General features: G+C 72.5%; 33 protein-coding genes and 1 pseudogene. 16 read left to right on the top strand and 18 right to left on the bottom strand.

Translation table 11 applies throughout. The features are described from left to right. Positions 1–121 precede the first annotated feature (121 nt). Positions 122–529, bottom strand: a complete 408-nt coding sequence (gene arfB / locus ADY59_RS25435) for an alternative ribosome rescue aminoacyl-tRNA hydrolase ArfB (RefSeq protein ID WP_049566527.1) — start codon at positions 527–529, stop codon at positions 122–124. Between the two features lie 199 nt (positions 530–728). Here arfB and ADY59_RS25430 point away from each other — a divergent pair, with 199 nt between their 5' ends. From ADY59_RS25430 to ADY59_RS25410, 5 genes are all read left to right on the top strand, one after another. Then, on the top strand, positions 729–1,547 hold the full coding sequence (locus tag ADY59_RS25430) for a hypothetical protein (protein ID WP_049566524.1): 819 nt from the start codon (positions 729–731) through the stop codon (positions 1,545–1,547). Continuing rightward, positions 1,544–2,122, top strand: coding sequence for an HAD family hydrolase (locus ADY59_RS25425; RefSeq protein ID WP_049566521.1), 579 nt, complete (start codon positions 1,544–1,546; stop codon positions 2,120–2,122). Before ADY59_RS25430 ends, ADY59_RS25425 begins: the two co-directional genes overlap by 4 nt. A 42-nt stretch (positions 2,123–2,164) precedes the next feature. Further along, entirely contained in the window at positions 2,165–3,946 is a 1,782-nt protein-coding gene (locus tag ADY59_RS25420; protein WP_049566545.1) for an HSP90 family protein, read from the top strand. After that, positions 3,939–5,954 (top strand): hypothetical protein, encoded by a 2,016-nt coding sequence (locus tag ADY59_RS25415; RefSeq protein WP_049566518.1) that lies wholly within the window; start codon positions 3,939–3,941, stop codon positions 5,952–5,954. Before ADY59_RS25420 ends, ADY59_RS25415 begins: the two co-directional genes overlap by 8 nt. A 69-nt stretch (positions 5,955–6,023) precedes the next feature. Beyond that, the gene (locus ADY59_RS25410; protein ID WP_053175147.1) at positions 6,024–7,520 is read left to right on the top strand and encodes an alkaline phosphatase D family protein; all 1,497 of its coding nucleotides are present in this window, start codon (positions 6,024–6,026) and stop codon (positions 7,518–7,520) included. Positions 7,521–7,539: 19 nt separating this feature from the next. Here ADY59_RS25410 and ADY59_RS25405 read toward each other — a convergent pair whose 3' ends face one another. From ADY59_RS25405 to ADY59_RS25385, 6 genes are all read right to left on the bottom strand, one after another. After that, on the bottom strand, positions 7,540–8,493 hold the full coding sequence (locus ADY59_RS25405) for an NAD(P)-dependent alcohol dehydrogenase (RefSeq protein ID WP_049566516.1): 954 nt from the start codon (positions 8,491–8,493) through the stop codon (positions 7,540–7,542). Then, complete coding sequence (locus ADY59_RS25400) at positions 8,490–8,723, bottom strand: helix-turn-helix transcriptional regulator (RefSeq protein ID WP_049566513.1); 234 nt, start codon at positions 8,721–8,723, stop codon at positions 8,490–8,492. The genes ADY59_RS25405 and ADY59_RS25400 overlap by 4 nt, the downstream gene beginning before the upstream one ends. Further along, positions 8,717–9,148: a hypothetical protein gene (locus ADY59_RS25395; RefSeq protein ID WP_049566510.1), complete on the bottom strand. Its 432-nt coding sequence runs from the start codon at positions 9,146–9,148 to the stop codon at positions 8,717–8,719. The genes ADY59_RS25400 and ADY59_RS25395 overlap by 7 nt, the downstream gene beginning before the upstream one ends. A 61-nt stretch (positions 9,149–9,209) precedes the next feature. Further along, complete coding sequence (locus ADY59_RS25390) at positions 9,210–9,611, bottom strand: hypothetical protein (RefSeq protein ID WP_053175144.1); 402 nt, start codon at positions 9,609–9,611, stop codon at positions 9,210–9,212. 21 nt (positions 9,612–9,632) lie between these two features. Beyond that, entirely contained in the window at positions 9,633–9,791 is a 159-nt protein-coding gene (locus tag ADY59_RS47665; RefSeq protein ID WP_156325725.1) for a hypothetical protein, read from the bottom strand. Positions 9,792–10,384: 593 nt separating this feature from the next. Then, complete coding sequence (locus tag ADY59_RS25385) at positions 10,385–11,077, bottom strand: pyridoxamine 5'-phosphate oxidase family protein (protein ID WP_197093841.1); 693 nt, start codon at positions 11,075–11,077, stop codon at positions 10,385–10,387. Between the two features lie 511 nt (positions 11,078–11,588). On the opposite strand from ADY59_RS25385, the gene ADY59_RS25380 reads away from it, so the two are divergent. The 3 genes from ADY59_RS25380 to ADY59_RS25370 all read left to right on the top strand — a co-directional run bounded on the left by ADY59_RS25380 (position 11,589) and on the right by ADY59_RS25370 (position 15,080). Next, on the top strand, positions 11,589–13,082 hold the full coding sequence (locus ADY59_RS25380; RefSeq protein WP_197093840.1) for a carboxylesterase/lipase family protein: 1,494 nt from the start codon (positions 11,589–11,591) through the stop codon (positions 13,080–13,082). Positions 13,083–13,158: 76 nt separating this feature from the next. Next, complete coding sequence (locus ADY59_RS25375; RefSeq protein WP_049566507.1) at positions 13,159–13,815, top strand: response regulator; 657 nt, start codon at positions 13,159–13,161, stop codon at positions 13,813–13,815. Between the two features lie 59 nt (positions 13,816–13,874). After that, positions 13,875–15,080, top strand: coding sequence for a sensor histidine kinase (locus ADY59_RS25370; protein WP_156325724.1), 1,206 nt, complete (start codon positions 13,875–13,877; stop codon positions 15,078–15,080). A 110-nt stretch (positions 15,081–15,190) separates the two neighbouring features. Here the strand turns inward: ADY59_RS25370 and ADY59_RS48965 are convergent. Next, positions 15,191–15,645: pseudogene (locus tag ADY59_RS48965) on the bottom strand (hypothetical protein); the annotation flags it as partial. 142 nt (positions 15,646–15,787) lie between these two features. Next, entirely contained in the window at positions 15,788–16,519 is a 732-nt protein-coding gene (locus tag ADY59_RS25365) for a TetR/AcrR family transcriptional regulator (protein WP_049566502.1), read from the bottom strand. A gap of 77 nt (positions 16,520–16,596) precedes the next feature. On the opposite strand from ADY59_RS25365, the gene ADY59_RS25360 reads away from it, so the two are divergent. Next, on the top strand, positions 16,597–16,923 hold the full coding sequence (locus ADY59_RS25360; protein WP_049566499.1) for a DUF1330 domain-containing protein: 327 nt from the start codon (positions 16,597–16,599) through the stop codon (positions 16,921–16,923). 64 nt (positions 16,924–16,987) lie between these two features. On the opposite strand, the gene ADY59_RS50275 is transcribed toward ADY59_RS25360, so the two are convergent. Then, on the bottom strand, positions 16,988–17,593 hold the full coding sequence (locus ADY59_RS50275; RefSeq protein WP_156325723.1) for an efflux RND transporter periplasmic adaptor subunit: 606 nt from the start codon (positions 17,591–17,593) through the stop codon (positions 16,988–16,990). 304 nt (positions 17,594–17,897) lie between these two features. Next, complete coding sequence (locus ADY59_RS53455; RefSeq protein WP_049566494.1) at positions 17,898–18,695, bottom strand: biotin/lipoyl-binding protein; 798 nt, start codon at positions 18,693–18,695, stop codon at positions 17,898–17,900. 147 nt (positions 18,696–18,842) lie between these two features. Between ADY59_RS53455 and ADY59_RS25345 the strand changes: the two genes are divergently transcribed. The 6 genes from ADY59_RS25345 to ADY59_RS25320 are packed head-to-tail and all read left to right on the top strand — an operon-like array spanning position 18,843 to position 24,542. Continuing rightward, on the top strand, positions 18,843–19,937 hold the full coding sequence (locus ADY59_RS25345; RefSeq protein ID WP_231618880.1) for an efflux RND transporter periplasmic adaptor subunit: 1,095 nt from the start codon (positions 18,843–18,845) through the stop codon (positions 19,935–19,937). Next, the gene (locus tag ADY59_RS25340) at positions 19,934–20,665 is read left to right on the top strand and encodes an ABC transporter ATP-binding protein (protein WP_049566491.1); all 732 of its coding nucleotides are present in this window, start codon (positions 19,934–19,936) and stop codon (positions 20,663–20,665) included. Before ADY59_RS25345 ends, ADY59_RS25340 begins: the two co-directional genes overlap by 4 nt. Beyond that, entirely contained in the window at positions 20,662–21,903 is a 1,242-nt protein-coding gene (locus tag ADY59_RS25335) for an ABC transporter permease (RefSeq protein WP_049566488.1), read from the top strand. The genes ADY59_RS25340 and ADY59_RS25335 overlap by 4 nt, the downstream gene beginning before the upstream one ends. 10 nt (positions 21,904–21,913) lie before the next feature. Beyond that, complete coding sequence (locus ADY59_RS25330; RefSeq protein WP_053175136.1) at positions 21,914–22,375, top strand: hypothetical protein; 462 nt, start codon at positions 21,914–21,916, stop codon at positions 22,373–22,375. Continuing rightward, positions 22,372–23,070: a response regulator transcription factor gene (locus ADY59_RS25325; protein ID WP_049566486.1), complete on the top strand. Its 699-nt coding sequence runs from the start codon at positions 22,372–22,374 to the stop codon at positions 23,068–23,070. The genes ADY59_RS25330 and ADY59_RS25325 overlap by 4 nt, the downstream gene beginning before the upstream one ends. Beyond that, positions 23,067–24,542 carry a sensor histidine kinase gene (locus ADY59_RS25320; protein WP_049566484.1) on the top strand — a complete coding sequence of 492 codons (1,476 nt, stop codon included), beginning with the start codon at positions 23,067–23,069 and terminating at the stop codon, positions 24,540–24,542. The genes ADY59_RS25325 and ADY59_RS25320 overlap by 4 nt, the downstream gene beginning before the upstream one ends. Here the strand turns inward: ADY59_RS25320 and ADY59_RS25315 are convergent. After that, on the bottom strand, positions 24,527–25,891 hold the full coding sequence (locus ADY59_RS25315) for an FG-GAP and VCBS repeat-containing protein (RefSeq protein WP_049566480.1): 1,365 nt from the start codon (positions 25,889–25,891) through the stop codon (positions 24,527–24,529). The two genes, ADY59_RS25320 and ADY59_RS25315, sit on opposite strands and share 16 nt — an antisense overlap. 67 nt (positions 25,892–25,958) lie before the next feature. Here ADY59_RS25315 and ADY59_RS25310 point away from each other — a divergent pair, with 67 nt between their 5' ends. Next, a complete protein-coding gene (locus ADY59_RS25310; RefSeq protein ID WP_231618879.1) occupies positions 25,959–27,188 on the top strand; it encodes a cytochrome P450 in 1,230 nt (409 codons plus the stop codon). Here ADY59_RS25310 and ADY59_RS25305 read toward each other — a convergent pair. From ADY59_RS25305 to ADY59_RS25280, 6 genes are all read right to left on the bottom strand, one after another. Next, positions 27,178–28,554 (bottom strand): MFS transporter, encoded by a 1,377-nt coding sequence (locus tag ADY59_RS25305; protein ID WP_049566477.1) that lies wholly within the window; start codon positions 28,552–28,554, stop codon positions 27,178–27,180. The two genes, ADY59_RS25310 and ADY59_RS25305, sit on opposite strands and share 11 nt — an antisense overlap. After that, complete coding sequence (locus ADY59_RS25300; protein ID WP_049566474.1) at positions 28,551–29,150, bottom strand: TetR/AcrR family transcriptional regulator; 600 nt, start codon at positions 29,148–29,150, stop codon at positions 28,551–28,553. Before ADY59_RS25300 ends, ADY59_RS25305 begins: the two co-directional genes overlap by 4 nt. Before the next feature lie 21 nt (positions 29,151–29,171). Further along, positions 29,172–29,816 (bottom strand): biliverdin-producing heme oxygenase, encoded by a 645-nt coding sequence (locus ADY59_RS25295; RefSeq protein WP_049566472.1) that lies wholly within the window; start codon positions 29,814–29,816, stop codon positions 29,172–29,174. Positions 29,817–29,919: 103 nt separating this feature from the next. Beyond that, positions 29,920–31,209 (bottom strand): hypothetical protein, encoded by a 1,290-nt coding sequence (locus tag ADY59_RS25290; RefSeq protein WP_049566469.1) that lies wholly within the window; start codon positions 31,207–31,209, stop codon positions 29,920–29,922. Positions 31,210–31,221: 12 nt separating this feature from the next. After that, entirely contained in the window at positions 31,222–32,901 is a 1,680-nt protein-coding gene (locus ADY59_RS25285; protein ID WP_049566465.1) for a hypothetical protein, read from the bottom strand. A 41-nt stretch (positions 32,902–32,942) separates the two neighbouring features. Continuing rightward, entirely contained in the window at positions 32,943–45,878 is a 12,936-nt protein-coding gene (locus ADY59_RS25280) for a hemopexin repeat-containing protein (protein WP_197093837.1), read from the bottom strand. Positions 45,879–46,140: the final 262 nt, after the last annotated feature.

Raw genomic sequence — 46,140 nt, 5'->3', positions numbered from 1 at the left:
TCAGCCGGGCGTTACGGTGGGACATGAAGCCTCCGTGCGGTGCAGATTCGACACCTTCACCACATCGGAGGCTTCTCTATTGATCAAGCTCCTCTGTTAACAACGCTCGTGGTCGATACAGCTAGAGGTCGCGGCGCAGGCGTTTGACGTCGGAGCGGAGCTTCTTGGCGGCGATGCGGCGCTCAACGGCGCCCCGGCTGGGCTTGGTGGGGCGGCGGCGCTTGGGCGGCGGCGCGATGGCCTCGCGGATGCGCTGGGCGAGCCGCTGCTCGGCGGCCTCGCGGTTGCGGAGCTGGGAACGGTGCTCGGAGGCGGCGATCGTGATCGTCGGCGCGCCGAGGCGGTCCAGCGCGCGGGCGCGCAGCGGCTCGGAAAGCGCGGTGGTCGCGGACACGTCGAAGGTCAGCTCCACCCGGCTGTCGGTGGTGTTGACCCCCTGGCCGCCCGGGCCGGAGGAGCGGGAGAAACGCCAGACGAGCTCGGCGTCGGGGATGACGACCGAGTCGTTGACGACCAGTGGTCCCGGCATGACGCTCCTCCTTCCGCGATTCATCCTCGACTACGAGATGTCACCGTATCTCGCCGGCCCATGCGGCGGGCAACCGCATTTCCCGCCACCGGTTGACGTGCCCGGCGCGGGCGGCGTATGCCAGAGTCGCGCAGCAACAGCGGGAAACAGCGGGGATCAGCGGGGATCCGCGAGGATCGGCGGGGCGAGGGGAGCGGCTGTGGCGGGCATCGTCGGCGTGCACGGCATCGGCAAGTACAACTACTACGTCAACGCGGGGCATTCCGCGGCGGGGGCGGCCGAGGCGATGCGCGCCAAATGGGACCGCTACCTGCACGCCGCCTGCGGCGGGGGACAGCCGCGCACGTACTTCAGCGAGGTCGCCTACTTCTCCCACTTACTGCACGAGGGGCCGCCGGGCAGTGCCAGGGAGGCCGCGGCGGTGGCCGAGGCCCGCGAGCGGGTGCTCGCCGGGTGGGCCCGCAACCTGGGGCTGGGCGAGCACCTGACGGGCGCGCTGAAGTCGTTCACCGGATGGCTGCTCGACAAGCTCGACGGCAGGTCGGCCGCGTTCGCCGAGCTGTTCGCGCCCGAGGTGGCCACCTACCTGACCGACCAGGGCAAGCGGCGCGAGGCCCAGCGGGCCGTCGCCGAGGTGATCCGGAGGAACCGTCCCAAGGTGGTGATCGCCCATTCGCTGGGCAGCGTCGTCGCCTACGAGACCTTCTGGGCCAACCCCGACCTGCGCGCCGACCTGCTCATCACCCTCGGCAGCCCGCTCGGCATGCGCAACGTCGTCTTCGAGCGCCTGCTGCCCGCGCCCATCAACGGCCGGGGCCGGCGTCCCGAGGGCGTGGGCCGCTGGGTGAACATCGCCGACAAGGACGACATCGCCGCCATCCCGCCCGACCTGGGCGGCAGCTTCACCGGCATCGACGTCGAGGAGCTGGTCAACCTCGACTGGATCGACTTCCACACGGCCGAGAAATACCTGGGCTGCCCGGCGATCCATCCGCATCTGCGACCATTCCTCGCATGAAGTGGATCATTTTCGACTACGGCAACGTCCTCTCCCTGGCCCAGCCCGACGCCGAGGTCGACGCGATGGCGGCCGCCGCCGGGGCCGATCCCGCGGCCTTCCGCCAGGGCTACTGGAAGCACCGCCTGGACTTCGACAGGGGCACGCTGACCGCCTGCGCCTACTGGTCCGCGGTGCTCGGCCGGGAGGTGCCCGCCGAGGAGGCCGCCCGGCTCGTCGCCATGGACGTGGCCAGCTGGTCCCACCCCGACGAGGACGCGGTCGCGCTGCTGGGTGAGCTGCTCGCGGCCGGTCGCGGCGTGGCGCTGCTGTCCAACGCGCCCGCCGAGACCTCCGACGGCATCGACCTGCTGCCCTGGATCGCCGCCATCCCGCACCGCTTCTACAGCGCCAGGATGAGCATGCTCAAGCCCGACCGGGAGATCTTCGACGAGGTGGCCCGGGTGCTCGGCGCCGACCCGGCCGAGGCCGTCTTCGTCGACGACCGGCCGGACAACGTGGCCGGCGCCGAGGCGGCCGGCATGACCGGCGTCCTCTACACCGGCGCGGCCGACCTCCGGCGGCGACTGGCGTAAACCTCAGGCGGATTGTCGGTTATGTGATCTATGGTGTGCCGCGTGGACAACGCCTTCCAAGTGGACCTGCGCGGCGTGGTCGATCTCCTCAGCCGCCACCTGTATTCGAGCCCCCGCGTCTACGTGCGCGAACTCCTGCAGAACGCGGCCGACGCGATCACCGCCCGGCGCGCCGCCGACCCCGGCGCACCCGCCACGGTCACCGTCGAGGTGGCCGGCGGGCTCGTCAGCGTCCGCGACACCGGCATCGGCCTGACCGAGGACGAGGTCCACACCCTGCTGGCCACCATCGGCCGCTCCTCCAAGCGGGACGAACTCGGCTTCGCCCGGCACGAGTTCCTCGGCCAGTTCGGCATCGGCCTGCTGTCCGGGTTCCTGGTCGCCGACGAGATCGGCGTCGAGACCCGATCGGCCAAGGGCGGCCCCACCGTGCTGTGGACCGGCCGCTCCGACGGCCGCTACCGGGTCGAGCTCGCCCCCGCCGAACGCGCCGAGCCCGGCACCACCGTCACCCTGCGCGCCCGCCGCGACGCCGGCGAATGGGTCGCCGAGCGGACCATCACCGAACTCGCCGCGCTCTACGGCTCGCTGCTGCCCGTCGACGTCACCGTCAACGGCCACCGCACCACCCTCGCCTCCCCGCCCTGGCAGGCCGCGCACACCTCGCCCGCCGAACGGCGCCGCGCCCTGGAGGCGCACTGCGAGGAGCTGTTCGGCTTCGTCCCGCTGGACGTGGTCGACCTCGACGTGCCGGAGGCCGGGCTGACCGGCGTCGCCTACATCCTGCCCGCCCCGGCCAACCCGGCCGTGCGCGGCACCCACCGCGTCTACCTCAAGCGCATGCTGCTCACCGAGACGGCCGACGGGCTGCTGCCCGACTGGGCGTTCTTCGCCCGCTGCGTCGTCGACGCGGCCGAGCTGCGCCCCACCGCCAGCCGCGAGGCGCTCTACGAGGACGACCTGCTCGACCACACCCGCCAGGAGCTCGGCCGCCGGCTGCGCGCCTGGCTGGTGCGGCTGGCCGAGACCGACCCCGGCGGGCTGCGCGCCTTCCTGCGCCTGCACCACCTCGGCGTCAAGGCGCTCGCCCTGCACGACGACGACATGCTGCGCCTGGTCGACCAGTGGCTGGAGTACGAGACCAGCTCCGGGCCGATGACGCTGGCCCAGTTCCGCACCCGGCACCCCGGCGGCCGCTACACCACCAGCGTCGACGAGTTCCGCCAGCTCGCCGCCGTCTCCGGCGCGCAGGGCGTCGGCCTGGTCAACGGCGGCTACGTCTACGACAGCGAGATCCTGTCCCGGCTGCCCCGCATCGACCCGGGCGCGGCCCTGGACCGGCTCGACCCGGCCGAGCTCGCCACCCACCTCGGGCCCGCCGACCCCGACGCCGAACTGCGCGCCCGCCCGTTCCTGGCCACCGCCGCGCGGGCGCTCGACCCGCTCGGCTGCGAGGTCGTGCTGCGCGACTTCGACCCCGCCTCGCTGCCCGCCCTCTACCTCACCAGCCGCGCCGCCCAGCACCACGCCGACCTGCGCGAGGCGCGCGACGCCGGCGACGAGCTGTGGGCCGACGTGCTCGGCGCGCTGGAGCGTGGCGTCGCCGCCGACCGGCCGAGGCTCGTGCTCAACCACCGCAACCCGCTCGTCCGCCGCGTCACCGGCCTGCCGGACCCGGCGCTCGCCGCCACGGCCGTCGAGGCGCTGTACGGCATGGCGCTCCTGCACGGCCACCACCCGCTGCGCCCGGCCGACACCGCGGCGCTCAACCGCTCGTTCCTCGGCCTGCTCGACTGGGCCGTCCAGGGAGGCACGTATGGCTGAGGACGTCCAGGCGCTGCTCCGCGAAGCGGGCGCGATGCCGTACGGCGAGGCCAGGACCGTCCTGGCCGAACGCGCGCTGCGCGAGGCCGAGGCGCTGCGCGAGCACGAGCTGATCGTGCGCGCCCGGCTGGACCTCACCCAGGCCTACCAGTACGGCGGCGAGCCGGTGAAGGCGTTCACCGTCTTCTCCCGCAACCTGGCCGACCACGACGCCGAGCCCGGCCGGTGGGGCCACTGGGAGACGCGCGAACTGCTCTGGCACTTCAAGTGGATCGTCGCCGACATGCGGCGCTTCCCGGAGATCCCGCTGCGGCGCGCGCTCGACGCCATCGACGACATGGAGCGGCGCTACCGGCAGGCCGGCGACCTGCTGCACGCCGTGCACGCCAAGCGCTGCTTCATCGCCCAGCACCTCGGCGACGAGGAGGGCACGCGGGAATGGCTCCACCGCTGGCGGACCACGCCGCGCGACAACCTGTCCGACTGCGAGGCGTGCGACACCGACTCCTTCGCCGCCACGCTCGCGCACCTGGGCCGCGACGAGGACGCCATCGCCGCCGCCCGGCCCATCCTGGAGGGCCAGGCCACCTGCGAGGTGCAGCCGCAGGGCATCCTCACCACCCTGCTGCTGCCCTACCTGCGCACCGGACGCCACCGCGAGGCCGCCCAGGCGCACCGGCGGGCCTACCGGCTCGTCCAGGGCAACGTGGCGTACCTGGACGACTTCGGCGACCACATGGAGTTCTGCGCGCTCACCGGCAACCAGGCGCGCGGGCTGGAGATCCTGCAGCGGGAGCTGCCGCTGCTGGAGCGCCCGCCGTCGCCGTCGGACGCGCGGCGCTTCATGGCCTGCGCCGCGCTGCTGCTGCGCCGCCTGGAGGAGACCGGGCACGGTCACCTGACGGTGCGGCGGGCCGGACGGGACGTGCCGGTGCCGGAGCTGCGCGCCGCCATGGAGGCGGGCGCCCGCGAGATCGCCGCCCGCTTCGACGCCCGCAACGGCAACGACACCTCCACCCGGCGGCTGGAGGCGACCCTGGCCGCCGCGCCCCTGGTGGACCACCTCCCGCTCGTCGCGCACCACCGGCCCGCCACGGCGGGCTCCCCGCACGACCACTGGCGCCGCGGCGCCGCCGCCCTCCCCCCGGACGTGGACCCGTCCCCGGGCGATGGTGCCGCTTCTGTGAGCGGCGAGGCCCTCTCGCAGGTGGTCTCCCCCGAGACGACCTCCCGGGAGGCCGTGACGGCAAGCGCCGGGGCCGCGGGTGGTCCCTCGGCGGTGGAGGTGGCTGTGGGGGAGCTGGCCGAGGCGGTGGCCGGGTTCACCGTCCGGGGCGACCGCAGGCGGGCGGCGCTGGCCAGGGTGGACCTGGCGCGGGCGTACCTGGCCGCCGGACGGGCCCTGGACGCGGCGGAGACGGCCGAGGAGGCCGCGGCGATGCTCAGCGACGGTGGCCGCCCGGACCCGGCGATGCCCGGCGACGGTGACGGTGACGGTGACGGTGAGCGGCTGGACGCGGTGCGCAGGACGCTCGCGGCGGCCCTGCGCGAGCTGGGGGAGGGCGAGCGCGAGCTGGAGACGCTGCGGCTGCTGCGCGACCCGGCGTCCCTGGCACTGCTGGGCGACCGGCTGGCCGCGCGGGACGAGGACCGCGACGCCGGCCGCGCCTACGCCGAGGCGGGCCGGCTGCACCGGGCGGCCGGCGACCTGCCGGCCGCCGGCCGGGCGCTGGCCAAGGCGGCCAAGTGCGTCTACTACGCCACCAGCGACCTCGCCCCCGCCGTCGAGGCGTACGCCGAGGCCCGCGAGGCGCTGTCCGCCGCCGGCCCGGAGGCCGCCCGCGACCTGGCGGAGCTCGCCTACGACGAGGCGATCGTCCTGGACTGGTACGACGAGCAGGCCCGCGCCGCCGAACTCTGCCACGAGGCGGCCGGGCGCTTCACCGCGCTCGGCGACGAGGACGGCGTGGAGCGGGCCCGCGACCTGCTCGCATCGCTGTCCGACTGACCGGCGCTGTTCACCTGCCCGTGACGCCACTGTCACGGCGGGGTCAGCGTGCCCGGACATATCTGGACCGTGGACCGCAGATCCTTCCTCGCGGCGGTGCCCGCGACCTTCCTCGCATCCCCCTCCAGAACCCTCAAGGCCGACCCGTTCACCCTCGGCGTCGCCTCCGGCGATCCCGGCGCCGACGGGTTCGTCCTGTGGACCCGGCTGGCCCCCGACCCGCTCGGCGGCGCCGGCCTGGGCGGCATGCCCGCGCGTGACGTGGACGTCGACTGGCAGGTCGCCGCCGACGAGCGCTTCACCAGGATCGTCAGGTCCGGCACCGCCACCGCCCGGCCGTCCGCCGCGCACAGCGTGCACGTGGAGGTGACCGGCCTGGAGCCGGGACGCGCGTACTTCTACCGGTTCAGGAGCCAGGGCAGGCTGTCACCCGGCGGGCGCACCAGGACCACCCCCGCCGAGGGCGCCGAGACCCCGCTCGCGTTCGCCGTCGCCGCGTGCGCCCACTACGAGCACGGCTACTACACCGCCTACCGCCGTCTGGCCGAGCAGGAGCCCGACCTGGTGCTGTTCCTCGGCGACTACCTGTACGAGTACGGTCCCAGCGGCTACACCGCGCCGGCCGGGCGCGTACGCACCCACACGCCGGGCAAGTGCGCCACCCTCGCCGCCTACCGGCTGCGGCACGCCCAGTACAAGAGCGACCGCGACCTGCAGGCCGCGCACGCAGCCGCGCCGTGGCTGGTGGCCTTCGACGACCACGAGGTGGAGAACAACTGGGCCGGCCCCGTCTCCAGCACCGGCGCCCCCGCCTTCGCCCGCCGCCGCGCCGACGCCTTCCGCGCCTACTACGAGAACATGCCGCTGCGCCGCGCCAGCCTGAACGGCGCCCGCCTGCGCGTCAACCGCCGTGTCTCCTGGGGCTCCCTGGCCCGCTTCCACCTGCTCGACACCCGTCAGTTCCGCGACGACCAGGCGTGCCGGGACGGGGTACGCGGCGGTTGCGACGAGCGGCTGTCCCCGGACCGCACCCTGCTCGGCGACGGCCAGTGGCGCTGGCTGGAGGACGGCCTGCGCGGCTCACCGGCCCGCTGGAACCTGCTCGGCCAGCAGATCCTCATGACGCACCGCGACTACCGGACCGGCCCCGGCCGCGAGGTGAACCTCGACTCCTGGGACGGCTACGCCCCCGAGCGCACCCGCCTGCTGAACTCGCTCGCCCGCACCTCGAACCCGGTCGTCCTGACCGGCGACGCGCACATGCACCACCTGGCCGACCTCAAGACCGACTTCGACGACCCCGACTCGCCCGTCGTCGCCCGCGAACTCGTCACCACCTCGATCGCCAGCGACGGCGACGGCTACCGCGACACCACGTGGATCGCCGAGTCGCTGGCCGAGAACCCGCACATCGCCTACATCGACCAGCGGCGCGGCTACATCATGGCCCGCCTCACCCGCGACGGCCTCGACGCCGACTTCCGCACCCTCGACCGCGTCTCCCGGCGCGGCGCCCGCGCCCGCACCTCCCACCAGGTGACGATCCCGGCGAACCCCGGAGCCTGAACGCCCCCGCCCCCCGACGTCAGTCGACGGTGATGACGAGCTTCCCGGGCGCGTTGCCCGCCGCCAGGTCACCCACCGCGGTGGGGGCCTCCGCCAGGGGGTAGGTGCGGCCGACGGCCGGTCGCACGGCCCCGGCCTCGATGAGGTCGCGCAGCGCGTCCAGGTCGGCGGTGCGGGTCAGCGCGATGAGCGGGTCCAGGCGCTGGCGGGTGAACGGGGTGATCAGCCGGGCGGCCAGCAGCCGGCCGAGCCCGCCGAACCACCGGCCGCCGCCCTCGCCGCCGACGAGGACGAGGCGGCCGCGCTCGGTGAGCAGTCCGCGCAGCTGGGCCAGCGGCCGGACGCCCGCGATGTCGATGATCACGTCGTAGGTCCCGGTCAGCGGCTCGCGCGTGTAGTCGATGACGGCCTCGGCGCCCAGCGACCGGACCAGGCCGGCCTTGGCCGTGCTGCACACGGCGGTGACGTGCGCGCCGCCGGCCACCGCGAGTTGGGTCGCGAAGCTGCCCACCCCGCCGCCGGCGCCGATGACCAGCACCTTCTCCCCGGCGGTGATCTGGCCGACGGCCCGCATCGCCGTCACCCCCGACACGGGTACGGCCGCCGCCTCGGCGAAGCTCAGGCAGGCGGGCTTGCGGGCGAGCTTGGCCGGGCGGGCGAGCGCGAACTGCGCGTACGCGCCGGTCGCCGCGCCGTACACCTCGTCGCCGGGGCGTAACGCGGTCACGCCGGCGCCGACGGACTCCACGACGCCGGCCACGTCCATGCCCGGCACGCGGTTGCGAGGCCGGCGCAGGCCGAACCCGAGGCGGGCGACGAGCGGCAGCCCGGTCATGATGTGCCAGACGCCGTAGTCGACGCCGGCCGCGCGGACCCTGATCAGCACCTCGCCGGCGCCGGGTACCGGGACCGGGACCTCGCCGAGGCTCAGCACGCGCGGCGGGCCGTACTCGTCCTGGACGATCGCTTTCATGAGGAATCTCCTTCGCTGTCTGGATACTGGAAGACGTCGTCGAGTCCGGCCCGGAACACCCGGGCGATGCGGAAGGCCATCTCCAGCGAGGGGGAGTAGCGGCCCTGTTCGATCGCGATGATGGTCTGGCGGGTGACGCCGACCCGGTCGGCCAGCTCGGCCTGGGTCATCTCGCCGTGCGCGAACCGCAGGGCCCGGATCGTGTTGGTGACCTGCGTGGGCTTCACCACGTCTGGAAGCCCCCCTTGCGGTAGGCCATGATCTTGGCGAACGAGCTGAGCACCGACGACAGCACGAACGCCAGGTAGACGGCGTTGGCGATCCAGAAGTGGCGCAGCTCCGCGATGGCCATGATCAGTGCGGCGAGCGCGCCGATGACGACGATCGACTGCCCGATGCGCTCACTGATGTGGTTGATCTCCCGGTCGCGCTCGTCGGTGCGGTCGGCGCCCTGGCCGCCCGCGACGGCCAGGGCGATGTTGGCCACGATCGCGGCGACGATGGCGCCGCCGATGGTCCACAGCAGGGTTCCCGCGTAGGCGGCGTCGGCGAGCGGGCCGTCGCCGGCCCGGCCCAGGACGATCGCCAGGTAGATCGTGTACGCGCCGAGGGTGACCACGATCATCACCCAGGCGCGCTTCTCCTCGAAGGCCATGCCCGCTCCTCATGTAAAACAAAGCTGACATCGACCAATGTAAAGCGCCACGGACACCATGTCAAAGTTTATTTACATGCCCGAACGGTGACCGGCCGGGTCCTCGCTCTGGGGTGCCTGCTAGGTGTACTGACCACAGAGGTTGAGAACGCGAGGCGACACGATCCCCCGCGAACTCGCCGACCAGCGAGGGGACGTCGACGCCGTCCCGATCAACGGTGACCTTGATCGCATTGTCGAGCTTCCCGGAGAACATCTCCTCAGAGAGCGTCATCTTCACCTTGTCCCGGTCGTCCGTGCCGGCGCCACATACGGTCGGCTTGTTCGAGCCAAGGAAGGTGATGTCCGGATAGCTGTCGACCGAGACCGTGATGAACGGGTGGAGGTCGATCGCGTTCACCCGTTCGCCCTGCTCGTAGACATGCAGCGCCAGCTCCGCGCCGTACCGGCACAGCAGATGCACATTGATGCTCTCGGAGAGCTCCTACGCCAGATCGGCGTTGATCTCGTCGATGCTGCCCCTGATGCAGTGGGCGTCCTTACGTGCCCCTCCTGGGGATACCCCGAAGGCCAGGTCGTAGAAGCTCTTGGGCGGCATGGCGTCGGCGCCGAGCTCGTTGCCCGCGAGGCCTCTGCGGCGCAAGGCTCCGTCGTAGGTCGGCGCCATGCCGTAGACCCTGCAACACCGGGCCGCCGAGGCGGGCCAGGAGCGGGGCGTGTTCCGGGTGGATGCCGACGCCGATGAGGCGGGCGGGCACGGCGGCCGGCTGCGGGATTACTTCGACGAGCGTCATCAGGGCTTCGGCCGGGGCCGTGCCGCCGAGCATCGGTCTGCGCAAGATGCGGACCCTTTGCGTCGCGCGCCGGGCGAGCGCTGCGGTGGTCGACCCAAGCTCGGCCGATCGCCAGGCTCGGCCGGGCACGTCGTACGGTCACGCCATGACCGCCTGCCTCGCTTCCTCAGCTTTCCCCGGCGCCCGAGCTGCGCTTGATGAGCGCGGCGGCCAGCGCCGTCGTGGACGGCGTGCTCGATGCCGAGCCGGCCGCCGTGCTTATCGTCAGGGCATGGCCCGTAAGCGCCCCAGCCCCAAGAAGGGCAAGTCGGCGCGACGGCGCCGGTCACAGGTTTTCCGGGCGCCGCACATGCCGGCTTTCCCGAGGTACCGGCATGACTCGTCGCAAAGGGCATCGACCAGCCGGTGTAGCGGTTGGGCCCGCTCTTTGACAACCCCGGGCTCAGTCAACGGGGGAGTCGAGCCAGGAGCTCTCGAGCATGAGAGTACGGCCGCCGAACTCGGCCAGCGAATTCCATGCGAGTATCCGCTCGGGGACGAGCCGGATGTACAGGAACAGGTCCGGGGCGTTGCGCGGATCGGTCGATACCTTCGCGTAAGCCTCGGCCGAGGCGACGTCGATGTCGGGTACGTTCAGCAGAATCGCTCGGGTGTCGATCATGACGACGTCGGCGGTGTCACCGATCGCCAGCCGCGCCTGCGGCCTGGCACGCAGGTTCGAGACCGTGCGGCTACGCCGGAAGGTCGCGGTGGTCAGCGTTGAACCGTCCCACACGTAGGCGACCGGGATCAGGTGTGCCCCATGACCGTCGCTCCCGGTCGCCAGCCACATCTGGAACCCACCGGCCAGACGGTCTACGGTATCGGCTCGCCGCCGCGCCAGATCGCGTGGTGGCGGGAGGGGCGCTGCGGACATGCCTGCTTCTTCACGAGTACTCACACCCTGAAGACGATCGGGCCGGGGACCGATTCGACACTGCCGCAGTCCGCTGGTCGTGGTGGCGGCGGCGATGCCGTTGAACGCCACCTCATGGCTGCCGAGCCGGGCGCGGCCGGTGTGCGGGCAGATGTCCGCGGTGACTGATGTGGGATTGTTCCGTTTGTTGACCTTCGGTCTGCTGGAATTGCCCAACATCGCCTACCGGCCCGCGCTGGCGGATCTGCCCGACCAGAAAAGGCGCAGGGCTACCCCGTCCGAGATGAGGACATGGCCCAGCTCTCGCCTTTCGTCAACACCCAGTCGGGCGTGCACGGCGCCTACACCTTCCTGCTTCCCGACCTGGCTCCGGGGGGCGATCCGCGCCCCACGCGACCTGCCCAGATCCTGGGCGCGATGCATGTTCCAGGCCCGCTTGACGAAGGAGCGGAAGCGCGGCGTACCCCTTTGACCGGCGGCCGGATCCTTGGTCACACCGATTCGCAACAATCGATCGCCAGGCCGCAACCTCCACACGTTACGGCGAGCCCAGGGCTGACGCGAGGCTGGCCGCATGAGTGCAAAAGGATCGCGTTTTACCATGTCCATGGCGAGGTCGCCGATTCGGCGGATGTTCGCTCTGGTCGCAGGCGGCTGTCTGGCCATGTCCGCGGGTGTCACGCCGGCCGCCGCGCAACCACAGACGGCGTCGAAGCCGAAGCCGGCGATCGTGAAGCTGGACTCCGGGCGGATCAAGGGCTCGAACGACGGCACGGTCAGGACGTACTCGGGGATCCGCTACGCGCAGCCGCCGGTGGGGGAGCTGCGGTGGAAGGAGCCGGAGCGGGTCGCACCGTGGCGGGGGGTCGCCGATGCCACCAAGCCCGGGCGGCCATGCCTCCAGGAGGAAGGGGGCAAGGTAACCGGTGGCGAGGACTGCCTGTTCCTCGACGTCACCACCCCGGCCAAGCCGTCGCGCAAGCGGCTACCGGTGATGGTGTGGCTGCACGGGGGCGGCTTCCTTGACGGCTCCGGCAGCATGTACAACGCCCGGCGGATGGCCGGCCAGGGCGACGTGGTGGTGGTGACGCCCAACTACCGGCTCGGGGCGTTCGGCTACCTCGCGCTTCCGGGACTGCCCGGCTCGGGCACGTTCGGGCTGGCCGACCAGCTCGAAGCCCTGAAGTGGGTTCAGCGCAACGCCGCGGCCTTCGGCGGCGACCCCGGTAACGTGACCCTGATCGGCCAGTCCGCCGGCGGGATCAGCACCTGCGCGCTGCTCACCTCTCCGGCCGCGCGCGGCCTGATCGACAAGGCCGTCATGCAGTCCGGGACGTGCACGCTCAACTGGCCGGCCGGCACCTACATCCCGGTTCCGGACATGCCGCCGTTCACGCCGTTCCCTTCGCTGAAGACCAGCCGGGACATCGGCCTGGCCGCGGCCAAGCAGCTCGGCTGCGCAGCGGGCAAGGAGCTGGCGTGCTTGCGGGCCAAGCCGGTCGCCGAGCTGATGAAGGTCAACGGCGGCTTCGGCAACAACCTCGCCCACGGCACGCCGCTGCTGCCGCTCGACCCTGCGCAGGCGCTGCGCACGGGCGCATTCTTGCGCGTGCCGGTGATCTCCGGCGCCGCCAAGAGCGAGGGCAACGGCTTCGTCGCCGGCGCCGCGCAGGCCGGGATCCCGGTGACCACTGAGAACTACCCGACGTTGATGAAGAACGCGTTCGGCGAGCAGGCCGGCAAGGTGCTGCGGGAATATCCGCTGACCCGCTTCTCCTCGCCCGGCCAGGCCTGGGCGACGGTAAGCAGCGACCGCGCCTGGGCCTGCCCGACCCTGGAGGCCGGCGAGGCAATGGCCGCCCGCACCACGGTGTACGCCTACGAGTTCGCCGACGCCAACGCCCCGAACCTCTTCGGCACCCCCTCCGACTTCCCGCCGGGCGCTCAGCACGCCAGCGACCTGCCCTACCTGTTCGACCTGGACGGCGAGCGATGGGACGGGCTCACCCCGGAGCAGTGGCGGCTGGCGGAGCACATGATCGGGTACTGGACGTCCTTCGCCCACGCCGGCAAACCCCAGGCCGCCGGCGCACCCGCCTGGCGCGCGTTCACGCCGTCCGGCCAGACCGTGCTCAGTCTGAAGCCCGCGAGCCAGGGCGGCATCGGTCCGGTCGACCTCAGCGATGAGCACCGATGCGCCTTCTGGAGCGGACTCGACGGCTGATCACCGCGATGGTGCCCGGCCCGGGCGCGGGCCGGGCACCATCGCGCGGGGATGGTGGATGGCAGACTGTGCGGATGTGATCAGGGTTCTGCTTGCCGACGACGACCCGATGGTCCGCCGGCATCTCAAGGTGATCCTCGGCTCCAGTACGGAGATCGAGGTGGTCGGTGAGGCCCGTGACGGGGCGGAAGCGGTCGAGGAGGTCCTGCGTAACCAGCCGGACGTGGTTCTGATGGATCTCCGGATGCCGGGCGTGGATGGGATCACCGCGACGAAGGAGATCGCGGCGCTCGCCTCGCCGCCCGCGGTCATCGCGCTCACGACGTTCGACTCCGACAAGCACGTGCTCGGCGCCCTGGAGGCCGGCGCGGGGGGGTTCCTGGTGAAGGCCACCCCGGCGGAGGACCTGATCAACCTGGTCAAGGTGGCGGCCGACGGGAACGTCGTGATGTCACCGAGCGCGGCGCGAAGGCTGATCGCGCAGTCGTCCAGAGGGGACGAGCGGCGCGACACCGCCCGGTCCCGGGTGGCCGTGCTCGCCGAGCGTGAACGCGAGGTGCTGGCCTGCCTCGGCGAGGGGCTGACCAATCCGGAGATCGCGGGGCGGCTGTTCCTGTCGGAGACCACCGTCCGAAGCTACGTCTCCCGCCTCCTGGTCAAGCTCGACCTCACCCACCGTACGCAGGCCGCCCTGCTTGCCCACCAGGCCGGACTCCTTGATGAGCCCGGCTGAACACGACCCGCGACAACCGGCCGCCACGGACCACGCGGCGGCCTTGTGAGGTGTCCGCTGTGCGCGCACTGCCACGTTTCTCCAGACCAGAGCTCATTGTCAGCGACCGGCGGATCATGCTCTGGGCCGCTTCCGGCGCGGCCGTGCTGTGCGCCGTCATTCAGATCGTCCTGTACGTCACGGGCGCGTACGCTCGCGGCGCCGCCTCGCTCGCCGAGCTGGCCCTGAACCTCCTGCTCGACGCGTCCTTGCCGTTGGTGGTCCGCTTCCCGCGGACGGTGGGAGCGCTGGCCGTCGCGGTCACGGCGGCATTCGCCCTTGGCGTCGCTCTGGCGCCGAGTGTGGTGGCGTCGCGGATCGCCCTGCCCGTGGCGGCCCCGATCTTGGTGTCGTTCCTGGTCGTCCTGTTGCCCTGGCGGCAGGCGTTCACCTTCGCCGCGGTCCTGGCGCTGCCGGCGATCCCGATCTGGTCGCCCTCGTGGGGGGCGCTGAACGTGGCGCTGTCGGCCACCGCGCTGCCCGCGCTGATCGCCCTCTACCTGCAGGCCCGGAGCGAGCTCATCCGGTCGCTGCGCAAGCGGGCCGAGCTGGCCGACTCCGAACGCCACCTGCTCGCCGAGCGAGCCGAGACCGCCGAACGCCGGCGCCTGGCCACCGAGCTGCACGACATCGTCACCCACCACGTCACCGAGATCGTCCTGAACGCCGACGCCCTGCGCGTGACCACCCGCGACGACGACGCCCGCGCCGCGGCCGAGCAGATCCGGCTCGCCGGCACGCGAACCCTCACCGAGCTGCGCGACCTCATGCGGGTGATGAACACGGGGGCCCGGACGGCGGCCGCCGAGCGTCCCGACGACGACACCGGCGGTGACCTGGCCGCGCTGGCGGCAGCCGACCGTGCGGCTCTGCACGTCGAGGGCGATCCCGGAACGGTGCCCGCGGTCGTGGCCCGCGCCGTCTACCGGGTGGTGCAGGAGTCGTTGACCAACGCCCGCAAGCACGCTCCCGGAGCGCCGGTCACCGTCACCATTGTCTATCCCGGCGACCGGGTCGACGTCGAGGTGCGTAACGTGCCGCCTCGGCGGAGCGTCGATCCCACGCTGACCAGCGCCGGCTCCGGGATGGGCCTGATCGGGCTCAACCGCCGGGTGACTCTGCTCGGCGGCACTTTCGGCGCGGGAGACGACGGTGCGGGAGGCTTCACGGTCACCGCCAGCGTCCCCGCCTCCGCCATGCGGAACGCCCCACTTCTGCGGTCATGACACCGGCAAGATCAAGAGCTCGCCCAGCACCGCCCGCCTGATCGAAGGACAGCGCACCACCGGCTGGCGCGAAGCACTCATCGAACTCGACATCGCCTATCCAGGCCGAATCAAGTAAAGACCGCTCTCCCGCTCTCAGAAACGATCCTTACCCACTTGAAGTGACAACCTTCCCTGAACAGCCCCTGGGTGTACTGACCTGAGAGGTTAGGTACGCGGCTGGCGGGTGGGTGGCCGCCGAGTGCGGTGGAAGCGTTCGACCTTGCCGTTGGTCTGGGGCCGGTAGGGGCGGGTGCGCTTGTGGGTGACCCCTAGGCCGGCGCGGGTGTCGCGCCACAGGTGGGACTTGTAGCAGGCGCCGTTGTCGGTAGCTGGTGAAGCCGTCCAGGGCGGTGTGCAGGTAGCTGTAGCCGATCTTGGGTTTGCCGTGCCGGCAGCGGGCGGTGGTGGTGGCCTTGCGGCGGTGGTGTGCGGTCTGCCGGTCGGTGATGCGGTGTCCGCCGCCGTCGGGGGTGTTGCCGAGTTTCTTGACGTCGACGTGCACCAGGTCGCCTGGTCGGTCGTGCAGGCGAAGCCGTCCGAGTTCGGTCAGTGGCGCGTTACTGTGGGGCATGAAGGGCCTCCGGGGCTCGGCGTAGATGTCGCAATCCACACCGAACCCGCAGGCCCTTTCCTATGCAACGATCTCGGGGGATCGTGTCGCACGCCTAGGGACGCTGCTCCAGGCCCAGCGACCTGACCAGGTCGAGCATCTCGGCGCGGTGCAGCGCGGCCGGGTTGCCCGCGACGGGATGGATGTGCCCGTCGATCTCCAGGGCGACCAGGCCGTGCATCCGGCCCCAGACGCGCAGCGCCAGCGCCGCCGCGGCGGGTGGCACGTCCGGGAGCTCGGCCTGGATCTTGGCGACGTGGTCGGGGTGCAGATCGGACCAGGCGGTGTCGTCGGGCTGGTGGTGCCGGGCGTGCGGCCAGGCGGCGGCCACCAGGCGGGTGAGGTCGCGGCACACCCGGCGTGCCGTCTGCTCCACCGGCCCGTCCTCGGGGGGCTGGTAGCCGGGGATCGGGTGGCCGTAGAAGAGCCGGAAGCCCTCCGGGTGAGCCAGCGCCCATTCCCTCAGGGCTTGGCCCCAGGCCATCAGCCTGCCGCCGGGATCGCTGTCGGGCACGGCGTTGCCGGCGCTCTCCGTGGCCTCCGCGATCGAGGTGGCGATCTCGCTGATCAGTGCCGTGATCAGCTCGTCCCGGGTAGGGAAATAGCTGTAGATCGCGCGTGCGGTCATGCCCATGTCGCGGGCGATGCCGCGCAGCGAGATGGCCCCCGGCCCGCCGCCGGCCATCTGGCGCAGCGCGATGGCCTTGATCTCGCGGCTCGTCTCCGCCCGCAGCCGCTCCCGGCGGCTCGGCGTGGCCCCGGCGCGCTCGCCCCCGTCGTTGTTCACGCCGATAGGTTACAGCAGTACATTAGTCTTCGGCGTGTCGAAAGTACACGCCGTGTCCATCGAGAGCAGGGAAGCTCATGCCCGCTTACGTCATCGTCGGAGTCGACGTGCTCGACCAGCAGGCCGGGCTGGCCTACGCCGCCGTGGCCCAGCCGTCCATCCTCAGCCACGGCGGTCGATACCTCGTGGCGGGCCCCACGCCCGAGGCGGTCGAAGGCGCCTGGGACTTCTCCCGGCTCCTGGTCATCGAGTTCCCCGACATGGGCCGGGTGAGGGAGTGGTACGACTCCCCGGAATACCGGCGGGCCCGGGAGATGAGGGAGGGCACGGCCCGGGTGCGGATGCTGTTCGCCGAGGGCTCGCCGCCCGAAGGATTCTCCCTCCCGGCCCGGGCCGGAGCCTGAACGGTCCCTGTGAACCTCCTGCGGATGCGCTCAACGCCCCGGCCGCTCCCCGGCGGCCCGGGGCTCAGCTTCCCTCGGGCCAGCCGCTGCCGGGGAACTCACCGGTGGCGGCGGAGGAGATGACCACCTGGTCGTTCTCGTCCAGGCCGGATGTCACCTCGACGAACCGGTCGCCGCGGACGCCCGTACGCACCACCCGCGCGACGTCCCTGCCCGCGGAGCGGACGGTGACCGTCGCGGCGCCGTCGGCGCGGCCGCGGATCGCGGCGGCGGGGACGTACACGGCGTCCCTGGCGGTGCCCGTGGTCACCGTGACCGAGGCGCTCTGGCCGAGCATGAGATCCGCCGGGGGGTCGTCGAAGGCGAGCGTCACCGCGTAGCGGACGAGCCGGTCGTCGGTGGTGGCCGTCGGGGCGATGTGGGTGACCGCGGCCGCGTGCCGCTCGCCGGGGTGGGTGGCCACGGTGACCACCGCCTGCTGGCCCAGCTTGAGCCGGTTCACGTCGGACTCGGTGACCATGGCCTGGACCTGGAGCTCGTTCAGGTCGCCGAGGGTGATGAAGGTGCCGGTGCCGGCCGTGCCGCCCACCGTGCCGGCGACGGACAGGACGGTCCCGGCCGCCGGCGCCACGATCCGGGTGGCGGGCACGCCGTCTGCGGCCTCCTCCACCGCCGCTCTGGCCCGGTCGACGGCGGCCGCCGCCTGCTCCTCGGCGGCCTCCGGGTCACACCCCTGCGTCCCGGACGGCTTCCCCCCGGTCGTCGGCCTCCCGGACGGACTCCCACCCGTCGGCCCCCCGGACGGCCGTCCCCGCTCGGACGGTTCCCCGGACGGCCGTCCCTCCTCGGACGGTTTCCTGGACGGGCGTCCTTCCTCGGACGGTTTCCTGGACGGGCGTCCTTCCTGGGACGGGCTTCCGGAGGGGGCGGCCGAGGGCTCACCGGCGTCCGGCGGACGGGCGCTGCCGGTGGCGTCAGGCGTCCCCCCGCCCGTCGTCGGCCACCCCGGCGCCACGGCGCCATCCCCAGGCTCCCGCGTGGGACCACCGGGTCGGCCCTCGGTGGGAGTGCTCGTGGGCCGGCCGGTCGGACTGCTCGTGGGGATGCCGATGGGACGTCCGGCTGGGCCGGTTGCGGGGCTGCTCGCGGGGGGGTGCGGTAATGGTCTTGGTGACTGTTGCCGTCACGGTGGCGGTGACTGTGACGGTGGCGAGCGGGTGGGGCTCGCGGGCCGGTGTGCCGGGGGCGGGGGGTGGCGTGGCGACGTCAGGTGAGGTCGTCGGCCGCGGGGTCGGGGTGCGCGCCGGGGTGGTCAAGGCCGCCGCCAAGGCCACGGCGGCCCGGCCGGCCGCTCCGCCGCCGGCCGCCGTACGGGTCGCGTCAGAGGAGGACGGGGGGCAAGAGGCGGCGGTGGCGAGGGATTCCTCCGCGGCGGCGAGGTCGGCCAGGGCCGCCGCGTGGGATTCGCGGGCGGCGGAGGCGTCGATCCTGGCCAGGACCTGGCCCTTCCTGACCGCCGAGCCCGGGGAGACGTACAGCTTGGTGACGGTGCCGGCGGAGCCGAAGGCGAGGTCGCGGCGGGAGCCGTCGACGGTGTTGCCCGCGGCCGTGACCGAGGCGGTGACCTCGCCGCGCCGGGCGGCGGCGGGGCGCGCCCGGTCGGCGGGCGGGTCGTCGGAGCTCAGCGTGAGCGCGAGGCCGGTCCCGGCCACGAGGACGGCCAGGGCCAGCCCGCCCAGCGTGAGCGCTTTCGGCGGGAGTGTCGGTCTCATGGGGGCTCATGATGGCGGCGCAAGGTGGGCGTGGGCCTGCGAGCGCGCTCAGAGTTTCCTGAGGGACCGGTGGGGCCGCCGGGCTGTCAGCGAACCTTCAGCCGGCTCACCGCTGAGGCGCAGGCTGGTGTGCCAGGGTCACCGGCTGTGAAGGTGTCGACGAGGCGCAGGGCGCTGATGACCAACGGAGTGCTCGCGGTGCTCCTGCTGGGCGGTGCGACGTTCGCCTATGCCCAGCTCGGCACGGGACGGGCGGCGGGCGAGACGGCCGTGCGCACGGTGACGGCGGCGCGCGGGACCGTGATCGCCACGGTGTCGGCGTCCGGCGCGGTGGAGAGCGCCAGGAGCCGGGCACTGGCGTTCGGCACACAGGGGACGGTCGACCGGATCTACGTCAAGCCGGGCGACAAGGTGAAGAAGGGGCACATCCTGGCCAGGCTGGACGACGCTGCCGCCCGGGAGAGCCAGGCGGCGGCGCTGGCCACGTACGAGGAGGCACGGGCGGAGGGCACGTCGACCGCGCGGCTCTACGCCGCCTACGTCAAGGCCCGCAACGCCTACCGGGCGGCGGCCCGCACGGTCGCGGGGACGGTGCTGAAGGCGCCGTTCGCCGGCACCGTGACGGCGGTGAACGGCACGGCCGGCGGCCCGTCGGGCGGCACGGGCGGCAGCGGCGGCACCGGCGGCACCGGCGGTACGGGTGGGTCCGCGGGGTTCGTGGAGGTGGCCGACACCGGCAGGCTGCGGCTCGTCGGCTCGTTCACCGAGTCGGACGTGGGCAAGCTCAAGGTCGGCCAGGAGGCGGCGGTCACGTTCGACGCGCTGCCCGGCGTGACCGCCACCGGCGAGGTCACCCAGATCCAGCCCGTCGCCGTCACCAGCCAGAACGTCGTCCAGTACCCGGTGACGATCTCCTTCACCACGGTCCCCGAGCAGGTGCGGCTGGGCCAGACCAGCACCGTGGCGGTCGAGGTCGGCCGCGCCGAGGACGTCGTCACCGTGCCGTCGGCGGCGATCTCCACCAGCGGCGGCCAGGACGCCGTCACCGTCCTGAAGGACGGGCGGCAGACCAGGACGGTGGTCGAGGTCGGCGTGCGGGGAACGGCCACCACGGAGATCAGGTCCGGCGTGTCCGAAGGTGACCGGCTCGTCCCGCCCGCCACGGCCCCCGCCCAGAGCGGCCGGCGCCAGGACGGCTTCCCGGGCGGCGGCCCCGCGGTCCTGCGCGGGGGCACGCGATGACGGCCCCCGTGCTGAGCGTGCGGCGCCTGGTCAAGGAGTACGGCGAGGGCGACGCGAAGGTCCGGGCGCTGCGCGGCGTCGACCTGGACGTGGAGCGGGGCGACTACGTGGCGGTGATGGGCGCCTCCGGCTCCGGCAAGTCGACGCTGATGAACATCCTCGGCTGCCTGGACGTGCCCACCTCCGGCCGGTACCTGATCGACGGCGCGGACGTGGGCGAGCTGGACGAGCACCGGCTGGCGGTGCTGCGCAACCGGCGGGTCGGGTTCGTGTTCCAGTCGTTCAACCTGATCCCGAGGATGAGCGCGCTGGCCAACGTGGAGCTGCCGCTCGCCTACGGCGGGATCGGCCGGGCCGAGCGGCGCTCACGGGCGCTGGCCGCGCTGGAGCGGGTGGGCCTGGCCGACCGGGTCCACCACGAGCCGAACCAGCTGTCCGGCGGCCAGCAGCAGCGGGTGGCCGTGGCCAGGGCGCTCGTCACCGCGCCGGCGCTGCTGCTGGCCGACGAGCCGACCGGCAACCTGGACACCGCCTCCACCCGCGACGTGCTGCGCGTCCTGGACGAGCTCAGCGTTTCGGGCCGGACCATCGTGCTGATCACGCACGAGAACGACGTGGCCGCGCACGCCAAGCGCGTCATCCGGCTGGTGGACGGCGAGATCGTCGAGGACCGCCGCCAGGCTCCGGTGGACGGGCCGCCGCCCCGGCCGGCGGAGGCCGCCGCGTGAGCCCGTACGAGATCCTCCGTTTCGCGATGCGCGGGCTGCTGGCGAACAAGCTGCGCAGCGCGCTCACCACGCTGGGCATCCTCATCGGCGTCGCGGCCGTGATCATGCTGGTGGCCGTCGGGGAGGGCTCCTCGCGCAGCATCCAGCAGAACATCCAGCGGCTCGGCGCCAACACGCTGACGATCTCCCCGTCGTTCGCCGGCGGCGGGCGCGGCGGCATGGGCGGCCCGCAGCAGGCCGGGCCGCGTACGCAGGCCAGGGAGCTGACGCTGGCCGACGCCAGGGCGCTCACCGACAGGAGCCTGGCCCCGTCGGTGAGGAGCGTCTCCCCGGTGGTGAACGGCACCGCGCCCGCCGTGACGTACGCGGGCGCGAGCCACACCGCCGGGCAGCTCGTCGGCACCTACCCGAGCTACTTCGAGGCGACCAACAAGCCCGTGGCGCGGGGCACGTACTTCTTCGACGACGACGTCCTGGCCGCCCGCAAGGTCGTGGTCATCGGGCAGACCGTCGCGGGTGAGCTGTTCGGCGCGCGCGACCCCGTCGGCGAGCAGGTGAGCGTGGCCGGGGTGCCGTTCACGGTCGTCGGCGTGCTGAAGGAGGCCGGATCCACCGGCGGGCAGGACGCCGACGACGTGGTGATCGCGCCGCTGCCGGCCGTGCAGCAGAGCCTGACCGGGTTCGGGCCGCTCGACTCGATCGTCGTCCAGGCGAGCGGCGCGGCCGCCACGGAGGCGGCCCAGGCCGAGGTCACCGCCGTGCTGAACCAGCGGCACGGCGTCGCGGCCGGCGGTGCCGCCGACTACCGGATACTCAACCAGGCCACGCTGCAGGAGACCGTCAGCGAGGCGACCGGCACGTTCACCGTGCTGCTCGCCGCCGTCGCCGCGATCTCGCTGCTGGTCGGCGGCATCGGCATCACCAACATCATGCTGGTCACCGTCACCGAGCGGACCAGGGAGATCGGCATCCGCAAGGCGATCGGCGCGCCCAGGGGCGCGATCCTCGGCCAGTTCCTGCTGGAGGCGACGCTGCTCAGCCTGGCCGGCGGGCTGTCCGGGGTGCTGGTGGCCTACGTGGGCACCCGGTTCGCCATCGCCGGGATCCAGCCGGTCCTGGTCCCGTCGTCGGTCGCGCTCGCGCTGGGCGTCTCGGCGGGGATCGGGCTGTTCTTCGGCGGTTATCCCGCCAACCGGGCCGCCAAGCTCCGGCCGATCCAGGCCCTGCGCCATGAGTGAGGAGAAGGACATGACCCAGCTCGACGACTCGCCGTTCCGCGGTGAGGAGCCGGCCGCCCGGCCGCGGCAGGGGGCGTCCCGGCTGACGCTCGCCCTGGTGGCGGGGGTCGTCCTGGTCGCGGGCGTGCTCATCGGCATCCAGGCGCAGAAGGCGCTGGGAACGCCCGCGACCACGGCGGCGTCCCCCGGAACGCGGGGGAACGTCCCGCAGCAGGGCGGCGGCCGGCAGCGCATGACCGGCGGCGGGACGGTAGGAACCGTCGAAAAGGTGGAGAAAGGGAAGGTATACCTGAGGACCATGGACGGTTCCACTGTCACGGTCACCACCACCGGCGCGACCACGGTCCAGGTGTCCAGGCGCGGCTCGGTGTCCGACCTCGAGGCCGGGGCCACCGTCATGGTGCGCGGCGAGCGGGGCGGCGACGGCTCGGTGTCGGCCACCGCGATCACCCAGACGGGGTCTGGCCGGTGAGCGACCCCGGGCCCGAGGCCAGGCTGCTGGTGGTGGACGACGAGCCCAACATCAGGGAGCTGTTCTCGGCCGGCCTGCGGATGGCCGGGTTCGAGGTGCTGACCGCCGCCGACGGGCGTGAGGCGCTGCGCGTGGCCGAGGAGAGCGCGCCCGACCTGGTGATGCTCGACGTCATGCTGCCCGACCTGGACGGCCTGGCGGTCGCGGGCAGGCTGCGGTCCCGCGGCCGCCGGGTCCCGGTGCTGTTCGTCACCGCCAAGGACAGCCCCGAGGACACCATCGCCGGCCTCGGACTCGGCGAGGACTACGTGACCAAGCCGTTCAGCCTGGAGGAGGTCATCGCCCGCATCCGCGCGGTGCTGCGCCGGACCAGGCGGGGCGATCCGCAGCCCAACCGGCTCCGGATCGCCGAGCTGGAGCTGGACGAGGAGACCCACGAGGTGTGGCGTGACGGCGTCCCGGTGCGGCTGTCGCCCACCGAGTTCCGGCTGCTGCGCTACTTCATGCTGAACTCCGGCCGGGTGCTGTCCAAGGCGCAGATCCTCGACCACGTCTGGAACGGCGCCTGGCGCACCGACGTGGGCCTGGTCGAGTCGTATGTGTCCTACCTGCGCCGCAAGATGGACGCGGGCGAACCCCGCTACCTGCACACGCTGCGCGGCGTCGGCTACATCCTGCGCCCGCCGAAGGGATGAGGAGGCACCTGGCCCGCACCCCGCTGTGGCTGCGGCTCGTGTCGGTCACGCTGCTCCTGGTCACGGTGGCGATCACGGCGACCGGGCTGTTCGCGGTACGGCTGCTGCGCGGCTACCTCGTCGAGCGGGTGGACCAGCAGTTGCGCGCGGCCAGCGGGGCCTGGCGGGTGATGCCGCCGCCGCCCGACCCGCAGCCGGGGGCCCGGCCGCAGCGCTTCTTCGGCCTGTTCCACCAGGTGCTGGTCGACCCGGGCGGCACGGTCGTGCGCACGTTCGCCGAGTCGACCGAGAGCCACGTCCCCGACCTGCCGCCGCTCACCACCGCCGACGTCGTCCGCCGGGCGGGCCGGCCGTTCACCGCCGAGTCACGCGGCGCGGGCGGCCCGAGCTGGCGGGTGGTGGCCGTGCCCAGGCGCGACGGCGCCAGCCGGGTGATCGCGATCAGCCTGGGCGACGTGGACGCCACCGTCTCCCAGCTCGGCCTGATCGTCGCGGCGGGCGGCGGCGGGACGCTGCTGGTGCTCGGGTTCGCCTGCCACTGGCTGGTGCGCCGCAGCCTGCGGCCGCTCGGCGAGATCGAGCGTACGGCCGGCGACATCGCGGGCGGCGACCTGTCGCGGCGGGTGCCGCTGTGGGCCGGCACGACCGAGGTCGGCAAGCTCGGCCGGGCGCTCAACGGCATGCTCGGCCAGATCGAGCGCGCCGCCCGCGAGCGTGAGGCGGCGGCCGAGTCGGCCCGCGAGTCCGCCATCGCCGCGCGCCGGTCGGAGGAGCTGATGCGCCGCTTCATGGCCGACGCCTCGCACGAGCTGCGCACGCCGCTCACCTCCATCCGCGGGTTCGCCGAGCTCTACCGCCTCGGGGAGGACAAGGACCTGGCCGAGGCGGTGCGGCTGCTGGGGCGGATCGAGGGCCAGGCCGCCCGGATGGGGCTGCTGGTGGAGGACATGCTGCTGCTGGCCCGGCTCGACCAGCGGCGCGGGCTCGCGCGGCGGCCCGTCGACCTGCTCAGCCTGGCCGCCACGGCGGTGATCGACGCCCAGACGCTGGCGCCGGGACGTGAGATCGAGCTGGTCCGGCTGCACGGCGGGGAGGGCCCGGTGATCGTCACCGGCGACGAGTCGCGGCTCGGCCAGGTGGTCGGCAACCTGGTCAGCAACGTGCTCACGCACACGCCGGACGGGACGCCGTTCCGGGTGGGCGTCGGCGTCCGGGACGGGCGGGCGGTGCTGGAGGTCGCCGACGAGGGGCCCGGCTTCCCGCCGGAGGTGGCCGAGCGGGTGTTCGAGCGGTTCTACCGCGCCGACCCGGCCCGCGGCACCGGCGGCTCGGGGCTCGGGCTGGCGATCGCGGCCACGCTCGTCGAGGCGCACGACGGCACGATCTCGGCGGCGGGGCGGCCGGGCGAGGGCGCCGTCTTCACCGTCACGCTGCCGCACCAGCCGCACGCGCCGGATCAGCCGATCGCGTAGCCGTACAGGCCCTCGCCGGAGCCCAGCTCGCGGGCCCTGCCCGGCCGCAGCCCGCTTTCGCGCGCGCCCGGCACGTACGTCACCACGCCCTTGCCCGGAGCCGCCACCACCAGCCCGTGCGGCGGCGGCCCCTTCGCCAGCGTCCGGAGCCCGCCCGTGGCCGGCAGCGCCGACACCGACCAGCCCTTCCCCTTGATCAGCACGTCGCCGTGCCGGCCCAGGCCGCCCCGCGGGGCGCCGGCCAGCACCTGCACCGCGTTCTCGCCCGGCACGCCGACGGCCAGCTCGTCGTCGCCGTCGCCGTCGAAGTCCGCGGCCGCCAGCGACGCGCCGAACCGGTCGTAATAGCGCGGCGTGCCCTTGAGCAGCCTCTGCGTCCACATCTCCGACCTGGCTCCGCGCAGCCCGTAGCGCGTCCCGTACAGCACGTGCAGCGCGCCGTCGCCGTAGTCCATCGCCCGCTGGTTCGCCGTCAGCCCCTCGCCCGGCACGCCGACGACCAGGTCGTCGCGGCCGTCGGCGTCGAAGTCGCCGGTCGCCAGGGCCGCCCCGAACCCGTCCCACTTCTCCGCGCCGCCCTTGATCCCCGCCGAGCTCTGCGTGATCCGCAGCGCCCGCTCGCGCCGCACGTCGAGCACCGTCACCGACCCCTGCCCGTCCGCGGTCACGCTGTCGGCCGGCGCGCCGGTCACCAGCTCGTCGTCGCCGTCGCCGTCGAAGTCCCCGGTCGCCAGCGACTCGCCCCACTGGTCCGTCGCGCGCGCCGCCTGCCGCACCCATCCCGTCCGCTGCGTGATCGGGTACGGTTCGCGGCCCTTCATCCAGTAGAGGACGACCCCGCCCCCGGACCGCATGCCGGGAGCGCCCACCGCCAGCTCGTCGCGCCCGTCCCCGTCCAGGTCGCCGGCGGCCAGCGACGCCCCGAACCGGTCGCCCGACGGCCGGGCCGGCGCCAGTTCCCGGCCGGGCCGCAGCCCGCCGGGGGAGCCACGGTAGAGCTGGACGACCCCGTCGCCGTCCGCGCCCGGCACCCGCTTCCCGGCGAACTGCTCCGACACCCCCACGGCCAGGTCGGCGCACCGGTCCCCGTCGAAGTCGCCCGACGCCAGCGCCGATCCGAACGCGTCACCCGGTTCCGCGCCGTCCTGGACCAGCTTCACCCGTTCGCCCGACCCGTACAGGATCGTCACGGATCCGGCCCGCCGGTCGTCGTACGGGGCGGCCACCGCCACGTCCGGACGGCCGTCGGCGTCGAAGTCCGACGGCGTGCCGGCGCACCGCGCCACCTGGGCGTGAGCCGTACCGGCGGTGAGGGGGAGGAGCAGGCAGGCGGCCAGCAGAGCGTTCATGCCTCTAGGAATGTCCGCACCAGCCGAACCCGGGCTTAACTCCACGGGAACGTGCCAGGATAGGCACGTGGACATCGACCTCGCCGATCTCGACTTCTGGCGCAAGCCGCTCAAAGAACGACACGAGGCGTTCGCCCGGCTTCGCGAGCTGGACCGGCCGGTGTTCTTCCCGGAGAAGAAGGTGCCCTTCCTCCGGTCGGGCAAGGGCTTCCACGCCCTGGTCCGGCACGCCGACGTGGTCGAGGCCAGCCGCAACGCCAAGGTGTTCTCCAGCGAGCCGGCCGTCACCAGCCCCGAGCCGCCCGGCTGGGTCAAGCAGGTGTTCGGCGAGTCCATGGTCAACATGGACGACCCCCGGCACGCCCGGCTGCGGCGCATCGTCACCCGGTCGTTCAGCCCGCGCATGCTCGCCGGTCTGCAGGCCGGCATCGAGGCCGCGTGTGCCCGCATCGTCGGCGACGCGGTCAAGGACGGGCCGCGCGACTTCGTCTCGCAGATCGCCGCCCGGCTTCCCATCCACGTCATCTGCGACATGCTCGACATCCCGGACGAGCTGCGGGCCAAGGTCCACCAGCACGCCGACGTCTCCACCGCCTACACCGGCGTCCGGCCCAGCCTGGCCCGCAGCGTCCAGCTCGCCGGTCAGAACATGCTGGCCCTGCTCGCCCTCCAGCGGATGGTCATCAAGCTCGGGCAGGAGCGGGCCGCCGATCCCAGGGGCGACCTGATCTCCCTGCTCGTCACCGCCAACCCCGACGGGGAGAAGCTCACCGACCGCGAGCTCGGCTCGTTCTTCGCGCTGCTGCTGGTGGCCGGCAACGAGACAGCCCGCAACACCATGGCCCACGGCATCAAGCTCCTCACCGACAACCCGGCCCAGCGTGAGCTGCTGATGAGCGACTTCGACGCGCACATCGGCGGAGCCGTCGAGGAGATGGTCCGTCACGTCTCACCGATCATGCAGTTCCGCCGCACCGTCACCGAGGACTGCATGCTGCGCGACCTGGAGTTGAAGAAGGGCGACAAGGTCGTGCTCTTCTACGGCTCCGCGAACCGGGACGAGTCGGTCTTCCCGGATGCCGACCGGTTCGACATCACCCGCGACACCAAGCCGCACGTCGGCTTCGGCGGGCCCGGCCCGCACTTCTGCCTCGGCGCCAACCTGGCCCGCCAGGAGATGCGCGCCATGTTCCGCGAGCTGCTGACGCGGCTGCCGGAGATCCGGTCCGTGGGCGAGCCGGAGCTGCTGGTGTCCAACTTCGACAACAGCGTCCGCAGTCAGGCGTTCACGTTCTGAGCACGTTCTCGCGGATCGCGACGGCCGTGATCAGCGCCGCGACCCCCATCATCGCCGCGCTGATCAGCATCGCCAGCCGGAACCCGGCGTCGAACACCGGTGCGTTCTGGAACGCGTCGCCGACCAGGCCGACCAGCGGCGGCACGGCCGCCACCGCGAGCAGCCCGCCGGTGCGCGCCACCGCGTTGTTCACCCCGCTGGCCGTGCCCGCGTAGCGGTCGTCGACCGTGGCCAGCACGGTCGCGGTCAGCGGCGCCACCGCCGCCGACAGCCCCAGCCCGAAGACGGTGACCGACGGCAGCACCTGCAGCACGTACGAGGCTCCCGGACCGATCGTGCTCATCCACAGGAACCCCACGCCGGCCAGCGCGATGCCGCAGGTCATCGGCAGGCGCGGCCCGACGCGCTTGGCCAGCTCGCCGGCCCGCGGCGACAGCAGCAGCATCAGCACGGTGACCGGCAGCAGCGCCGAGGCCGCCGCCAGCGGCGTGAACCCCGACACCACGATCAGCTGCACCGCCAGCAGGAAGAACACCACGCCCATCGCCCCGTACATGATCAGCGTCACGACGTTCACGGCGGTGAACACCCGGTCGCGGAACAGTCCCACCGGCACCAGGGCGTCCGGCGACCTGCGCTTCTCCAGCCACACGAACGCCGCGCCCAGCACCACGCCGGCGGTCAGCACGAGCGGCGCGCCGAGCTCGATCAGCCCGTAGGTGACCCCGGCCAGCGCGAGCGCGGCCAGCACCGAGCCCAGCACGTCGAAGCGGCCCGTGGCCAGCTCGTCGCGGCTCTCGGGCACGTGCCGCACCGCCACCAGCACCACCAGCGCCGCGAACGGCAGGTTGATCAGGAACGCCCACCGCCAGCCGACCGTCTGCACCATGAGCCCGCCCAGCAGCGGCCCCACCGCGCTCGCCACCCCGCCCAGCCCCGACCAGACGCCGATCGCGCGCGGCCGGTCGGCACGGCCGAACGACGCCTGGATGATCGCCAGCGAGCCCGGCGTGAGCAGCGCGCCGCCGACCCCCTGCAAGGCGCGGGCCGCGACCAGGAACTCGATGTTCGGCGCCAGCCCGCACAGCGCCGAGGCCAGCGCGAACCAGACCGTGCCGATGAGGAACACCCGGCGCCGGCCGAACCGGTCGCCGAGCGAGCCGCCCAGCAGGATCAGCCCCGCCAGCGTCAGCGTGTAGGCGTTGACCGTCCACTGCAGCCCCGCCATGCCCGTGCGCAGCTCCGCGCCCAGGTAGGGCAGCGCCACGTTGACCACGGTGCTGTCGAGCATCGCCAGGCCGGAGCCGAGCACGGTGGCGGCGAGCACCCAGCGGCCCTGCGCCGACCGGATCGCCAGGTGGCTCATCGCGCGGCCGAGATCGCGCGCAGGACGAACCCGGAGACCACCTCGGCCGCCTTGTCCACGGTCACCGCGCCGCTGATCAGCGGCACCCGCTCGGCGCCGATCACCGCCAGGATCATGCGGCCCGTCGCCGCTTCGTCGATCAGCTGGAAGTCACCCGAGGCCACGCCGCTGTCGAGGATGTCCAGCAGGACGCGCTGCATCGGCGCCACGTGCTCGGCCAGCCGCTGGTAGGCGTCGGGGCCCAGCGCCGCGCCCAGGTCGGCCGCCCCCGGATGCGGATGCGCCAGCAGCCCTTCGAGCTGCAGCCGCACGAACGCGCGCAGCCGGTCGGCCGGGGAGGCGCCCTCGGGCAGGTCGCGCTCGTAGCTGTCGATGAAGTAGCTCGTCACCCGCTCGGCGAAGGCCAGCAGCAGCGCCGCCTTGTCCGGGTAGTAGTTGTAGAGCACGGTGCGGGTGATGCCGGCCTCGCCCGCCACGTCGGTCATCGAGATGGCGTCGATGCCCTGCACCCTCGACAGGCGCGAGACAGCCTGGAGGATGCGGTCGCGCGTCTGGGCACGGTGCTCGCCGATGGTGGCGGCGGAGATGCGGGGCATAGGGCCATCGTAGGCTTTCGCTCAGGCGGCGGCCCGGACGGTGTGCATCAGCCCGGCCAGCACCTCGGTGTTGAGCTGATACGCGAGCCGCACCTCGCGGATGATCCGCTGCCGCTCCCGCTCGTCGAGCTCCAGCGCGTCGAGCCGGGCCCGATACTCGTTCTTGAACCGGGGCAGGCTGCCCACCTCGTCGAACACGTAGAAGTCCGCGCCGCCGCCGCCCTTGCGGTAGCCGTAGATCTTCTCCAGCTCCATCCGGATGAACTGCCCGCCGGACAGGTCGCCGAGGTAGCGGGTGTAGTGGTGGGCGATGTAGCCGCCCGGCCAGTCGGCCATCTGCTCGATCCGCGCGACCAGCGTGCGGGTCGCCTTCGACGGCGCGATCCGCTCGCGCCAGCCCGCCCCGTACACTGTCGCCAGGTCACGCTCCAGCGCCGGCTCCCGGTAGAGCTCGGGGAAGACGAAGCGGCCCGCCACCGGATGATCTCTCAGCCTGCGGGACACGCCGTCCAGGGCGACGTAGGCGAAGTAGTGCTGGGCGACCATCTCGCCGTACTCCGGCTCGCTGAGCCGGCCGCTCATGAGCTCCTTGAGATAGCTCTCGTCCTCGGCCGACTCGTGGTCACCCCAGGTTGCGGCTCTCAAGGTCTCGGAGAAAGAGGTCACGGCTCACCCCACATGCGGTACGGGCATCTTCATGACACAGTGTCACAAACCCGGGGGCGTGCGGTCAAGCGGATGACGACACCCTGTCATGAACCCCTACCCGCTACGGAAGGCCGATGAACTCCGTGCGGCCCAGGAAGAAGGCCGCCTTGACGTTGTCGGGGCCGGCCAGGTCCTGGATCTCGCCCGCGCCGCCGCCTACCGGCACGTCCTCGGGAACCAGCGCCCCCAGCTCGGCATGGGACCGCGCCATGGTCAAGAACTCGGCCGTGAGCAGCTCGACGACCCCCTCCAGCAGCAGGTACGGGTCCCCGGCCCGGTCCGCCCGGTCCACGTAGGCGGGGTGGGCCAGGCGGTGCAGCAGCTCGTGCAGCATGGTCCGGCAGAGGTACGGCCGCCACGCCTCCCTCGGCCCCCAGGCGGCGCCGGGCAGCAGGTCCGGGACGTAGATCCAGCCGGTGTGGCCGTCGCGGTGCGCGGGGGTGCGGGGAAGTGACTCGCTCACCAGCCCCGCCAGCGCGGGATCGCCGGTGAGCCAGCTCCGCAGCAGCTCGTCCAGCTCCTCACGGTGCCCGGCCCTGGTGTGGTCGTACCCCGCGGTGTGCAGGGCCGATCCGCCGGGCGCGGCGCGGCCGATCAGATGCACCTGGCGGCGCAGGAACGCCAGGCGCGTGGTGTCGTCGTCGGGCCGGGCGCTGCCCCCGGTGACGTCCTCGCCGTAGGCGAAGCCGTCGTGCAGCGGCCCGTCAGCGCGGGCGACGGCGAACAGGCCGGTGTCGTCCCGGACGAACGCCTGCAGCGTCCGGGCGAGCTGCTCCATCCACAGCGGGTCCTCCATCTCCAGCGTGCCGGCCTCCCACCGGCCCCGTTCCGCGATCAGCCGCTCGGTCAGGGCCGGAAGCACGGCCGACGTCAGCGCCTCCGGGTCGAACGCGGCCGAAGCGGGGGGCCGGTAGAGCTCGGCCAGCCGCGTCAGCGCCGGGCCGCCGGGCACCCGCAGTGCCGCGGGCAGCGCGCTCTCCAGCCAGCCGCTCAGCGCGAGGATCTCGTAGGTGAAGGCGTCCCCGGAGAAGCCCGGGTCGAAGCGGCGCCCGCCCGCCAGGTCGACGAGCAGGGACGAGGCCCGCGCGCCGTCGAACTCCGGCCCGGCCGCCGCGGCGTTGCGCAGCAGCAGGTCCTGGCCGTGCACCAGCCACCGCTGGTCGGGCAGCTCGTAGCCGGCGACGTCGATCCACCGGGACGGGTACTGCTCGGCGACCTCGCCGCGCAGCCGCGCCTCCAGGGAGCGGAAGGTCTCTTCCACGCCCTGCCGGGCGAGCAGGTCGTCCACTCCTGAACCGGCGCCGGCGACGGGAGCGAGCGCGGCGTCGCGTTTGGTCTTGACGAGGGACATGAGGCTCCGCTCCTACAGGCCGATGAACTTGGTCGCGCCCAGGAAGTACGCGGCCTTGACGTTGTCCAGGGAAACGCTGCCGGCGATGAGCTGCGCCTTCACCCCCGCGTCGGCGTAGCCGAGCTCCAGATAGCCGGGGTCCGGCGCGGCGTACGGCTCGTCGCCGAGGATGATCAGACGGCTCTCCTCGTTCGTCTTCACGTCCTCGATGAGCCGGGCGAAGACCTCCACGGTGAGCAGCTCGGTGAACCCTTCGAGGAGGATCTGCTTGTGGCCGGCCTCGACCGTGCGGACGTGGTCGTGCGTGAGGACGTGCAGGAACTCGTGGATCAGCGTACGGGCCCGCTTCCACCGGAAGTTGACCCGGGAGGTGAAGTCGGTGTTGTGGTGCCACGGCTGCACCATGACCTTGCCCGTGCCGGGCGCGTGGCAGGCTGTCAGCTGGCTCACCACCCGGAGGTACTTCACGAACTTCGGGTTCTGGAGCAGCTCGGTGTAGACGCCCAGCAGGAACTTCTTGTCCTCCGGCCGGGACGGGTTGTAGTTCGCCTGCGCGTACGGGCTCCCGTACTCCTTGCCCCAGCCGACGTAGTCGCCCCGGTTGACCAGCCAGCCCAGCAGCTCCCGGGTGTCGCCGGGTTTGCTCTCGGTGCTCACGAGCTGCTGGCTGTAGATCCAGCCCTTGTGGTAGACGCTGTCGATGGCGGCGAGCGGATAGTCGCCGTACTGCTTCTTCAGGAAGCCCTGGACGAAGTTCGCGATCTTCCCGATGTCCTCCAGTTTGTGGGGCTCGGTGACCCGCCCTGACGCGGTGTGCCAGACCCGGTACTCGCCCCGGATCACCTGGAGCAGGTTGATCGTCATCTGCTGCCTGAGCAGGTCCGGGTCGAGCGGCCCGATGGGCCGGGCCTTGTTCCTGCCGGGGTTGTAGACGGTGTGCAGCCAGTCCCTAGTCTTCTGGTCCGGCACCGAGAGCGTGCTCAGCAGCTTCTCGCACATCAGGCCGCCGACCTGCAGGACCCGCAGCTCCATCCCCTCGCCCACCTGCATGGTCATCCTGATCTGGCTCTTGGCCGTGGTGATCAGGCGCTTCACGATGGCGAGGGGCTGCACGCCCAGCTCGGTGAGGGCCTGCTCGTTGTCGGCGATGAGGCACAGCGCGCGCATCAGCCACTGCGCCATCTCCTCGTTGTGGACACCGATGGTTCCCATGAAGGCGTCGCCGATCTTGCAGGGCTTCTTCAGGATCTGCGCCACCTTCTTGTCGATGTACGCCCCTTCCTCGCCCTTCGCCAGCTTCGTGATCTCGGTGTAGTCCACCCGCAGCGGCAGCCCGCCGACGACCAGGTCGACCGGCTTCTCCAGGCCGGGTTCGAGCAGATCGTCCAGAATGGAGTCGACCTGGTTCCGCACCACGAGGTCGATCTCGTCGGCCTCGTCGACGTGGATGATCGTCTCCGAGGGAAGTCGCTGCACCGCGTTCCCGCTGCTGCGCGGACGGGTGATCACGTCTGTCGGCGGCCCGCCCTGCTGGTTGCGGGCCTGGCCCAGAAGCTGCTGCGGCACCCGGTTCTTCGACGGCACCGTCCGCTGCATGGGCGTGCCGGTGTTCTGCACGGTGGGCTGGTTCTTCTTCCTCTGGAAGATCTTGGGCGGGATGAACCTCTTCGGCTTGCGCGTGTCCTTCTTCATGGACCACCTCGTGTCAGGGCGGGCGGGTGAGCCGGGCGAGGTCAGCCGGCCCGGTAGGTGAGGACCAGGCCGACGTTGATGAGGGCCTCCCGCTCGCCGTCGACGGTCAGCGTCCACTCGCCGGTCCGCAGGCCGGGGATGTGGAGCGCCTTGCCGTCGTCGACGAGGTGCCCGTTGAGGCGCAGCCGGGCCGTTCCCCAGTCCGCCACCTCGTAGCGCGCGAACAGCCCGGAGATCTGGACCCCGATCATGTCGGGGAACATCTCCGGCACGATCGGCAGTATCAGGTCGCCGCCCTCGGCGAGGGCCTGCCACTGCTCCGGGAACTCACCGGCCACGTCGACGTAGCGGGCCGCCGGGTACGGCCGCCGCATCCCGCGCACCGCGTTGGCGAACACCTCACCACCCTGCTCGGCGGTGTACTTGACGGTCAGGGTCACGTCGAACAGGTCGTACGGGCGCCGCCCGGTGATCTCCATGCGCCAGGTCGACACCGCGCCCGTGCCCTCGAACGGCAGATAACGGTCGTCGTCGAAGCGCAGCTCGAACAGGCCGTTGTTGTCGCGGTGCTCCTCGGTGTCGGACAGCGCGATCTGCTGGCTGGGCCGCCAGTCCGACCGGACCGAATCGGGCGCGTCCCCCTTGCCGTCGAGCAGGTAGCGGACCGCCCGGGCGTCCGGGGTGAGCACCGTCTTGTGGCCGGTCTGGGTGAGCATGGCGTTGACCTCGATCGGCCCGTCCGGCCCGTCGAACACGACCGAGACGGTCTTGATCCGCCGCCGGTAGTGCCCGGGGAAGTCCCGGTCGAACAGCTCCTCGGTCAGCGCGAACTCGCAGCGGCCGGCGTTCTTCAGCGCGAGCACCGCGAGCGGGTCGAGCTGGAGCAGCGACACCCGCTTGGTGATCTCCAGGCCGCGGCTGTCGGAGGAGGTGTACGCGGCGCCGAGGCGTTCGACGTCGACCGCCAGGGCCTCCCCGGCCAGCAGGCCGTTGCGCCGGCTCTCCCAGTAGACCGGCTGGATGTGCGAGTCCGTGACGCCCCGCTCGTACTGGTAGGCGCGCTCGGCCGCCTTCGCGGTCTCGTGCGCCAGCCCGTAGGAGGCGAAGTACAGCGCCGCCAGGCGGCCCGCCTTCCACTGGTAGAGCTCGGAGTTGGTGAACTTGCCCGTGAGGAAGGTGGCCACGGCCTCCAGGTCGGCGATCTCCTGATCGGCGATGTCCAGCTCCTTCCTGGCCGCGGCCAGGCTCGCCTCGCCGGCGGCGATCTGGCGGGCCAGCTCGCGCTGGTCAGCCCTGGCCTGCACGACCTGGAAGTTCCAGTCGCCCTCCTGGCGTTCCTGCTCGACGCGGACCCCGTACAGCTCGCCGAGGACGCTGAACGCCTCGCCGAGCGTCTGCGCGATCTCGGAGCCGACTTCCAGGACCTTGCCGACCTGCTCGCCGCCGATCATGGTGCCCAGGATGAACGGTCCGGCCAGCACCTGCGGGGCGGCATAGGCGAGAGTGGCGCCGATCTTCAGGCCGACGGCGGCGAAGTGCGAGTTGACGCCGTCGGTCATCGCGCGGATCTGCGACTGCTGCAGCGGGGTGAGCCCGGTCTCGATGAGCTTCTCGTAGTGCTTCTGCCGATCCGCGGCGGCGTCGCGGGCCGCCTCGTACTGGGCGAGGGTCTGCGTCGCCGCCGCCACCTGGGCCTCGCGCACGGCCCGGGTCAGGTCCCTGATGACGCTCTCCTGCCGGGTCTGCAGCAGGGTCAGCTCCTCGGCGTCACGGCGTTCGAGCACCCCCAGCAGCTCGCCGCCGAAGCCGCGCAGCCGGTCGGCGAGATCCTGCGCCTTGCGGTGCAGGAAGCCGAACCGGTGGTGCGGGACCGGCGCCGCCTGCCCGGCCGTGACCTGGCCGGGAGTCAGCCCGGCCGAGGCGCCGCGGACCAGCGCCATCACGTCGGCGGGCGGCTCGAACAGCGGCAGCGGCCGGCTGACGCCCAGGAAGTCGAGTGAGGCCCGGATCTTGCGCAGCCGGTCCTCGACGCGGTCCCAGTAGTCGCCCAGCAGCGTGTTGCCGGGGATGAAGAAGTAGCCGTCGGCCACGCCCCGGTGGATGGCGCCCATGCCGTCGAGCAGGGTGCCGCCCGCCGTGACGACCTCGGCCTCCGGGCCCGGGGTCGTGAGCGGGCCGAGCTCGTCGTAGCTCTTCGCCTCCTGCAGGTGGCGCGGGCCGGCGCTCTGCGGGCGCCTGCCGAGCAGGTCGTGGGCCAGGAGGTAGAGCATCCTGGCCTCGTCCAGGCTCTCCATCGTGTGCTGGCGGAAGAGCAGGTCGCCCCAGTCGAGCACGTTGTCGACGTAGGCCATCACCACGGCCCGGCGGTAGGAGACAGGGCGCAGCTCCGCGATGGCGTGCGGGTCGAACGGGTCGTCCCGGTAGGCCTTCAGGAGCGCGTCGTGGTCGCCCATCAGGTCGTACTGGCGGCGCAGCCGGGCGATCATGCCGATCTTCTCGCGGAGCCGCCCGATGTCCTCGAACGCCCGCACCCGATCGGCCAGCCCGTCGAGCAGCGCCAGGTCAGCGGGCGTGGCCTTGCGGGCGTGCTCGAAGACGGGGGCCAGCGACTCGACGTCGTCCAGGACCGGCCGCAGCAGCGCGCCGGTGTCCGGCGGCAGGTTCGCCAGGTCGGCCCAGCAGCCGGCGGCCAGCGCCCGCAGGTCGATCGCCAGGAACGGCAGGAACCTCCAGTAGCGGTCCTGCTCCGTCGGGTCGAAGACGTACTCGTACCACGTCTTGGCGTCGGCGAAGCGCTGCGCGGCGTTCAGCGCCTGGGCGATGAGCAGCGGCGCGTGGAAGAAGATCTCCCAGTAGTAGCGGCCGTTGGCGCTCTGGAAGTCCAGGTGGGTGCTGACCGGCACGCCGGCGACCTCCGGCTGCACCTTGATCGAGGTCGAGCCGGCGTCGCCGGTGGTGAAGGCGGGCAGCTCGTCGATCTCCTGCGTCTCGGGCGCCAGCAGTGTCCGCACACCGCCGACCAGGAGCTTGCGGTTCAGCTCGAACGCCGTGCTGGAGGTCAGCCGGACGATCTCGTGCGGCAGCGCGGTGTACTCGTACGGGCGCGGCACCGCGCCCGCCTTGGCGTGCACCACGTACCGGCTGCCGAGGAACAGGTAGAGGGCCGACGGCGTGTCCATCGAGCCGGTGCAGCTCGCGGCGAAGCCGGGCGGCAGCGACCCCCAGTTGCCTTCGATCGGGATGAAGTCCCGCAGCCCGGACAGCTCATCGGTGGCCGGGATGACGGTGTAGTCCTCACCGCTGAAGACGTAGCGCTGGTCGCCGCGCTGGAAGACCGCCCTCACCGGCCGAGGCAGCGGCTTCGGGTAGCCGGGTTCCGCCAGCAGCGGGACGTCCGTCCCGTCGAGGGCGTAGCGGTAGTACTCCAGGCCGCTGGTGAGGAACAGCTTCTCGCCCGACACGTACGCCGCGTCGACCACGCCCGTCGTGTTGAGCACCGTCGCGATCTTCCCGAGCGCGCGGTTCGGGTGCCGGGCCGGGTCGCCGCCCACGGTGAAGGTGTCCTCGCCGAAGAAGTACGGGACGCCGTTCACGTCGGCCGCCGCGCTGATCTCGGGCGGCAGGCCGTCGGGGTTGTCCTTGAGCGGCCGCGGATAGCCGTCCTCCTCGCGGCGGCCGTTCGCCAGCTTCGTGTACGTGGATCCGAAGATCAGGAACAGTGTGGAGCCCTTCACCAGCGCGGTCCGGATGCGGCTCTTGTCCGGCACCGGCCACTTGTCGCGCGCCCGGCCGGGCTGACCGAACAGGCCGGTCGTCACGTCACGCTGGACGTAGCCGTCGCCGTTGACGAAGTACTCGGCGCCGTCGAAGGTGAAGGCGGCGTCGATCGAGGTCCAGTGCGGGAAGCCGGTGCCGGAACCGAGCTGCCGGGGGTAGCCCACGTCCATCTGCCGGTCCACCAGGCGTCCCTGATAGCGGTAGTACTCGCCGCCGCTGAACACGTACGTGTGCTCGCCCCGCACCAGCACCGCGTCGACCCGGCCGGTGCCGCCCAGCCTGCCGTCGGGCACGTTGCCCCAGCGGGCCGCGGTCGGCTCGCCGGTCGTCTTCAGCGGCCCGACCGGCTTGGTGACCAGGAACTCGCCGGCCAGGTTGTCGAAGAACCAGCGGGTGCCGTCGCGTTCGAAGGCCGCGCCGAGGCCCTGCCTGTCGGGCAGCCGGTGGCCGTTGCCCTTGAGCTCCAGCACCGGCGGGTCCTCGCCCGGGTCGGCGATGACCGGCCGCACCAGGAAGCTGCCGCCCTTGTGGTCGATGCTGAACCAGGGCCCGTCGGCCGAACCGGCCGGCATGTTGAACCGGACCACGCCGCCGACCGGCTCGGCGAACACCTTGCCGAGGTCGATCAGCTTGGCCGGCCGCGCCGGCGCGGAGATCGGGATGGCGTACAGCTCGGGCGTGAGCACGTACGAGGCGTCGTAGGAGTCCTCGCCGATCGTGTACGGGCACGACACCACGATCGAGTCGTGCGTGCCCGACCCCGGGACGGTGGCCGACGCCTGCACGAACAGCGGCCCGGTGCTGATGAGGCCGTCGTGCAGCGGGCCGGGCGGCAGCGCCTGCGGGGCCACCCACTCGCCGTTGAGATTCTGGAAGGAGTAGTAGATCCGCACCCGGTGCCCGGGCGGCGGCGCGGAGACGCTCTGCCGGTCGCCGTCGCTCGTGGTGGTGATGACGGTCTTGCCGGTGTCCTCCGGCGCGACCGCCTCCACCAGGCTCCAGAAGACGAAGACGCGGCCGAAGGCGTGCACGGGGTCGACGCGGTCGGCGTCGATCTGCACGTCGACCCGCTGCCACGGCTCCCAGCTCGCCGACAGCCGGTCGCCGTCGCGGAACTCCGCCTCCCGGAAGTACCAGCGGCGCGGATCGGTGCGGGTGAGCCCGAACAGGACGAGCTGACGGGTGCCGTCGGCGTCGTCGTCGGCCCGGTAGACGTACGCGCCGGCGATGGTCAGGCGGCTGACCTCGGTGTACTCGTCGAGGTAGCGTTTGTAGGCGCGCTGCACCGCGTCGGCGGTGATCTCGCCCTGCAGCAGGTCGTCCTCCAGGTCGCGGAACGCCGGCGTCTTGGTGTCGCGCAGCTCGGGGCGCAGGTAGTTCTCCGGGTAGAGGAAGGCCTTCCGGTTGGCCTCCCAGATCCGGTAGTTCCTCAGCCACTGCCACCAGGTGCGCAGCTTCGGCTTGACGTCCTCCCCGGAGCTCAGCTCCTCCAGGTCCAGCAGGTAGCGGTGCAGGTAGAGCTGGGTGGCGGAGATGGCCTCGCGCACCCGCGAGGTGGTGGCCTCCCGGCCCATCCCGACGTCGATGAGGGCGTGCTCGTAGATCTCGGCGGCGGTGGCCAGCTCCGGGTGCAGGTGCAGCACCGCCGGGACGAGCGCGTCGCGCCTGAGCACGTTGAGGTCGTCGCGGGCGAGCGGGACCGCCGCCTCGGGCAGCAGCGCCTCCAGCGTGGCAGGGGTGGCGCCGTACAGCGCCGACGGGCCGGCGCCCATCCTGGCGGCGACTGCGAACAGGTGGTCGAGCTTGAGCAGGAACTCGATGTCGAAGCGGTGCTCCTCCGCCGGGAACTCGGTGATCAGGCCCGCGTTGCGCTTGGCCCAGCGCAGCTCGTCCGGGTCCCACGGGAACAGCTCGCACAACCGTCCGTACGGGTCGGCCGCCCCCTTGGCCAGCATCCCGGCCAGGCCGGGGTGGCGCCGGTTGAGATCGGCGAACGCGACGACGGTGTGCACGTCGGTCAGGCGGTAGTCGGCCGCCTCCGACCAGCGGTGCCGGAACAGCTGCGGGAAGGTGCGGTCGATCACGTCCAGCCGGCCCGAGTAGCGGACGTACTGGTCGTCCTTGACCAGGTAGACGGCCTCGCCGAGCGTGAAGGCGCCGGTGATGCCCTCCTCGAAGGTCTGTGGCAGATCGCCCCAGTCGTCGTCGATCGTGCGCGGGTAGCCCTGCTCGACGTGGTCGAGGCTGCCGGGGGCATAGCGGACGTACTGGTCCCCGGCGAAGGCGTACAGCTCGCCCCCGCGCCCGGTGAACGCCGCGTCGAGCGGCGCGGTCGTGAACGTGTTGCGGACGCGGCCGAACCGGGCGGCGACGCCGTCCTCGGCGCCGTCCTCGGTGAACCGGTCGCCCTTGAAGAAGTAGATCTTGCCGTCCTTGTGGAAGGCGGCGTCGACGCCGTTCCCGAACTCGTCCGGGAGCGGCCCCCAGTCGTCCTCGATCGTGCGCGGGTAGCCCTCGTCCACGTACAGGTAGTCGGCGCCGGTGTAGCGGACGTACTGGTCGCCGGAGAACAGGAAGGTGTGCCGGTCCCGGACCAGCGCCGCGTCGACCCGGCCGCGGTCGGCGATCGTGTTGCGCACCCTGCCCAGCAGGCCGATCGGGTACGTCGCGGCCGGCTTGACCGAGACGGCGTGCACGACGTCGCCGGTGACCAGCCAGGCGGTGCGGCCGTTGGCGACGGCCGCGCCGACGCCGTGGCGGGCCGCCGCCTCGTCGAACGCCTCGGGCAGCCCCGCGAACGCCGGCTCCCTGCGCAGCTCGCGCACGACGGGCTTGGGGTAGCCGGGATCGACGTAGCGGTAGCCGGGCCCGGTGTAGCGGACGTACCGGCCGCCGCCGAACAGGTACGTGTGCCCGCCGAAGACCACCGCCGCGTCGACCGCAGAGCCGAACGGATTGACCGAACGGCCCCACCGGTCGCGGATCGGGACCGGCGGGGTGAACGTCCGGTCCGCGTAGGTGGTGAAGGTCTCGGTGAAGAAGAAGTGCGTCGCCCCGTCGGCCCCGGTGAAGGCGGTCCTCAGCCGGTCGCCCGGCGCGACGTCGAAGCCGCGCCACAGACGCTCGATCGGCCGCGGATGCGACCACTGGCCGGTGCCCTCGCTGAACTGCACGCAGCGCTCGCCGCTCAGCAGCACCATCGTCCGGTTCTCGAACAGCACCGCGTCCGGCATGGGGAACCCGTCCGGAGCCTTCCAGAACGTCTCGTCCGTGAGCGCCGGATAGTCGGGGTCCGGCCTGTCGTAGGCGCCCTCGTCACCGGTGTAGACGAGGTAACGCATCGCCCCTCCGGGCTCCGGGTGCTCGAACACGTACGTCGTGCGGTCGCGGTGGTAGGCCAGCGCGACGCTCTTCAGCCCGCCCCAGTGCTCGGCGATGGGCTTCGGCTCGCCGTCGATCAATTCCGCCGAGTCGCTGTGGACGACGAACTGGTCGCCGCTGAACAGGTACGTCCTGCCGTCGCGGCCCACGAAGGCGGCGTCGACCGCGTTGTCCTGATAAATCGTGTTACGCGGGCGGCCCCACTCCTCGTCGAGCGGGTAATCCCTGCCGACGGCCGTGTCGAAGCACATCAGCCCCTTGAACAGGTACGTGTTCCCGTCAGCGCCGGTCAGCACCGCGTCGAGGTCGCCGCGGTAGTCCTCCGGGACGGTCCGCAGCGCCGGCGGCCGGACCGGCTCGTCGCGCGCCGGTCCCTCCAGCGCGTGCTGCCGCCGCCAGCCCTCGCCCGTCCGCGCCACCACCGAGCCCTGGTCGATGTACGCGGCCGTGATGCCGGGCAGGTCGTAGGCCCGGTAGAGGCCGTCGGAGACGGCGTGCCACTGGCCGCCCCGGAACAGGTAGACGGTGCGCCGGTCGGCGAACGCCGCGTCCACGCCGTCCAGCGTGACCTTCAGTCCGCCGAGCCTCGGCTCCTCGCGCAGCGACGACAGGGCGCGCGGGTAGCCGTCCTCGACGAACCGGTAGTCGTGGTCGCGATAGCGGACGTACTGGCCGCCCGAGAACAGGTACGTGTAGGTGCGGGTGACGTCGGCGCCGTCGGCCTTCTCGGTCACGTCCATGACCAGGGCGGCGTCCACCCGGCCGGTGCGCTGGATCGTGTTGACGACGTTGCCCCAGAAGTTCGCCGTGGCCGCCGGATAACGGTCGTCGATCCGCGTGTGGTCCGCCGTCGAGTAGCGGACGTACTGGTCGCCGGAGAAGACGTAGGTCCTGCCGTCCCTGCCGGCGAACGCCGCGTCGACGTGGCCGAACGGGATGCTGTCCCAGTGCTTGTCCAGGCTCATCGGCTCCGACCACCAGCGGTGCCGGTTGTCGAAGACGACGAAGCGGCCCTCGCTGAACAGGAAGGTCCGGTTGTCGCGCCCGGTGAAGACCGCGTCGACGCCGGTGAACGAGTCGGGCAGGTTCAGCCAGTTGTCCGCCAGCGGTTTGGGGTAGCCCTCGTCCGGTCTGGTGTGGTCGCCGCTGGAGTAGCGCACGTAGAACGGGGTGTCGTCGCCGTACACCCGGACGCGGTCGCCGGCGCGGCGGATGGTCAGCACGATGCCGCGCTCGTCCGTCACCCGCCACCCACCCGCGGCCCCGGCCCCTGCCTCGACGGCGGTCTCGGTTCCGGCGGCGGTCTCGGTTCCGGCGGGCGTCTCGGTTTTGACGGCGGTCACGATGGCGTCCGGGGGCACCACCACACCGTGGTCCCGCAGACGGCGGCGGAGCGCGGGCGAGCAGGCCCCCTCCTCCAGCCCGGCCCCGAAGTCGGCCGGCAGATCCAGGATCAGCCCGGCCGGACCGAACAGATGCGCCGCCCCGTCCATGGCGAACGCGGCGTCCACCCGGTCCAGGCCGCCCCAGTCGCCGCTGACGGCCCGCGGGTAGCCGGCGTCCACGACCGAGTAGTCAGCGCCGGAGTAGCGGATGTAGCGATCACCGCTGAACAGGTACGTCCTGCCGTCGAGCGCGACGAACGCGGCGTCCACCCGGCCCTCCGGCAGCACGTCGGCCAGCAGCCCCCACCGGCCGGCGGTCGGCGTCACCCCGCCGGCACTGGTGGCACTGTCGGCACTGTCGGTGTTGTCCGGGCTCGCCGTGGCCGTCGTCCCCTCGCCCGGGAGCGGGCGCAGCGCGACGGTCTTGCCGTCCTTGAACAGGTGCAGGGTGCCGGTGCCGTCCTCGAAGGCCGCCTCGACGCCGCTCTCGAACTCGACCGGCACATCCGCCCGCCACGACTCGATCCGCCGCGGGTAGCCTTCGGCCACCCGGACGCCGTCGTTCTCCGGGCAATCGGTGTAGCGCGCCACCTGGTCGCCGCGGAACAGCAGATAGCCCTCAGCGTCGGAGTAGGCGGCGTCGATCCGCTCGGCGCCGTCGAACGCGTTGCGCACCCGGCCCCACCGCTCGGCCAGCGGCCGCTCGCTCACCCCGTCGAAGGCGCGGTCGCCGGACAGCACGTACGTGCGCCCGTCGTGGCCGTGGAACGCGGCGTCGACCGCGTCCCGGAACGTCTCGGGGAGCGGCGTCCCGCCCTGCCACCACTCGGTGATCGGCCGGGGGAAGCCCTCGTCGGCGTAGCTGAAGTCGTCGCCCGAGTAGCGCACGTACTGGTCGCCGGCGAACAGGTGGGTGCGGCCCTCGGGGTCGACGTAGGCGCCGTCGATCTTCTTGGGGGCGGCGAAGTTGTTGCGGACCTTGCCCCACACCTGCTCCTTCGGCGCCCATCGGGTGCCGCCGGGCTCCCGGGTGAAGCACGAGGAGACGTCGCCGGAGCCCCGGCCGACGATCCACTCGGTGCCGTCCGGCAGGGTGAAGGCGGCGTCGACCGCGGACAGCCCCGCGAAGTGCGGCGACAGATCCGTCAGCGGCCTGTCGCGGGAGTCGGCCAGGGCCATCGTGCGGGCGGAGTACGTCCGGAAGACGTCGCCGTGGAAGGTGTAGATCAGCCCGTCGTGGCCGGTCAGCAGCGCGTCGACACGGTCGTGGCCGGGTGGCAGGGTCAGCGGCTCGGGGAACTTGCCGGCCAGGTCCTGGTCACGGAAGGCCACGGCGACCTCGTCGGCGTCCAGCCCGAGCTTCGCGGCCAGCCGCGCGAAGCGCCGCAGCCGCCGATACACCCGCCGGAAGTCCGGCCCGGCGGCGCCCGTTCCGCCGTCGCCGCCGTCGCCGCCGTCGCGGTCGCCGAGCGCGGGTACCACCAGCACGTCGAGCCCGCCCGGCGCGACGGCCGCGCCGATCGCCTCGACGACCGGGCCGGACACGCCGAACCCGTCCTGGAGCAGGGTGTGCAGCGTGTCGCGCTGACGCGCGGCCAGCTCGCCCAGCGCGCCGGCCACCTCGGTGACGGCCGCCGCCTGTTCCCTGGCCACCGCGTGCAGCAGGAAGAACACGTCCCTGGCGTAGTCGTCGAGGCCGGGCAGGGTGAAGTCGAGCGCGCTGGTGACGGTGCGGAAGTAGGCCAGCCGCCGCTCGGGCACCGCGAGCGACCCGGTCAGGTGACCGGCCTCGACGAGCATCGCGACGAGCTGCGCGCGCTCGTCGTCGTCGAAGCCGAGCGCGGTGACGGCGTCGAGGTCGAGCCGGTAGGGCGCCTGCGCGCGCAGGATGCCCGCGATGCGCTCGAAGACCAGCTCCCCGTCCTCGCCGGTGAAGCCCTCGCCCAGGTCGAGGGTGCCCTCGGGGTCGCCGAACTCGTGCCGTACCTCCTCCCTGACACGGCCCTGGTCGGTGACCTCGGCCGCCAGCCGGGCGGCCACCCGCGCGGCCATGGCCTCGTCGGCCAGGCCGGCCAGGTCGTCCGGAGTGACCAGGTACGCCTCCGCCCGGGCGGCCGCGAGCTGCGCCTTCATCGCCTCCAGCACGGTCCGCCGGACCGGGTGGAACTCCAGGGCCAGGCCCAGGCCGGCGAGGTCGAGCGTGGCGAGCGCGGTCTTGTCGCGATAGGCGCCGTTCGCGTCGACGATCCCGTTGAAGCGCAGGCTCTCGGTGAGCGCGGCGAACTGCTCGCCGGTCAGGTTCAGCTCGGCGAAGGCGGCCGGGTCGAGCGTGATCCGGGCCTTGCGGTAGTCCGCGACCCGCTTCTTCAGCAGGGCCAGCACGGCGGGCGCGACGTCGTCGAGCGGCGCGTTGACGCGGAGACCGGCGGCCTGCCCGGGATCGGCGAACAGCTCCGGGTCGAGGACCTCGCCCTCCATGGTGAGATAGCCGTTGTGCACCAGGTTGTCGTAGAGCTCGCCCCGGTCGGCCTCGGTCAGCCGTGGCAGGGCGGCGGCCAGGTCGGAGGGGTAGAAGCCGCCTTCGAGCTGGGCGACGGCGCCGAACACGGTGTCCCGGTACGGGGAGAAGTCCCCGGCCAGGATCAGCCGGGCGGGCAGGTCCTCCGAGGTGAGCAGCCCGTCGGCCTGGACGACGCCCCGGATCACCAGATTGGCGAAGATCTTGACGGCCAGCCGGTCGCCCAGCCCGAGCCCCAGGAAGTCCCGCCCGGACAGCACCCCGAGCCGGTCCACGGCGTCGCGCGCCGCCGCGGCCACCGCTCCCGGCTCCGGACGCAGCACGCGCGGGTCGTGCGGTGACACCACCCCGTCCCGGTAGGTGGCCAGCACCTCGTACAGCACCCGGGCGGCCCGCTCGTCGAACCGGTCCGACACCAGCGTCGCGGGCGTCAGCGCCACGTCCGCGAACCGCTCGGCGATCCCCGCGATCACCTGGGCCTGCTCCTCCTCCGACTCCGGCGTCGCCGGCTCGCCGAGGATCGAGGCGAGATCCTCACCCGCGAACCCCCACAGCCGCATCCAGGCCACGACCTCGAACATCGTCTGCGCCAGCCAGAGCGAGGCGGCCGGGTCGTCGTCCCGTTCGAGCATGCGGTGGATGTCGCCCGAGCGGCCGTCGAGCACCGGCAGCACCGGGAAGGTCGAGTGGCGCTCGATGGCTGGATCGGCCTCCAGCGCCGCCAGCACCGCGAACAGCTCCGCGACCGGCATCCCGAGCGCGCCGGTCAGCCGGGCCACCCGGTTGAGCACCACCAGGCCGGACCGGGTGACGCCCCGGTCGAACGGGCTCTCCTCCAACGGCCCCGCGTAGCGTGCGCGCAGACGCCGGACCACCTCGGCGACCTCCGGCTCGGCCAGCCCGATGGCACGTGCCACCCGGCGGCGGTAGGCGCGGTTCTGCGGCGCGAGAATGTCCCCGGCCGGCAACGGCTCGTCCTCGGCCTCGCCGGGCAGCGTCCGGGTGATGAGCGCCTCGATCAGCTCGAACGGCACGTCATGCGTACGATGCAGGTGCGCCGCCGCGGCGACGGCGCGCAGCGCCACCGGCTCCAGCCCCGGCGAGATCGCCGCGGCCACCCGGTCGAGATCCGTGAACGACAACCCCGCCCGGCGGGCCAGCCGGACGAACCGGTGCGCGCGATCGAACCACTCCCGGGGCGGCTCGCCGCCGCCGTCGCGCAGCACGAGCGTACGGTCATCGGGCCCCACCTCGACGACGGCGCCCTGATGCACCCAGAACCCGCCGCGCGAACGCCCCGGCTCCGGGTCCTGGTACAACAGTTCACGCAGCTCATCGCCGGTCAGCGACGTCGCGGCCAGAAACCGCCCGACATCGCACAACACCGACACCGGCTCCCCGTCCGCCAGCCCGTACGCCTCGGCCAGCCCGGCCTCGTGCGGCCGCTCGACAGAGACGAGCTCGGCGTCCTTCGCCGTCAGCCCCAGATAGTCACGGGCCACCCTGTCGCGATCCACGGAGGCCGCGAACAGCCGATAGAACTCGACCGGATCCGTCCCCAGACGCCGCAGGTACGTGGTGAACCGCGCCGCGTCCAGCGAGAACGGCAGCCCGTGCGGATGCTTCAGCTCCGCCAGCCGCTCGTACGGCCGCTCGCCGACGAGCGCTTCGAGCACCTCGTTGACCACGTCGAGATACGGAACGGGAGTGAAGGTGTTCTCCTCGTCCAGCGTGACCTGCCCCAGGCCCGGCCGCCGCCGCAGCAGGGAGACGTCGTGGAACGTCTCCCGCAGGAACGTGAGCAGATCGGTCAGGTAGGCGGCGGGTGAGTAGACGGAGCGGGCTTCGTCCCCCGCCCGCAGATCGAGTTGCCCGAAAAGACGTTCGTGGCTCGGCAACGAGGCGTCACTGCGCACGCGGAAGGCCCCCTCCATGAATCAGCCCCCGATTCGGCCGCCTCATGCTCGCCGATCGCGGGAAGAAGGGCCATCCATCCAAGTGGTGACAACTTTGATGCAAGGAGTCACCGGCCCAGCCTCCTGTGCGGTGCGCCGGTGACGCTCCGTCCCCACCGGCGGGCGCGGTATCGGCCCCCTCCCCGCTGCCGGTTCCCCGGTAGCGGCCACGCGCCATCGACGCCCACCCGGGCGAAACCCTGACCGAAACCCCCGGCGCCCC

This window comes from Nonomuraea sp. SBT364 (assembly GCF_001083785.1).
Lineage (GTDB): Bacteria > Actinomycetota > Actinomycetes > Streptosporangiales > Streptosporangiaceae > Nonomuraea.
Note: the sequence above shows the minus strand (reverse complement) of the source record. Positions and strands in the feature narration are given on the sequence as shown.

Bases quoted from the DNA above. Each gene is read 5' to 3' on its own strand.
- ADY59_RS25385 (WP_197093841.1), bottom strand. From the start codon at position 11,077: ATGTTGGGCAATTCCAGCAGACCGAAGGTCAACAAACGGAACAATCCC.
- ADY59_RS25330 (WP_053175136.1), top strand. From the start codon at position 21,914: ATGACCCAGCTCGACGACTCGCCGTTCCGCGGTGAGGAGCCGGCCGCC.
- ADY59_RS25320 (WP_049566484.1), top strand. From the start codon at position 23,067: ATGAGGAGGCACCTGGCCCGCACCCCGCTGTGGCTGCGGCTCGTGTCG.
- arfB (WP_049566527.1), bottom strand. From the start codon at position 529: ATGCCGGGACCACTGGTCGTCAACGACTCGGTCGTCATCCCCGACGCC.
- ADY59_RS25305 (WP_049566477.1), bottom strand. From the start codon at position 28,554: ATGAGCCACCTGGCGATCCGGTCGGCGCAGGGCCGCTGGGTGCTCGCC.
- ADY59_RS25300 (WP_049566474.1), bottom strand. From the start codon at position 29,150: ATGCCCCGCATCTCCGCCGCCACCATCGGCGAGCACCGTGCCCAGACG.
- ADY59_RS25425 (WP_049566521.1), top strand. From the start codon at position 1,544: ATGAAGTGGATCATTTTCGACTACGGCAACGTCCTCTCCCTGGCCCAG.
- ADY59_RS25405 (WP_049566516.1), bottom strand. From the start codon at position 8,493: ATGAAAGCGATCGTCCAGGACGAGTACGGCCCGCCGCGCGTGCTGAGC.
- ADY59_RS25340 (WP_049566491.1), top strand. From the start codon at position 19,934: ATGACGGCCCCCGTGCTGAGCGTGCGGCGCCTGGTCAAGGAGTACGGC.
- ADY59_RS25285 (WP_049566465.1), bottom strand. From the start codon at position 32,901: ATGAAGAAGGACACGCGCAAGCCGAAGAGGTTCATCCCGCCCAAGATC.
- ADY59_RS25360 (WP_049566499.1), top strand. From the start codon at position 16,597: ATGCCCGCTTACGTCATCGTCGGAGTCGACGTGCTCGACCAGCAGGCC.
- ADY59_RS25415 (WP_049566518.1), top strand. From the start codon at position 3,939: ATGGCTGAGGACGTCCAGGCGCTGCTCCGCGAAGCGGGCGCGATGCCG.
- ADY59_RS53455 (WP_049566494.1), bottom strand. From the start codon at position 18,695: ATGAGACCGACACTCCCGCCGAAAGCGCTCACGCTGGGCGGGCTGGCC.
- ADY59_RS25315 (WP_049566480.1), bottom strand. From the start codon at position 25,891: ATGAACGCTCTGCTGGCCGCCTGCCTGCTCCTCCCCCTCACCGCCGGT.
- ADY59_RS25290 (WP_049566469.1), bottom strand. From the start codon at position 31,209: ATGTCCCTCGTCAAGACCAAACGCGACGCCGCGCTCGCTCCCGTCGCC.
- ADY59_RS25395 (WP_049566510.1), bottom strand. From the start codon at position 9,148: ATGGCCTTCGAGGAGAAGCGCGCCTGGGTGATGATCGTGGTCACCCTC.